The 47222-nt window shown below is 73.3% G+C and carries 43 protein-coding genes, 1 tRNA gene and 1 pseudogene; 15 read left to right on the top strand and 30 right to left on the bottom strand.

Annotated elements, in window-relative coordinates:
* The first annotated feature begins 9 nt into the window (after positions 1-9).
* Positions 10-84: transfer RNA gene (locus tag ABZ318_RS14365), tRNA-Val, on the top strand.
* A 51-nt stretch (positions 85-135) separates the two neighbouring features.
* Here ABZ318_RS14365 and ABZ318_RS14360 read toward each other — a convergent pair.
* The 3 genes from ABZ318_RS14360 to ABZ318_RS14350 all read right to left on the bottom strand — a co-directional run bounded on the left by ABZ318_RS14360 (position 136) and on the right by ABZ318_RS14350 (position 1936).
* Positions 136-429 (bottom strand): zf-TFIIB domain-containing protein, encoded by a 294-nt coding sequence (locus ABZ318_RS14360; protein ID WP_356902768.1) that lies wholly within the window; start codon positions 427-429, stop codon positions 136-138.
* 67 nt (positions 430-496) lie between these two features.
* Positions 497-1483 (bottom strand): aminoglycoside phosphotransferase family protein, encoded by a 987-nt coding sequence (locus ABZ318_RS14355; protein ID WP_356902781.1) that lies wholly within the window; start codon positions 1481-1483, stop codon positions 497-499.
* 288 nt (positions 1484-1771) lie between these two features.
* Positions 1772-1936, bottom strand: coding sequence for a hypothetical protein (locus ABZ318_RS14350; protein ID WP_030691991.1), 165 nt, complete (start codon positions 1934-1936; stop codon positions 1772-1774).
* A gap of 502 nt (positions 1937-2438) precedes the next feature.
* On the opposite strand from ABZ318_RS14350, the gene ABZ318_RS14345 reads away from it, so the two are divergent.
* Positions 2439-3644, top strand: a complete 1206-nt coding sequence (locus ABZ318_RS14345; RefSeq protein WP_356902767.1) for a protein kinase — start codon at positions 2439-2441, stop codon at positions 3642-3644.
* A gap of 3 nt (positions 3645-3647) precedes the next feature.
* On the opposite strand, the gene ABZ318_RS14340 is transcribed toward ABZ318_RS14345, so the two are convergent.
* The 8 genes from ABZ318_RS14340 to ABZ318_RS14305 all read right to left on the bottom strand — a co-directional run bounded on the left by ABZ318_RS14340 (position 3648) and on the right by ABZ318_RS14305 (position 14746).
* Complete coding sequence (locus ABZ318_RS14340; protein ID WP_356902766.1) at positions 3648-4466, bottom strand: RNA methyltransferase; 819 nt, start codon at positions 4464-4466, stop codon at positions 3648-3650.
* Between the two features lie 104 nt (positions 4467-4570).
* A complete protein-coding gene (gene cobA / locus ABZ318_RS14335) occupies positions 4571-5803 on the bottom strand; it encodes a uroporphyrinogen-III C-methyltransferase (RefSeq protein ID WP_356902765.1) in 1233 nt (410 codons plus the stop codon).
* A gap of 306 nt (positions 5804-6109) precedes the next feature.
* Entirely contained in the window at positions 6110-9577 is a 3468-nt protein-coding gene (gene cobT / locus ABZ318_RS14330) for a nicotinate-nucleotide--dimethylbenzimidazole phosphoribosyltransferase (protein WP_356902764.1), read from the bottom strand.
* A gap of 333 nt (positions 9578-9910) precedes the next feature.
* Positions 9911-11152, bottom strand: coding sequence for a precorrin-6y C5,15-methyltransferase (decarboxylating) subunit CbiE (gene cbiE / locus ABZ318_RS14325; RefSeq protein WP_356902763.1), 1242 nt, complete (start codon positions 11150-11152; stop codon positions 9911-9913).
* A 71-nt stretch (positions 11153-11223) separates the two neighbouring features.
* The gene (locus ABZ318_RS14320) at positions 11224-11859 is read right to left on the bottom strand and encodes a GNAT family N-acetyltransferase (RefSeq protein ID WP_356902762.1); all 636 of its coding nucleotides are present in this window, start codon (positions 11857-11859) and stop codon (positions 11224-11226) included.
* Positions 11860-12078: 219 nt separating this feature from the next.
* Complete coding sequence (locus ABZ318_RS14315; protein WP_356902761.1) at positions 12079-12933, bottom strand: MetQ/NlpA family ABC transporter substrate-binding protein; 855 nt, start codon at positions 12931-12933, stop codon at positions 12079-12081.
* 92 nt (positions 12934-13025) lie between these two features.
* On the bottom strand, positions 13026-13694 hold the full coding sequence (locus ABZ318_RS14310; RefSeq protein WP_356902760.1) for a methionine ABC transporter permease: 669 nt from the start codon (positions 13692-13694) through the stop codon (positions 13026-13028).
* Positions 13691-14746, bottom strand: a complete 1056-nt coding sequence (locus ABZ318_RS14305; protein WP_356902759.1) for an ATP-binding cassette domain-containing protein — start codon at positions 14744-14746, stop codon at positions 13691-13693. Before ABZ318_RS14305 ends, ABZ318_RS14310 begins: the two co-directional genes overlap by 4 nt.
* A gap of 561 nt (positions 14747-15307) precedes the next feature.
* On the opposite strand from ABZ318_RS14305, the gene ABZ318_RS14300 reads away from it, so the two are divergent.
* Entirely contained in the window at positions 15308-15670 is a 363-nt protein-coding gene (locus tag ABZ318_RS14300) for a hypothetical protein (protein ID WP_041128303.1), read from the top strand.
* A 2-nt stretch (positions 15671-15672) separates the two neighbouring features.
* A complete protein-coding gene (locus ABZ318_RS14295; RefSeq protein WP_356902758.1) occupies positions 15673-16080 on the top strand; it encodes a hypothetical protein in 408 nt (135 codons plus the stop codon).
* On the opposite strand, the gene ABZ318_RS14290 is transcribed toward ABZ318_RS14295, so the two are convergent.
* The 3 genes and pseudogenes from ABZ318_RS14290 to ABZ318_RS14280 form a co-directional block, all read right to left on the bottom strand.
* Positions 16077-16568: a GNAT family N-acetyltransferase gene (locus ABZ318_RS14290; protein ID WP_356902757.1), complete on the bottom strand. Its 492-nt coding sequence runs from the start codon at positions 16566-16568 to the stop codon at positions 16077-16079. The genes ABZ318_RS14295 and ABZ318_RS14290 overlap by 4 nt on opposite strands.
* A gap of 36 nt (positions 16569-16604) precedes the next feature.
* Positions 16605-17126 (bottom strand): annotated as a pseudogene (locus ABZ318_RS14285) (sigma-70 family RNA polymerase sigma factor); the annotation flags it as partial.
* A gap of 399 nt (positions 17127-17525) precedes the next feature.
* The gene (locus ABZ318_RS14280; protein ID WP_356902756.1) at positions 17526-18713 is read right to left on the bottom strand and encodes a glycerophosphodiester phosphodiesterase; all 1188 of its coding nucleotides are present in this window, start codon (positions 18711-18713) and stop codon (positions 17526-17528) included.
* A gap of 241 nt (positions 18714-18954) precedes the next feature.
* Between ABZ318_RS14280 and ABZ318_RS14275 the strand changes: the two genes are divergently transcribed.
* Positions 18955-19626 carry a lysophospholipid acyltransferase family protein gene (locus ABZ318_RS14275; protein ID WP_356902755.1) on the top strand — a complete coding sequence of 224 codons (672 nt, stop codon included), beginning with the start codon at positions 18955-18957 and terminating at the stop codon, positions 19624-19626.
* Positions 19627-19696: 70 nt separating this feature from the next.
* Here ABZ318_RS14275 and ABZ318_RS14270 read toward each other — a convergent pair whose 3' ends face one another.
* The 3 genes from ABZ318_RS14270 to argH all read right to left on the bottom strand — a co-directional run bounded on the left by ABZ318_RS14270 (position 19697) and on the right by argH (position 23331).
* Positions 19697-21241: an MFS transporter gene (locus ABZ318_RS14270; RefSeq protein WP_356902753.1), complete on the bottom strand. Its 1545-nt coding sequence runs from the start codon at positions 21239-21241 to the stop codon at positions 19697-19699.
* The gene (locus tag ABZ318_RS14265) at positions 21238-21789 is read right to left on the bottom strand and encodes a helix-turn-helix domain-containing protein (protein ID WP_356902752.1); all 552 of its coding nucleotides are present in this window, start codon (positions 21787-21789) and stop codon (positions 21238-21240) included. Before ABZ318_RS14265 ends, ABZ318_RS14270 begins: the two co-directional genes overlap by 4 nt.
* A 114-nt stretch (positions 21790-21903) precedes the next feature.
* Positions 21904-23331, bottom strand: a complete 1428-nt coding sequence (argH, locus tag ABZ318_RS14260; RefSeq protein ID WP_356902751.1) for an argininosuccinate lyase — start codon at positions 23329-23331, stop codon at positions 21904-21906.
* Between the two features lie 399 nt (positions 23332-23730).
* Here argH and ABZ318_RS14255 point away from each other — a divergent pair, with 399 nt between their 5' ends.
* Together ABZ318_RS14255 and ABZ318_RS14250 are read left to right on the top strand one after the other, a co-directional pair.
* Positions 23731-24330 (top strand): pyridoxamine 5'-phosphate oxidase family protein, encoded by a 600-nt coding sequence (locus tag ABZ318_RS14255; protein WP_356902750.1) that lies wholly within the window; start codon positions 23731-23733, stop codon positions 24328-24330.
* A 46-nt stretch (positions 24331-24376) separates the two neighbouring features.
* A complete protein-coding gene (locus ABZ318_RS14250) occupies positions 24377-25066 on the top strand; it encodes a L,D-transpeptidase family protein (RefSeq protein ID WP_356902749.1) in 690 nt (229 codons plus the stop codon).
* Between the two features lie 10 nt (positions 25067-25076).
* Here ABZ318_RS14250 and ABZ318_RS14245 read toward each other — a convergent pair whose 3' ends face one another.
* Genes ABZ318_RS14245 through argC form a run of 5 tightly spaced genes read right to left on the bottom strand, consistent with a single transcriptional unit; the run spans position 25077 to position 29901 of the window.
* Complete coding sequence (locus ABZ318_RS14245; protein WP_030214728.1) at positions 25077-25607, bottom strand: arginine repressor; 531 nt, start codon at positions 25605-25607, stop codon at positions 25077-25079.
* A 7-nt stretch (positions 25608-25614) separates the two neighbouring features.
* On the bottom strand, positions 25615-26814 hold the full coding sequence (locus ABZ318_RS14240) for an acetylornithine transaminase (protein WP_356902747.1): 1200 nt from the start codon (positions 26812-26814) through the stop codon (positions 25615-25617).
* A complete protein-coding gene (gene argB / locus ABZ318_RS14235; protein WP_356902746.1) occupies positions 26811-27716 on the bottom strand; it encodes an acetylglutamate kinase in 906 nt (301 codons plus the stop codon). Before argB ends, ABZ318_RS14240 begins: the two co-directional genes overlap by 4 nt.
* Positions 27713-28876, bottom strand: coding sequence for a bifunctional glutamate N-acetyltransferase/amino-acid acetyltransferase ArgJ (gene argJ, locus ABZ318_RS14230; protein ID WP_356902745.1), 1164 nt, complete (start codon positions 28874-28876; stop codon positions 27713-27715). Before argJ ends, argB begins: the two co-directional genes overlap by 4 nt.
* The gene (argC, locus tag ABZ318_RS14225; RefSeq protein WP_356902744.1) at positions 28873-29901 is read right to left on the bottom strand and encodes an N-acetyl-gamma-glutamyl-phosphate reductase; all 1029 of its coding nucleotides are present in this window, start codon (positions 29899-29901) and stop codon (positions 28873-28875) included. The genes argJ and argC overlap by 4 nt, the downstream gene beginning before the upstream one ends.
* A gap of 145 nt (positions 29902-30046) precedes the next feature.
* Here argC and ABZ318_RS14220 point away from each other — a divergent pair, with 145 nt between their 5' ends.
* From ABZ318_RS14220 to ABZ318_RS14200, 5 genes are all read left to right on the top strand, one after another.
* A complete protein-coding gene (locus ABZ318_RS14220) occupies positions 30047-30643 on the top strand; it encodes a hypothetical protein (RefSeq protein ID WP_356902743.1) in 597 nt (198 codons plus the stop codon).
* Positions 30644-30757: 114 nt separating this feature from the next.
* Positions 30758-32212: an argininosuccinate synthase gene (gene argG / locus ABZ318_RS14215; protein WP_356902742.1), complete on the top strand. Its 1455-nt coding sequence runs from the start codon at positions 30758-30760 to the stop codon at positions 32210-32212.
* A gap of 163 nt (positions 32213-32375) precedes the next feature.
* Complete coding sequence (locus ABZ318_RS14210; protein WP_356902741.1) at positions 32376-33398, top strand: sigma factor-like helix-turn-helix DNA-binding protein; 1023 nt, start codon at positions 32376-32378, stop codon at positions 33396-33398.
* Between the two features lie 142 nt (positions 33399-33540).
* Positions 33541-35139, top strand: a complete 1599-nt coding sequence (locus ABZ318_RS14205; RefSeq protein WP_356902740.1) for an ABC-F family ATP-binding cassette domain-containing protein — start codon at positions 33541-33543, stop codon at positions 35137-35139.
* A gap of 259 nt (positions 35140-35398) precedes the next feature.
* Positions 35399-35803, top strand: a complete 405-nt coding sequence (locus tag ABZ318_RS14200; protein WP_356902739.1) for a VOC family protein — start codon at positions 35399-35401, stop codon at positions 35801-35803.
* Position 35804: 1 nt separating this feature from the next.
* Here the strand turns inward: ABZ318_RS14200 and ABZ318_RS14195 are convergent, their stop codons facing one another.
* The 4 genes from ABZ318_RS14195 to ABZ318_RS14180 form a co-directional block, all read right to left on the bottom strand.
* On the bottom strand, positions 35805-36968 hold the full coding sequence (locus tag ABZ318_RS14195) for a methyltransferase (RefSeq protein ID WP_356902738.1): 1164 nt from the start codon (positions 36966-36968) through the stop codon (positions 35805-35807).
* Between the two features lie 99 nt (positions 36969-37067).
* Entirely contained in the window at positions 37068-37643 is a 576-nt protein-coding gene (locus ABZ318_RS14190) for a histidine phosphatase family protein (RefSeq protein WP_030691956.1), read from the bottom strand.
* A 69-nt stretch (positions 37644-37712) separates the two neighbouring features.
* On the bottom strand, positions 37713-38174 hold the full coding sequence (locus tag ABZ318_RS14185) for a GNAT family N-acetyltransferase (protein ID WP_356902737.1): 462 nt from the start codon (positions 38172-38174) through the stop codon (positions 37713-37715).
* Between the two features lie 104 nt (positions 38175-38278).
* Positions 38279-39715: a PLP-dependent aminotransferase family protein gene (locus tag ABZ318_RS14180; protein WP_356902736.1), complete on the bottom strand. Its 1437-nt coding sequence runs from the start codon at positions 39713-39715 to the stop codon at positions 38279-38281.
* Here ABZ318_RS14180 and ABZ318_RS14175 point away from each other — a divergent pair.
* Positions 39714-40715, top strand: coding sequence for a DMT family transporter (locus tag ABZ318_RS14175; protein WP_356902735.1), 1002 nt, complete (start codon positions 39714-39716; stop codon positions 40713-40715). The genes ABZ318_RS14180 and ABZ318_RS14175 overlap by 2 nt on opposite strands.
* A 93-nt stretch (positions 40716-40808) precedes the next feature.
* A complete protein-coding gene (locus tag ABZ318_RS14170) occupies positions 40809-41012 on the top strand; it encodes a DUF1918 domain-containing protein (RefSeq protein WP_356902734.1) in 204 nt (67 codons plus the stop codon).
* Between the two features lie 4 nt (positions 41013-41016).
* Here ABZ318_RS14170 and ABZ318_RS14165 read toward each other — a convergent pair whose 3' ends face one another.
* A complete protein-coding gene (locus tag ABZ318_RS14165; RefSeq protein WP_356902780.1) occupies positions 41017-42210 on the bottom strand; it encodes a family 10 glycosylhydrolase in 1194 nt (397 codons plus the stop codon).
* Between the two features lie 305 nt (positions 42211-42515).
* On the opposite strand from ABZ318_RS14165, the gene ABZ318_RS14160 reads away from it, so the two are divergent.
* A complete protein-coding gene (locus tag ABZ318_RS14160; protein ID WP_030691950.1) occupies positions 42516-43376 on the top strand; it encodes a 3-hydroxybutyryl-CoA dehydrogenase in 861 nt (286 codons plus the stop codon).
* Positions 43377-43492: 116 nt separating this feature from the next.
* Here the strand turns inward: ABZ318_RS14160 and ABZ318_RS14155 are convergent, their stop codons facing one another.
* The 3 genes from ABZ318_RS14155 to ABZ318_RS14145 form a co-directional block, all read right to left on the bottom strand.
* The gene (locus ABZ318_RS14155) at positions 43493-44023 is read right to left on the bottom strand and encodes an NUDIX hydrolase (RefSeq protein ID WP_356902733.1); all 531 of its coding nucleotides are present in this window, start codon (positions 44021-44023) and stop codon (positions 43493-43495) included.
* Between the two features lie 62 nt (positions 44024-44085).
* Complete coding sequence (locus ABZ318_RS14150) at positions 44086-45426, bottom strand: transcriptional regulator (protein WP_356902779.1); 1341 nt, start codon at positions 45424-45426, stop codon at positions 44086-44088.
* A gap of 319 nt (positions 45427-45745) precedes the next feature.
* Positions 45746-46813 carry a PP2C family protein-serine/threonine phosphatase gene (locus ABZ318_RS14145; RefSeq protein ID WP_356902778.1) on the bottom strand — a complete coding sequence of 356 codons (1068 nt, stop codon included), beginning with the start codon at positions 46811-46813 and terminating at the stop codon, positions 45746-45748.
* Positions 46814-47222 lie beyond the last annotated feature (409 nt).

Below are 47222 nucleotides of genomic sequence, written 5' to 3'. Positions count from 1 at the left end.
GGTGTACCCGCGCGATTAGCTCAGCGGGAGAGCGCTTCCCTGACACGGAAGAGGTCACTGGTTCAATCCCAGTATCGCGCACCAGGAAGAAGCCCCCGGCCGCAGCTCGCGGCCGGGGGCTTCTTCGCGTCCCGGTCAGGAGGAGAAGAGCATCCGCCCGAAGCCGCCCTTGCGGTAGTGGCCGCCGTGGTGACCACCGTGGTGGCCGCCGTGCTGCGGGGCGCCCCAGGCGGGCGCGGCGGGGGCGGGCTGCGCCGGGTACGCCGGCGGGGCGGGCGGGGCCTGCTGCACCCACTGGGACTCCAGACGGGTCAGGGCCTCCAGCTCGCCGTAATCCAGGAAAATGCCCCGGCAACCGCTGCACTGCTCGATCTGGACGCCGTTGCGGTTGTACGTGTGCATGGCCGCATGGCACTTGGGACACTGCATGCTCGGCTCAACTCCCTGACATTGCCGTTCGAATGGTGGCTTCACCTTACGTGGACGCCGAAAGGGCCTACCCGGTTCGATGTCCGGCGATGCGGGCGCAGGTGTCGATCATCACTTCCTCGACCTCGTCGAGCGGCCGGCGCTCGGCCGTGGACTTGGCCAGGGCCAGCGCGGCGGTCTGGACCGTCAGCGCCCGGGCGGGCACGTCGAGCCGCCCCCAGGGCTCCGTGTCCACGGCGGGGCCGCCCGCCTCCTGGTACGCGCCGAGGAACCGCGTCCAGACCTCGGGCGGCAGGAGGCCGGCGGCGAACCATGCGGCGGGCCGGGCCAGATCCCACGCCGGGTCGCCCAGGCCGAGGTCGTCGATGTCGATGAGCCGCCAGGGCGCGTCGATGCCGGTGTCCCCCCGGGCGTCGGGGCGGGTGTCGCGGACCAGCTGGCCCAGGTGGAAGTCGCCGTGGCACAGGAGTCGGTGCGCCGTCGCGGGACCGTCGGGAACCGTCCGCCAGGCGTCCAGGACCGTGGCCGCCGCCGGATGGTCCGGAGCCGTGCGGCGCATCCGCTCCACGGCGAGGGCCACCTTCTCCGGGGCCCGCATGTCCGGGAGGCGGTCGGCCCAGCCGGGCGGGGGCGGGGTGCGGTGCAGCAGGGCGAGGAGTCGCGCCGCCTCCTCCCACGGAGCGGCGTCGGGGTCCTCCGGGTCGACGGGCGGACCGTACGGCCAGACCGTGACCGGGCGGCCGCCCAGCGCGTCGGGGCCCGTCCGCGGCAGCGGGAGGGGCGGCAGGAAGACGCCGCCGACGTCCTGGTGCGCGGCCAGCGCGAGCCGTACGCGATGGGCCTCGGAGTCGGTGCCGGGCGCGTGCGCCTTCGCGACGAGCCCCCCGTGCCGTACGACGGTCCCGTCGTCCCGGTCCGCCAGCACCCCGACGAGCCCGCCCGCGCAGCGGCAGGGCTCGCCGGACGGGTGGGCGGCGGTGTGCGCGAGGGCGGCCAGGCGCTGGAGCGGGCCTTGGCCGTCGGGCGCGGAGGACGGGAACGGCGTCGGGGGTATCGGGGGTGTTGGGGCCACCCCCGGAGCGTACGGGGTGGCCGCTCGCACCGGCTGCCGCTCGGTGGACGGCCGGCCCTGCCGGGGGCGCGCGAGGGCCGGTCTTGCCGGGGACGCGCGAGGACCGGCCTTGTCGGGAACGCGCGAGGGCCGGACCTGTCGGGAACGCGCGAGGGCCGGTCAGCTCCCCAGCTGACCGGCCCCACGCTGCCGTCCGCCGCACCCCCGTCCCCACGGGGTTGATGGCCGGATGTCCCGGCCCGGGCCGCTCTCCCGGGTCCGGGGCGCCGCTCAGCGCCCCAGCATCACGCCCACGGACGACGCCTGTGTGACCACCGCTTCCCAGCCGCCGAAGACGACCACGAGCAGGGCCGCGAGAGGGAGGACCATGGCTGTGGCCACCAGGGGGTGACGGCGGCCGGAGGGCCGGGTGGTCCGCGGTGCCGTGTAAGCCATGATTCCTCTCCTGTCGTGTCTGGTGCGGCGGGCGCGTGACCTCGGGGGACGAGTGCTGCACCCGCCGCATGACCTCAACACTAGGGAGCGGGAAGCGCCGGGACGTCATGCCCGCGTACCGACTTCCGGGCCTCCCGAAGGATGACGCCCGCCCGTGCGACGTACTCCCCTGGGTGGAGACGGCGGCCCGGAACCCGGGGTCTTCCCGGAGGGGACGGCGCCCGAGTGACATCGCTCACTTCCCCGGCCCCCGGATGCGCGGCCGGGTGCGCGGGCCCGGTCCGGCGGTCCCGGGCGGTGCCCGCCGGGCTCCCCGTCGCGTTCGCGTCCGCACGTCAAGTGGGTTTTCCGGCAGGGGGGTTGAGCCCCGGATCCGTTGCCTCCCCTCCCCCGGTCTCCCCCTCAGCACTGACAATCGATCCCGGTGCGAGGGCGCGGCCTATGAGCGCGTACGGGCGCCACTACGTAAGCTGTGCCACGTCGAACGGACGAGGGGACGGACATGGCGATGATGCGGCTCCGGCGCGAGGATCCGCGGATCGTCGGGTCGTTCCGGCTCCACCGCAGGCTGGGGGCCGGCGGGATGGGCGTCGTGTACCTGGGGTCCGACCGGCGCGGCCAGCGGGTGGCGCTGAAGGTGATCCGGCCCGACCTGGCCGAGGACCAGGAGTTCCGCTCGCGGTTCGCCCGTGAGGTGTCGGCGGCCCGGCGGATCCGCGGCGGCTGCACCGCCCGGCTCGTCGCCGCCGACCTGGAGGCCGACCGCCCCTGGTTCGCCACCCAGTACGTGCCCGGCCCCTCGCTGCACGACCGGGTCGCCGAGGAGGGTCCGCTGCGGGCCGCCGACGTGGCCTCGATCGGGGCGGCGCTCTCGGAGGGCCTCGTCGCCGTCCACGAGGCCGGGGTCGTCCATCGTGACCTCAAGCCGTCGAACATCCTGCTGTCGCCCAAGGGGCCTCGGATCATCGATTTCGGGATCGCCTGGGCGACGGGCGCGAGCACCCTCACCCATGTCGGCACCGCCGTCGGATCGCCCGGATTCCTCGCCCCCGAGCAGGTGCGCGGCGCGGCCGTCACCCCCGCCACCGACGTCTTCTCGCTCGGCGCCACCCTGGCGTACGCGGCGATGGCCGACTCCCCCTTCGGGCACGGCAGTTCCGAGGTCATGCTCTACCGCGTCGTGCACGAGGAGCCCCAGCTGCACGGCGTGCCCGACGCGCTGGCGCCGCTCGTCAGGGCCTGCCTCGCGAAGGACCCCGAGGACCGTCCCAGCACCCTGCAGCTGTCGATGCGGCTCAAGGAGATCGCGGCGCGCGAGGCCCAGGGGCTGCCGGTCTCCCGGCCGCCGGCGCAGCGGGAGCGCGCCGAGGAGCGGAGCACCGTCCGGCCCACCGAGCGGTACACCGACCGGGACGTGCCCGGCCGCGGCCCGGAGCGTGAGCGGGGCGGCGAGCGCGGTACGGAGCGGGAGCGGGGTACCGAGCGGGGGCGTGGGGCCGGGCCCTCGTCCCGGCCTTCGGCGGGCCCCCGGACCGGTGGCTCGCGCGGGCCCCAGTCCCGTCCCGGGACCCGGCCCGGCGCGCGCTCCACGTCGACCGGGCGCCGGCCCGCCAACCCCCGGCTGCTGCGGCAGCGGCTCTTCGTCTTCGTGGTCGTGACCCTCGTCGTGGCCCTCGGGATCGCCGCCGCGCAGGCCCTGCAGGGGTAGGGGTCAGGACTCCGGGCGGCCCGTCGCCACCGCGTAGAACGCGACGGCCGCCGCCGCGCCCACGTTGAGCGAGTCGACGCCGTGGGCCATCGGGATGCGGACCCACTCGTCGGCGGCGCGCAGGGCCTGCGTGGACAGGCCGTCGCCCTCCGCCCCGAGCATCAGCGCCACCCGCTCCAGGCGGTGCGGGGCGGCCTCGTCGATCGAGGTCGCCTTCTCCGCCGGGGTGAGGGCGAGGAGCTTGAAGCCCGCCTCCCGTACCGTCTCCAGGCCTCGGGGCCACGCCTCCAGGCGGGCGTACGGGACCGAGAAGACCGCGCCCATGGAGACCTTCACCGAGCGTCGGTACAGCGGGTCCGCGCAGTCCGGGGACAGCAGGACCGCGTCCATGCCCAGGGCGGCGGCGCTGCGGAAGATGGCGCCGATGTTGGTGTGGTCGTTGACCGACTCCATGATCACCACCCGGCGGGCGCCGGCGAGCAGCTCGGCGGCCTCCGGGAGCGGCTTGCGCTGCATGGAGGCCAGCGCGCCGCGGTGCACGTGGTAGCCGGTGACGCGTTCCGCGAGGTCGGGCTGGATCGCGTACACCGGGGCGGGGACCTCGTCGATGACGTCGCGCATGACGTCGACCCACTTGGCCGAGAGCAGCATCGACCGCATCTCGTACCCGGCCTGCCTGGCCCGGCGGATGACCTTCTCGCCCTCCGCGATGAACAGGCCCTCGGCCGGCTCGCGCCTGCGGCGGAGCTCGACGTCGGTCAGGCCGGTGTAGTCGCGCAGGCGCGGGTCGTCGGGGTCGTCGATCGTGATGAGTTCGGCCACGAGGTGATACTGCCTTGTCCGGGGTGTGGTGCCAATGTGTGCGGGGGCGACCCGTCGTTCGGTCGCCCCCCGTTGTGTGCTGGTCGTCGTGCGGGTGGTGGGTGTTACCTCGTCAGTTTGTCGGGGCCCTCGGTGACGACCTCGCCGATGACGATGACCGCCGGCGGGCGGACCTCCTCCGCCTCGACCGTCTCCGCGACCGTCGCCAGCGTCGCGTCCACCCGGCGCTGGGTCGCCGTCGTCCCCTCCTGGACCAGGGCCAGAGGGGTGTCCGGGGACTTGCCGTGGGCGATCAGCGCCTCGGCGATCTTGCCGATCTTGTCGACCCCCATGAGGATGACCAGCGTGCCCGTCAGCTTCGCCAGGGACGCCCAGTCCACCAGCGAACGCGGGTCGTCCGGGGCCACGTGGCCGCTGACCACCGTGAACTCGTGGGCCACCCCCCGGTGCGTCACCGGGATGCCGGCCGCGCCGGGGACCGAGATCGAGCTGGAGATGCCCGGGACCACCGTGCAGGCGATGCCCTCGGCGAGCAGCGCCTGGGCCTCCTCCATGCCCCGGCCGAAGACGAACGGGTCCCCGCCCTTGAGGCGGACCACGGACTTGCCCTGCTTGGCGTGCTCGATGAGCGCGTTGTTGATGGCCTCCTGGGCCATGAAGCGGCCGTACGGGATCTTCGCCGCGTCGATCACCTCGACGTGGGGCGGCAGCTCGTCCAGGAGGTCGCGGGGGCCGAGCCGGTCCGCGATGACCACGTCCGCCTCCGCGAGCAGTCGGCGGCCCCGGACGGTGATGAGGTCCGGGTCGCCGGGGCCGCCGCCCACCAGGGCGACGAAGGGGGTGCGGGAGCGGTGCGCGGGCGCGGCGATCGAGCCGTCGCGGAGGCCCTCGACGATCGCGTCGCGCACGGCTGCGGAGCGGCGGGGGTCGTGGCCGGTGAGCACCGCCACCGTGACGCCGGCGTCGCGGCCCGTGGCCGGGGTCCAGGCGGTGGCCGCCTCGGCGTCGTCCGCCCGTACGCACCAGGTCCTGGTTCGCTCGGCCTCGGCCGAGGCCGCGGCGTTCGCCGTCTCGTCCGTGGTCGCCACCAGGGCGTACCAGGCGTCGGCCAGGTCCCCGTCCTCGTACCTTCGCTTGATCCAGGTGATCTCGCCTGTCTCCGCCATCGCGTCCACGGACGGGGTCGCCGACGGGGAGATCAGGGTGATGTCGGCACCTGCGGCGATGAGGGCCGGGAGTCGGCGCTGGGCCACCTGGCCGCCGCCGAGGACGACGACGCGGCGGCCGGCGAGGCGCAGTCCGACGGGGTAGGCGGGGTGCTCGGCGTTCTCTGCCATGGGTGAGCGGCTCCTCGGAGAGCGGGGCGGTGCGGGCGAGGGTGCCGCTGCGGCGGTGGAGCGGCTCGTGCACGATCACGATAGCCGTGACCTGGGGTTGGCAGGGTGTGACGGACGTCCCCCGCCGGTGGGTCCGTGACGTGGGGGACGCTCCGGAACCGGGTTCGGGACTGCATGATTTACGGCGCTTGCGGGGCCATCAGACACCTGGCGTTTCTTGCGCGCCACAAATCACGCTTTACGTCCCGAACCCGGTTCCTGCGCGTCCCCCACTTCCGTCGGTGGGCGGGGGACTCGCCGGCGGTGCTACTTCTCCGTGATTCCCGCCGAGTCGAACGTGGCCACCTCGTGCATCGCCCGGGCCGCGCTCTGGACCAGGGGCAGGGCGAGCAGGGCGCCCGTGCCTTCGCCGAGACGGAGGTCCAGGTCGACCAGCGGGCGCAGGCCCAGCTTGTTGAGGGCCGCGACGTGGCCCGGTTCGGCGCTGCGGTGGCCCGCGATGCACGCCGCGAGCGACTCGGGGGCGATGGCGCGGGCGACGAGGGCCGCCGCGCCCGTGGAGACGCCGTCCAGGATGACCGGGGTACGGAGCGAGGCCGCGCCCAGGATCAGGCCCACGAGGGCCGCGTGCTCCAGGCCGCCGACCGCCGACAGGACGCCGATCGGGTCCGCCGGGTCCGGCTTGTGCAGGTCGAGGGCGCGCCGGACCACGTCCACCTTGCGGGCGTGCGTCTCGTCGTTGATGCCGGTGCCCCGGCCCGTGACCTCGGCGGCGTCCACCCCGGTGTAGACCGAGATCAGTGCCGCGGACGCCGTGGTGTTCGCGATGCCCATCTCGCCCGTGAGCAGGGCCTTGTTGCCTGCTGCCACGAGGTCGCGGGCCGTTTCGATGCCCACCTCGATCGCCGCCAGGACTTCCTCGCGGGTCATGGCCGGGCCCGTGGTGAAGTCGCCCGTGCCCGGGCGGACCTTGCGGGGCAGGAGGCCCGGAGTGGCGGGGAGTTCCGACGCCACGCCCACGTCGATGACGCAGACCTCGGCGCCCACCTGGTTCGCGAAGGCGTTGCAGACCGCTCCCCCGCCGAGGAAGTTGGCCACCATCTGGCCCGTGACCTCCTGCGGCCACGGGGTGACGCCCTGGGCGTGGACACCGTGGTCGCCGGCGAAGATCGCCACGGCGGCCGGCTCCGGGATCGGGGGCGGGCAGACGCGGGAGAGACCCGAGAGCTGTGCGGAGATGATCTCCAGCATGCCCAGCGCCCCGGCGGGCTTGGTCATGCGCTTCTGCCGCTCCCACGCCTCGCCGAGCGCCTTGGCGTCCAGCGGGCGGATGTTCGCGACGGTCTCCTGGAGCAGGTCGTGCGGCTCCTCGCCGGGCAGCGCGCGGCGGCCGTACGTCTCCTCGTGGACGACCCAGGCCAGCGGGCGGCGCTTGGACCAGCCCGCCTGCATCAGCTCGGGCTCCTCGGGGAACTCGTCGACGTAGCCCACGCAGAGGTACGCGACCACTTCGAGGTGCTCGGGAAGGCCGAGCGTACGGACCATCTCGCGCTCGTCGAAGAAGCTGACCCAGCCGACGCCGAGGCCTTCGGCGCGGGCCGCGAGCCAGAGGTTCTCGACGGCGAGCGCCGAGGAGTACGGGGCCATCTGCGGCTGCGTGTAGCGGCCCAGCGTGTGGCGGCCGCCCCGGGTGGGGTCGGCGGTCACGACGATGTTCACCGGGGTGTCGAGGATGGCCTCGATCTTCAGTTCCTTGAACTGCTTCGCCCGTGCCTTCGGCAGCGACTTGGCGTAGGCCTCGCGCTGACGCTGGGCCAGCTCGTGCATCGTCTGCCGGGTCTCGGCGGAGCGGATGACGACGAAGTCCCAGGGCTGCGAGTGGCCGACGCTGGGCGCCGTGTGGGCCGCTTCGAGGACTCGGAGGAGCACCTCGTGCGGGATCGGGTCGCTGCGGAAGCCGTTGCGGATGTCGCGGCGCTCGCGCATCACGCGGAGGACGGCCTCGCGCTCGGCGTCGTCGTAGGCCGGAGCCGGGGCCGAGGCCGGGGAGTCGGGGCGACTCTCCGTCTGCTCTTCCGGCTGTTCCTCCGTCTGCTCCTCCGGCTGTTCCTCCGTCTGCTCTTCCACCTGGAGTTCGGCCGGCGCTTCCGCCTGGACCTCGGCCGGGGAGTCGGACGTCGGTGCTTCGGGCTGGGGCTCCGGCTGGTCGTCGGCCGGGGCCTCGGCCACGGCCTCCTGTGCCGGTGCGGCCTCGGGGGCCGGCATGGGCTCGGAGGTCGGCAGGGGCTCGGGGGTCGGCAGGGGCTCGGGGGTCGGCTCCGGCTGCTCCTCCGCGACTACGAGGGGCTGCTCGGCCGCCGCCTCCGCCTGGGCCTCCGCGGGAGCTTCGACCGGGGCCTCCGCCACGGCCTCGACGACGGCGGGCTGCTCGAGCGCGGGCTCCACGAGGACCTCCGCCACCGGCTCCGCGGCCTCGGGGGTGGTCTCGGGAGCGGCCTCGGCCTGGGCCTCGGCGGGTGCGGCTTCGGTGGTCGGGGGCTCCACCGGCTGGGCCGGGGCGGGCTCCTGTACGGGCTGTACGGGCTCGGCCGGGGCCTCCGCGACGGGTTCGGCCGTCTGCGGCTCGATGACCTGCACCGGTCCGGCGGGCTCGGCCTCGCGGGGCGCGGGCACGGTCGCCTGGGCGTCCACGACCTCCGCGACGGGCTCGGTGGCCTCCGCGACGGGCTCGACCACGTCGGCCGGGGCCTCCGCCACCGGCTCCACGGGTGCCTCCGCCACGGGCTCGGCCGGGAGCGACGGCTCCTCGGCCGGAGCCTGCTCCGCGACCGGCGCCGGCTCGGTGGCCTGGGGCGCCTCGGCGGCCGGGACCGGGGCCAGGTGCGGGGTCGTCGGGACGGAGCCCTCGACCTGGACGAACTGGGCCGTCGGCGGGACGACCGTTTCTGCGGGTGCCTGCGGCGCGGCCGGCTCCTGCGGCTGCGCGACCCACGGCTCGGCGCCCTGCGGGGCGAGCTGCTGGTCCTGCGCGATCTCGAAGTACTCGGGGCCGGTGGTCGGCGGGCCCGGGTTCCGCACCGGCATCGGGGCGGGGGCCGTGGCCACGACCGGCTCGGGGACCGGCGCGGGCTGCGGGGCCGGAGCGGGCGCGGTGGCCGGGCCGCGGTCGGCGAGGGAGAGCACGACGCCGCCGCCGGCCTCGGGCACCGGCGGGCCCATGTGCAGCGGGCGGCGGGCCGGCGGCGGGGTCGGGGCCGCGGCCTGCGGGGGCATGCGGACGCCGCCGAGGTCGACGGAGCCGGAGTCGCGGCCGGCCGCCTCGTGGGCGCCGGTGTCGAGGATGCCGGGCTCGTAGCCGTGCTCGGTGGCCACGGGGACGCCGTGCGCCGGGGTGCCGAGCGGCACGCCCTGCGGCGGGGTCTGGCCCTGCGGGGCGGTCAGCACGTCGGCGAGCGCGACCCCGTCGGGGAGCGGGCCCGTGAGCGGGTCCGGCAGCGGGTCGGTGAGCGGGTCGCCCATCGGGACCTGCGCCTCCGGGGCGACGGGTGCCGTCGGCGGGGCCGGGACGGCGACCGGCGGCGCGGGCACGACGCCCGGCGGGTGCTCGCTCCAGGCGCCCTGGGCGCCCGGCATCAGGAGCAGGTCGTCGTCCTCGGTGGTGTGGCCGGAGGGGTCCAGGAAGGTGTACGCGTCCGGAGCGGGGATGCCCGGCTGCTCGACCATGCCTGCGTTCTCCGGCAGCCCCTCGCCCGGGACCTGGCCGGTGTCCGTCATGCGTACCCCTCGCCCATCGCTTGTGCTCCTTCAGACCTGCGCCCGTCGACAAGAACGAGCGCGCGCGCCGCGCGGCACGAAACACGCGCGGACACCCACACATTGTCGCGGCCTTCGGCCATCGTGGCAGGGAGATCTGCCACGGTGCGCTGTGGACTGCGCCACGTCGCGCGGTCCCCCCGTTGTCAAGTACCACATGAGTGGCACAAAGCGGCCACCAATTCGGGACATTGGCGAACAGAGTGTCGAACGTCCCGGTGCGGTACAACAATCGGCCAGCCTACCCTGCCCCGGTGGGGCGGCCTGGTCACGGGTGGGGGTCCCCCGGCGGAGCTAGGCGGAGTTCGCCCTGCGTCCGGACAGCAGGAAGACGACCGAGCGCTCGCGTTCCGACCAGTCGTCCGGGTCGAGTCCGACGGTCTGGAGGAGGACGGTCTCGACGGCGTAGCCGCCGTCGGCGAGGGCGGTGGCGATCGCCTCGGCCTCGTCGCGGGTGGAGGCGTGGGCCACGATGCGCTCCGGGCGCCGGTCGGTGCAGGCGGTGACGACGGGGACGCCGCCTGCCGCGATCCGTACGACGTCGGGTTCGGGCAGGCTCTCCAGGACGTGCGGGGCGCGGCCCGGGACGGTCTGGAGGAGGACCCCGTGACGGCGGGCGGCCCGTTCGGTGCGGGCGCAGGCGTCCGGGTCGGTGTCCACGGCGATGACGGCGGCGCCGAAGCGTGCGGCCTCGACGGAGAAGGCGCCGCCCGCGCAGCCGATGTCCCAGACGAGGTCGCCGGTGCGGGGCCCGAGGCGGGCCAGTTGGGCGGCTCGGAGGGCGGGGTCCGCGCCGGCGCCGGTGTGGGCCGGTCCGGTTCCGGGGCCTTCGCCCTCGGAGTCGTACTCCTCGGTGGGAAGGCCCCAGCCGCGTACCGTGCGCGTGGCCGGGTCCCGGCCCATCAGCCAGGGGGCGGTGGGGGTGCCGCCGAGCGCGCCGCCGATGACGAGGACGACGTTCGGGTCGCGCCAGGTGTGGTCGGCGGCCTTGTCGGAGGTGAGGACGGAGACCTGTTCGCGGTCGGTGCCGAGCTCCTCGCAGACGACGAAGGTGCGGTGGACGCCGTCGAGGAGGAGGGCGAGTTCGGCCGGTCCCGCGCCCGGCGAGGTGAGGACGGCGACCTTGGGGTGGGCGCGGCAGACGTTGACGGCGCGGCGCAGGGTGCGCTGGTGGGCGACGACGATCCTCGCGTCCTCCCAGGGCATGCCGGCGCGTGCGAAGGCGGCCGCCACGGACGAGACGGCGGGGACGACCTCGACCTCCAGGCCGTGCTGGGGGGCGCGCAGGGTGCGGACGACGCCGAAGAAGCCGGGGTCGCCGTCGGCGAGGACGACGGCGGTGCCGCGGTGGCCGGCGATGCGGCGGGCGGCGAGGTCGACGCTGCCGAGGCGGATGCGTTCGGCGCCCGGCGGCACCTCGGGCAGCGTCAGGTGGTGGCCGGCGCCGGCCACGAGGGTGGCGGCGGAGAGCGCGGACCGGGCCGCCGCGGTGAGGGGCGAGCCGTCCCAGCCGATCACCGTGACGCGGTCGGCCATCGTCGTCTGTCTCCCTGGTGTCGTCGCAGGTCGGGGGCGTGCCGAGCGTACCCCGGGATCGCTGTGGGGGCTCAGCTCCAGTCGGTGTACGAGGAGTAGCCGGCCTCGGCCATCTGGTCGGCGACGCCGTCGAGGTCCTCGGGGAGGAGGCCCCAGACGATGAAGTCGGTGCGCAGTTCGGTCCAGCTGCCGTCCTCCGTGCGGGTGCGGGCTATGCACGCGTTGCGCAGGACGCCCTCGCTGATGCAGCCGATCTTCTGGGCGACCTGCTGGGAGGCGGTGTTGTCGGCGGCGGTGCGCAGTTCGAGGCGTTCGAACTTCTGGTCGCCGAAGAGCCACTGGGCGGTGGCGAGCGCGGCTTCGGAGGCGTAGCCCTCGCCGCGGGCCCAGGGGGCGATGATGTAGGACATCTCGGTGGAGCGGACCTGCCAGTCGGTCTTGCCCAACTGGACGATGCCGACGAGGCGCTGGGTCAGGAACTCGGTGACGGCGAGGTCGAGGCCCCGGCCGGCGGTGCGTTCGGCGGGGGCGTACTCGGTGATCCAGCGGTGTGCGGCGGCCTCGGTGAAGGGCTGGGGCACGGCCGTCCAGGCGGCGACCATCTCGTCGTTCATCATCTCGGCGAGGGCGGGGGCGTCCGTCTCCTCGAGCGCGCGCAGCACCAGCCGGTCCGTGTTGATGGAGATGTCCGGAAAGGTGGTAGTCATGCGCAGCTCCATGCCGTGGACCGTCCGAATCGACCGTGAACGCACAGCATGCAGCATGCGGGCGCCGGTGCGCATGGCCGGGTCGGGTGTGCCGGTGATGTGGGGGGTGGGTGTGGCGAAGGCCCCGCGCACCGGACGGGGTGCGGGGGCCTTCTGCTCAAGGACTGTACGGGGGAGCCGGTCTGACGGTCCCTCGGACGTGGTTCCTGCCGGGCGCCCTTACTTGGCGGCGCCGAAGGCCGGGATGACCGAGCCCTTGTAGGTGTCCTCGATGTACTTCTTCACCTCGGGCGAGTTGAGGAGCTTGGCGAGCTTCTGCACGCGGGCGTCCTTCTCGTTGCCCTCCTTGACGGCGAGGAAGTTGGCGTACGGGTTGTCCTCCGCCTTCTCCAGGACGAGGGCGTCCTTCGCCGGCTGGAGCTTGGCCTCGATGGCGTAGTTGCCGTTGATGACGGCGGCGTCCACGTCGTTCAGGGCGCGGGGCACGGTGGCGGCCTCCAGCTCCTTGAACTCCAGGCCCTTCTTGTCGGTGATGTCGGAGAGCTTGGCGTTGGTGCCGACGCCGGGCTTGATGGTGATCAGGCCGTTCTCGGCGAGCAGCTGGAGCGCGCGGCCGCCGTTGGTGGTGTCGTTGGGGACGGCGATGGTCTGGCCGGCCTTGATGTCCTTCACCGACTTGAGGCTCTTGGAGTAGAGGCCCAGCGGCTCCAGGTGGACGTCGACCACCGGGACGATGTGGGTGCCGTTCTTCTTGTTGAAGTCGTCGAGGTACGGCTTGTGCTGGAAGTAGTTGGCGTCGACCTGGCCGGACTCGGTGGCGGTGTTCGGCAGGACGTAGTCCGTGAACTCCTTCACCTCCAGCTTCAGGCCGGCCTTCTCGGCCAGGTTGTCCTTGACGAAGTTGAGGATGTCGGCGTGCGGCGTCGGGGACGCGGCGACGACGAGGGGCTTGTCGGCGGCGCCGGCCGAGTCCTTGGCGGAGGACGGGTCCGAGGAGGTGCCGCAGGCGGTGAGGCCGAGGGCGAGGGCGGCGGTGGCGGCGATGCCGGCGGTGAGCTTGATGTTCTTGCGCACGAAGAGTGCCTCTTTCCGGTGGAGCGGTGGACGCCTGGACAACAAGTCCGGGCTGTTCTTCGAAAATCGAAGTCTGGGTTGGCCTGGGGCCGTTACGCGGTGCGGCCCCGGCGGGCGAGGAGTCGGACGACTCCGTCGCCGATGAGCTGGACGACGGTCACGATCAGGACCAGGACGACGACGGTGACCAGCATGAACGTGGTGTCGAAGCGCTGGTATCCGTAGGTGACGGCCTTGGAGCCGAGGCCCTCGCCGCCGACCGCGCCGGCCATCGCGGAGTAGCCGATGAGGACGATCACGGTGGTGGTGACGGCGGAGACCAGCGAGGGCAGGGCCTGCGGGAGCAGCACCTTGCGGACGATGGTGGGGATGCCGCCGCCCATGGCCTGGACGGCTTCGACGAGTCCGTGGTCGACCTCGCGGATCGCCGTCTCGACGAGGCGCGCGAAGAAGGGGATGGCGCCGATGGCGAGCGGCACGATCATCGCGGTCGGGCCGATGAAGGTGCCGACGACGAAGGTCGTGAAGGGGATCAGGGCGATCAGCAGGATGATGAACGGCAGCGAGCGCCCGACGTTCACGATCGCACCGACGACCTTGTTCACCGGCCGGTTCTGCAGCAGTCCGCCCTTGTCCGTGAGGACGAGGAGGATGCCGAGCGGCAGGCCGCCGGCGATGGTGACGACGGTGGCCCACAGGACCATGTAGAGCGTGTCGACGGTGCCCTGCTCCAGGAGGGGCTGCATCTCCGACCAGGTCACTTGGCACCTTCCTTGACCAGTACGGGCGCGGCGCCCGACTCCTGTGCGTCGTCTTCCACGAGCTCGACCTGGAGGCCCTGTTCGCGCAGGAAGCCGACCGGGACGACGTTGTCCTCGTACCGTCCGGGGAGCTCGATCCGCATCCGGCCGATCTGCTTCCCGCCGACGGTGTCCATCGCCGCCCCGAGGATCGAGATGTCGATGTTGTACGTGCGGGAGAGCTGCGAGATGACCGGCTGGGTCGCGGCCTCGCCGTGGAACGTGACGTCGACGACGGTGCGGTCGGGGCCCGTGGGGGCGCCGCTGACCGGGAACAGTTCGGCCGCCAGCTGGGAGCCGGGGGTGGCGAGCAGTTCGCCGACGGTGCCGGACTCGACGATGCGGCCCTTCTGCATGAGCGCGGCGGAGTCGCAGATCGTCTTGACGACGTCCATCTCGTGCGTGATGAGCAGGACGGTGAGGCCGAGCTGCCGGTTGAGGTCGCGCAGGAGCTGGAGGATGGAGCGGGTGGTCTCCGGGTCGAGGGCGCTGGTGGCCTCGTCGGAGAGGAGGACCTTGGGGTTGCCGGCGAGGGCGCGGGCGATGCCGACGCGCTGCTTCTGGCCACCGGAGAGCTGGCCGGGGTAGGACTTCGCCTTGTCGGCGAGGCCGACCAGGTCGAGGAGTTCCAGGGCCCGGCGGGAGCGCTCGGCGCCGGAGACGCCGAGGATCTCCAGGGGGAGCTCGATGTTGTCCTTGACCGTGCGGGAGGACAGCAGGTTGAAGTGCTGGAAGACCATGCCGATGCTGCTGCGCGCCCGGCGCAGGTCCTTGCCGGCGCGGCGGCTCTTTCCGGCCAGTGCGGTGAGGTCGACGCCGTCGACGGTCACGGTGCCGGAGGTGGGGCGTTCCAGGAGGTTGACGCAGCGGATGAGCGAGGACTTGCCGGCGCCGCTCTGGCCGATGACGCCGAAGACCTCGCCCTCGCGGACGTGGAGGTCGACTCCGTCCAGAGCGGTGACCTGTCGGCCGCGCGACTCGTAGACCTTGGTCAGGCCCGAAGTGGTGATCACAGGGGTTTCCGTCACTGTCGAGTGCGCGACGCGGGGTCCGTCGCGCACGGGGCATTCGTCTTCGGACAGTCAGGCGCACGGGAGGCTGTGCCGGTCGGCTGGTGGCCGGTGGACAGCGGTGCGCGGGGCAGGCACGGTCCGGCGCCGGGTGGCGGGCGGATCGGCTCGGCCGTCGGGGTCTCGCTTCGGGGCGCGAGGCTCAGGCGGGGGCCCTCAGATGGCGCACATTCGACACGTACAACGAGCACCGGGCGTCGTGTTCGCCTCGGTCGCAAGGGTGCGGCTGCTCGTCGTGGTCATGGCTGCAAGTAAAACATGCGCAGCTGCGAAGAGAAGCGGACTGTCCGAATAGCGGACAGCATTGAGACGCCAGGCGGACGCGCCCGGGACGGCTCGCGGTGCGCCTTTCCGTGCGTGGCCTGGCGGGAACGGCCCCGGGCCCGGCCGCGGAGGGGACGGTGATCGGGTACGGGATGTGGCGGAGGCCACGCCCCCCGGCGGCCCCCGGCGAGCCGGGGGGCGGGCGCATCGGGCGCTTCGGGCCGTAATACCCTCGGGCGCATGCTTGACGCCCTGACGGTCGCGGTCTCCGTGGCCGCGCTCGCCCTCGCCGCCTGGTGCGGCTTCGCCGCCTTCCGGGATCAGTCGACCAAGGACTGGCACTTCATCGGCATGGCCGTGGTGACCTTCCTGGTCCTGGTCCAGCTGATCGTCGGCATCGTGCAGCTGGCGCGCGGCGAGAAGGCCGAGGAGGGCACGACGATCTTCGTCGCCTATCTGCTCGGCGCGCTGTGCGCGGTGCCCATCGCCGGTTTCATGTCGCTCGCGGAGCGCAGCCGGTGGGGTTCGGCGACGGTGGCGGCCGGCGCGGTCGTCCTGGCCGTGCTCGAAGTGCGTCTCTACGACATCTGGACGGTGGGCTGACCATGACCGCGACCGAGGGAACGACCCGTCTGGTCAAGGGCCCGGGCATGCTGCTCGTCTGGCTGTACGGCGTGATGTCGGTCGGCGCGGTCTCCCGCTCGATCTACCAGATCGCCACCGAGTTCGACCGCGCGCCGCTGGCGTACACCCTGTCGGCGGTGGCGGCGGTCGTCTACGTCTTCATCACGTACACGCTGGTACGGGGCGGGGAGAAGGCCCGCAGGGCGGCGCTGGTGTGCTGCGCCGCCGAGCTCGCGGGCGTGCTGGTCGTGGGGACCTGGACGCTGGTCGAGCCGTCCGCCTTCCCGGACGCGACGGTCTGGTCGGACTTCGGATACGGCTACGTCTTCATCCCGGTGCTGCTGCCGCTGACCGGCATCTGGTGGCTGCGGAGGTCGAAGGCCGCCTAGGCGGCCTTCTCCAGGGTCACCAGGGTGAGCCTCGGGCCGAGCTCGCGGGTGGCGACCTGCTCGTACCCCTTGCTGCGGTAGAGGCGCAGATTGCCCTCGCTGCGATGGCCGGTGAAGAGCCGGAAGCGCTTGGCGGACGTCGCCGCCTCGGTGGTGGCGGCCGCGAAGTGGCGCTCGATGCCGTCGAGGAGGCGGCTGCCGAGGCCGTGCCGTCGCATGCGCGGGTGGACGATCAGCTTGGCGATCCGCACGGTGCCGTCCTCGTCGAGGCGGGCCCGCACGGAGGCGACGACCTCGTCGCCGAGCCGGGCCACGAGTCCGTGTCCCTCGGCCAGTTCGGCGCGCAGGGCGTCGAGCGACTGGGTGAGGGGCTCGATGGACCAGTCCCCGTACAGCTCCGCCTCGCTCTGGTAGCAGAGGTACTGCAGCTTCAGGATGTGCTCCGCGTCCTGCGCGTCCGCTGCTGAGATGGTCACACTCAGGCCCATGTGTGCACGCCTCCCGCTCATCTGTCGATCATCGGTTTACCGCACCCTTCCCCGTCGGCCGGGGGCGGGAACCTCCGCAGCCAGCATTCTGCGCAGGCATCCCAGGCAGCGGGAACGCATCGGCCCCAGACTGCCCTGTGAGATACCCAACTCTCCTGCGATTTCGCGGTAGGTGGGGTCCTCCGGATCGAGCATCGCGGTGAGCACCTTCGGGCAGCGGCCGGGGGTCCTGGTGACGGCGGCGCGCAGGGTGCGGCGGCCCTCGGCGACCAGCAGGGAGTGCTCCGGGGAGCCGTGGGGCTCGGCGCCGCCCGGCTCGTGGACGGGCTCGTCCCGGTAGGGGCGTTCCCGGTCGTGGGTCCTGCGGGCGCGGCGCGCCTCCGCGCGGACGGCGCGGCGCAGCCATTCGGCGGGCCGTTCGGGGGCGGCGCCGGTCTGCCGGAGCTGCTCCAGGAGGCGGAGCCAGACGGCCTGTTCGAGGTCGCCCGGATCGACGCCGGCGGCCGGCGCCTCGGCGTCGGACTCGGCGGAGAGGAGGGGGGCGAGGGCGGCGAGGAGTCCGGGGGCGGGGACGGGAACGGCGGCGTGGTCCTGGAGGTCCGGAGTCCCGGGCGCGGGGGTGGTCTCGGGGGCCTGGAGGTCCGGAGTCCCGGGCGCGGGGGTGGTCTCGGGGGCCTGGAGATCCGGGGCCGCTGGTGCGGGAGTGGTCTCGGGGGCCTGGAGGTCCGGAGTCGCCGGTGCGGGGGTGGTCTCGGGGGCCTGGAGGTCCGGGGCCGCCGGTGCGGGGGTGGTCTCGGGGGCCTGGAGGTCCGGGGCCGCTGGTGCGGGGGTGGTCTCGGGGGTCGTCATGACCGGCACGATGCCGGGGTGCGCGGCCGCGGTTGCGGTGCGACGCGTAAACCACCCGGGAGGGGGTCGTACGGTCCGGCGGCCCGGCCGTACGACCCCCTCGTCGGCTCAGTCGCGGGCGGCGAGGTCCGCGGCGGCGAGCAGGGCGGTGTCCGGGTTGTCGGAGAAGATGCCGTCGATCCCCGTCTCCAGGTACCGCTTGAGCGCCCCGAAGGCGTCGCCGTACGCCGTCGGGTCCGTGCCCTTGCGGAAGTCCGCGGGCAGGAAGGCGTTCTCGTTGCGGTGCGTGTACGGGTGGAGGATCAGCCCCTCGGCGTGCGCGTCGCGGACCAGGGTGGTCGGGGTGCCGAGCCGGCCGCTCGCGTCCTTCGGGATGACCAGGTCGAGCGTGGGGCCGATGCCCTGCGCGTACGAGGCGATCCAGGCGAGGCCCTCGGGCGTGACCAGGTCGGCGACCGTGCGCGGGTCCCCGGCCTCGACGAAGTCCCAGGGGCGGCTGCTCGCGCCCGAGAGCAGGACGACGCCCGGGGCGTCCACCAGCTTCGCCAGGCGCTGGATGCTGCTGGGCTCGAAGGACTGGAGGAAGACGGGGGAGTTCGCGCGGTGGCGTCCGTACCGGCGCAGGAGCTTGGCGAGCGGTTCCTCCAGGCCGAGGCCGAGGGAGCGGAAGTAGCTGGGGTGCTTGGTCTCGACGTGGAGCCAGATCTCGCGGCCCCGGCGGCGGCCCTCCTCCTCGGCCCAGCGCAGCACCTCCTCGAAGGTGGGGACCGTCCAGCGGCCGTCGTAGAGGGTGTTCTCCTGGCGGGTGCCGGGGATGCGCTCCTTGGCCCGCAGGGTCTTGAGCTCGGCGAGCGTGAAGTCCTCGGTGAACCAGCCGGTGAGCGCGGTGCCGTCGACGGTCTTGGTGGTCTTCCGGGAGGCGAACTCGGGGTGGTCGGCGACGTCGGTGGTGCCGGTGATGTCGTTCTCGTGGCGGCAGACCAGGTGCCCGTCCCGGGTGGGGACGAGGTCCTGCTCGACGACGTGGGCGCCGAGGTCGAGGGCGTGCCGGTAGGAGCCGAGGGTGTGCTCGGGGCGGTAGCCGCTGGCGCCGCGGTGGCCGATGACGGTGGGGACGGGGAGGGAGCGGTAGCCGTGGCCGCGGCCGGGCGTGCGGTCCGGGGCGGCGGCCTGCTGCTCGGCGGCCCGCGCGGTGCCGGTGCCGGCCGCGAGGGCCGTGGAGGCGCCGAGGGCGGTGGCGCCCGCCGCTCCGAGAACCGTCCGCCGTGCCGGGGTCCGGCGTTCGCCCTGGGTCATGAGGGATCCTCCTGTGTGAGCCGCGGTGTGATGTCCCGCACCTGTCAACTGTTGTCCCCGACGCTAGGCAGCGGGGCCCTACGGGCGGCGGACCTCGGCGGAACATGGCGGATACACGCGTCAACACTGTGTATCCGCTCGGTGAACCCGATGTGCGCGTGGGGGTGACCCGCGAGTATCGTCGCCAGCTGCAACCGTCGTCTCGACAACTCGACCGACCCGCTTCCCACCGGAGGAACCGTTGTCCCGTCTCGCGATCATCAAGGCAGTGCTCGGGCCGGTCATGCGCCTGATGTTCCGCCCCCGCGTGGAGGGCGCCGAGAACATCCCCGGGACGGGTCCCGTGATCCTCGCGGGCAACCACCTGACCTTCATCGACTCGATGATCATGCCGATCTGCCTGGACCGTCCGGTCCACTTCATCGGCAAGGACGAGTACGTGACGGGCAAGGGCCTCAAGGGCCGGGCGATGGCCTGGTTCTTCACCAGCGTCGGCATGATCCCGGTGGACCGGGACGGCGGCCGCGGCGGTGTGGCGGCGCTGATGACGGGCCGTCGGGTGCTCGAGGAGGGCAAGATCTTCTCGATCTACCCGGAGGGCACCCGCTCCCCCGACGGCCGGCTGTACCGGGGTCGTACGGGCATCGCGCGGCTGACCCTGATGACGGGGGCGCCGGTGGTGCCGTTCGCGATGATCGGCACCGACAAGATCCAGCCGGGCGGTGCGGGCTTCCCGCGCCCGGGCCGGGTGACGGTCCGCTTCGGCGAGGCGATGGAGTTCTCGCGGTACGACGGGATGGACCGCGACCGGTACGTCCTGCGGGCGGTGACGGACTCGGTGATGGCCGAGGTGATGCGGCTGTCCGGGCAGGAGTACGTGGACATGTACGCCACGAAGGCGAAGGCGGCGTAGAACCCCCTCCGACACAGGGAAGTGCCCCGTACGGCCGAACCGTACGGGGCACTTTCGCGTGCGCGGCGCGTCAGTGCGCGACGCCGTCCTCCAGCTTCTGGCCCCTGAGCAGGAACCAGGCCGCGACCGCCGTCGCGAGGAGGACCGCTGCGCCGACGCCGGCCGCGATCCGCAGGCCGTCGACGAAGGCGTCCTGGGCGGAGGCGACCAGGGCGGTCGCCGTCGCGGGGGCGAGGCCGCCGGAGGCCTCGACCGCGCCGCCGAGCGACTCGTGGGCGGCCGACGCGATGTCCGAGGGGACACCGGCCGGGGTGACGAAGCCCTGGTAGACGCCGGTCACGATGGAGCCGAGGACGGCGATGCCGAGCGCGGCGCCCAGTTCGTACGCGGTCTCGGAGACGGCGGAGGCGGCTCCGGCCTGCTCCTTCGGGACGCTGGAGAGGATCACGTCGGCGGTCACGGTGAAGGAGAAGCCCGCGCCCACGCCGACGACGAGGAGGCTCGCGCCGAGCAGCGGGTAGCCGGTGTGCTGGTCGAGCGTCGTCAGGACGCCGAGGGCGAGGCCGACCGCCGCGAGGCCGCCGGCCACCACGGACCGTACGGAGAAGCGGCGGGCCACGACGCCGGCGACCAGACCGGTCGTCACGGCGCCGATCGCGGCCGGCAGTTCGGCGAGTCCGGCCTCCAGGGGCTGGCGGCCCTGGACCAGCTGGAAGAACTGGGACAGGAAGAACACCAGGCCGGAGAGGCCGAGGACGGTCAGCAGGTCGGCGAGGACGGCGCCGGAGAAGCCGCGGTGGCGGAAGAGCCGCATGTCCAGGAGCGGCGCGGGCAGGGTCAGCTGCCTGCGGACGAACCAGGTCAGGGCGGCGGCGCCGACGAGGGCGGCGATTCCGGCGTCGAGGGAGAGGCCGTGGGAGGCCAGTTCCTTGACGGCGTAGACGACTCCGACGACGCCGACGAGGGAGAGGGCGACGCTGGGGAGGTCCCAGGGGCCGTGCTTCGGGCTCTTCGACTCGGGGATCAGCCTGGCGCCGACGAGGACGAGGACGGCCATGACGGGCAGGTTGATGAGGAAGACCGAGCCCCACCAGAAGTGCTCCAGGAGGAAGCCGCCGACGACCGGTCCCACGGCGGCGCCGGCCGAGGCCATGGCGCCCCAGATGCCGATGGCGAGGCTGCGCTCGCGCGGGTCGTGGAAGAGGTTGCGAATGAGCGCGAGGGTCGACGGCATGAGGGTCGCACCGGCGACGCCGAGGAGGGCGCGGGCGACGATCATCATCTCGGGGCTGGTCGCGTAGGCGTTCAGTACCGAGAGGGCGCCGAAGGCGGTGGCGCCGATCAGCAGCAGCTTCTTGCGGCCGATGCGGTCGCCGAGGCTGCCCATGGAGACCAGGAGTCCGGCGATGACGAAGGAGTAGACGTCGCCGATCCAGAGGAGCTGGGTGCCGGAGGGCTTGAGGTCCTCGGAGAGGAAGGGGGTGGCGAGGCCGAGCACCGTGGCGTCGACCGCCACGAGGAGGACGGCCAGGACGAGCACGGAGAGGGCGAGCCACCGGCCGGGGCGGTGCGCGCCCTCGATATGGCTCTCGGTCCTGATGCTGCTGGTGGTCACTTCTCCACGCTCCTGCGCGCTCCGCCGAGCAGCAGCTCGGCGATCATGTACTGGAAGTCCTTGGCGGCGACCCGGCCGTCCTGCACGGCCCAGGCGCCGGAACCGATGAGCCCGTAGAAGGCCTCGGTGAGCCAGGCGGGGGTCAGGTCGATGCGGAAGACGCCCTGTTCCTGGCCGCGTCGGAAGAGCGCGGAGACGCGGGCGTCGAGGCGTTCCCAGCCTTCGTTCTGCTGGTCGCCCTCGAAGAGCTGGTTCTCGGTGACGAGGAACGACAGCAGGGGCGCGACGGGCTCGACCTCGGCGACGAGCCGCCGTACGGCCTCGTCGGCGGGCCCTTCGTCGATGCGGGCCCGGTCGTGGGCCGCCTCCAGCTCCTGGAGCCCCAGCTCCTCCAGCGCCCGCACCAGGGCGTCCCGCCCGGCGAAGTGCCGGTGCAGCGTCGCCCGCCCGATCCCGGCGGCCCGGGCGACCTCGTCCATGGTGGCGGTCGCCTTACGGGTGAGCAGGGCGGCGGCGGCGCGGAGCACCTGGGTGCGATCGACTGACATGAGACAACCATACACCGTGTGAGACATTGACGTCTCACTCGGGACATGCGCATACACAAAAGGGCGCCGCCGTCCTCCGGGAAGGAGGGCGGCGGCGCCGTGACGCGCCGAGGGCTACTTCTTGGCCTCGGCCCAGGCGTGCTGGATCACCAGGTCCGCCTTGACCTCGATCAGCTGGGTGGCGACCGCCGAGGGGGCGGTGCCGCCGCGGCCGTTGCGGGAGGCGAGGGCACCGGGGACGTTGAGGACGGTCCGGACCTCGGGGGTGAGGTGCTCGGAGATCTTGGCGAACTGCTCGTCCGTGAGCTCGTCCAGCTCCTTGCCCTCGGACTCGGCGACCTTCACGCACTCGCCGGCCACCTCGTGCGCCACGCGGAACGGCACGCCCTGCTTGACCAGCCATTCGGCGATGTCGGTGGCGAGGGAGAAGCCGGCCGGGGCCAGTTCCTCCATCCGGTCGCGGTTGACCGTGAGCGTCGCCATCATGCCGGTGAAGGCCGGGAGCAGGACCTCCAGCTGGTCGCAGGAGTCGAAGACCGGCTCCTTGTCCTCCTGGAGGTCCCGGTTGTAGGCGAGCGGGAGGGCCTTGAGGGTGGCCATCAGGCCGGAGAGGTTGCCGATGAGGCGGCCCGACTTGCCGCGCGCCAGCTCGGCGATGTCCGGGTTCTTCTTCTGCGGCATGATCGACGAGCCGGTGGAGAAGGCGTCGTGCAGGGTCACGAAGGAGAACTCCTTCGTGTTCCAGATGATGATCTCCTCGGCGATCCGCGAGAGGTTGACGCCGATCATCGCCGTGATGAAGGCGAACTCGGCGACGAAGTCCCGGGAGGCCGTCCCGTCGATCGAGTTGCCGACCGAGCCCCGCTCGAAGCCGAGGTCCTTCGCCACCGCCTCCGGGTCGAGCCCGAGGGAGGAACCCGCGAGGGCGCCGGAGCCGTACGGGGAGACGGCCGTCCGGGTGTCCCACTGCCGCAGCCGCTCGGCGTCCCGGGAGAGGGACTGGGCGTGGGCGAGGACGTGGTGGGCGAAGAGCACCGGCTGGGCGTGCTGGAGGTGCGTACGGCCGGGCATGGCGACGTCCGGGTGGGCCTCGGCGAGGCCGACGAGGGCGTCCTGGAGGTCGGCGACGAGGCCGCCGATGATCCGGGCGTGGTCGCGCAGGTACATGCGGAAGAGGGTCGCGACCTGGTCGTTCCGGGACCGGCCGGCGCGCAGCTTGCCGCCGAGCTCGGCGCCGAGGCGCTCCAGGAGGCCCCGCTCCAGGGCGGTGTGGACGTCCTCGTCGGCGATGGTGCCGACGAAGGAGCCGTCGGCGACGTCCGCCTCCAGCTGGTCGAGCCCGGCGAGCATGCGGGTCAGCTCGTCCTCGGTGAGCAGGCCGGCCTTGTGCAGCACGCGCGCGTGGGCGCGGGAGCCGGCGATGTCGTACGGCGCGAGACGCCAGTCGAAGTGGACCGAAGCGGAGAGCTTCGCCAGGGCCTCGGCGGGGCCGTCGGCGAACCGTCCACCCCAGAGCCGGACGTCACCGTTGTTGCTGCTCACTGCTGCTCCTCGATCGAACGTGGGCGGATGACGCGGGGGTCGATACTGATAGGCATAACTATGCGGAGTGCCGTATGTTTTGTCAATCGGGGTCCGCGGGCGCCCGAATTCAGGGGCCCTCCAGGACACCCTGCCCCTACGCTCCACCCATGGAAGACACGCACACCCGACTGACGGGTTCTGACACCCACCCGTGGTGAGCCGCGCCGACGCCGGGCCGGGCTGCGCGTGCTGGAGGTGACGGACGTGGGGTGCCTGATGACGTTGCTCGACGACGCCGAGCCGAAGCTGCGGGCCAACTCTCGTTCCCCGCTGGGGAACTGACGGGGGTGCGGCCACGCCCCGCGGCCGGTGAGACGCCCCCGCGCCGGGCCCGCGGAGCGGGCGATAATCGGCGTCATGGGAAAAACGTATGAACATATCGACGGGCGGCTTCAGGCCTTCATCGAGGAGCAGCCGGTGTTCTTCACCGCGACCGCTCCCCTGACCGGCGACGGTCACGTCAACCTCTCCCCCAAGGGCCGCAAGGGCACGCTCGTCGTCCTCGACGAACTGACCCTTGCGTACGTCGACTTCGGCGGCAGCGGCGCCGAGACGATCGCGCACCTGCGGGAGCCGGGGAACGGCCGGATCACTCTGATGTGGACCGCGTTCTCCGGGCCGCCGACCGTCGTGCGGGTGCACGGGACCGGGGAGGCCGTGCTGCGGGACGATCCTCGCTGGGGCGAGCTGTTCGCACGGTTCCCGGCCGAGGCCGTCGAGGGGCAGGGCAGTGCGCGGGCGATCATCCTCGTGCACGCGCGGCGGGTCAGCGACGCGTGCGGGTTCGCCGTGCCGTTGATGGAGTACCGGGAGGACCGGTCGCTGCACGCCGAGTACTTCAACCGGAAGACGGACGAGGAGTTCAACGCGTACTGCGAGGGCAAGGACCACATCGGGAGCAGCCTGGACGGGCTGCCCGCCCTCCCGCTTCCGCTGCCGCCGCTGCCCGCCGAATAGCCCCGTACGACGGGCGGGGACGTACGTACGGACCTAACGTCGCGGCATGCGCACCCTTCTCGCCCTCGGCGCCGTCCTGCTCTCCTCCCTGGGCGCCGCGCCCGCGCCCGTACCGCTGCCCGGGCGGATGGCCGACACCGGCGGGGGCTCCCAGCTGATCACCGCCGAGGCTCCGGACACGGGCGCCACGACGGGGACGCTGACCTGGTGGGACCGGCGCGGTGGGCGATGGGTGGCGGCGGGGTCCGCGCCCGCCCGGTTCGGGGCGAGGGGGCTCGCCGAGGGCGCCACGCGCCGGCAGGGCACGAACACCACGCCCACCGGGCTCTACCGGCTGCCGTACGCCTTCGGGGTGCGGACGAGGCCCGCCGGGACCCGTTTCCCGTACGCCCGGGTCACCGGGCGTTCCTGGTGGTGCCAGGACAACGCCTCCCGCGCGTACAACCGTTGGGTCGAGGGGCTGCCCCGCGACTGCCGGGCCGCCGAGGCCGAGCATCTCGTCGCGTACGGCACGCAGTACGCGTACGCGCTCGTCATCGGCTTCAACTACGAGCGTCCGGTGCGCGGGCGCGGGGCCGGGATCTTCCTGCACGTCAACGGGCGCGGGGCGACGGCCGGTTGCGTCTCCGTGCCTGCCGACGCGATGCGCGCGGTCCTCGCCTGGGCGGATCCCGCGCGCCGACCGCACATCGCCGTCGGAACGCGGGGCGGTCCGACGGCGATCACGCGTTACTGAGCCGGGTCCCCTACTTCTGCGCCAGCTTCAGCAGGTGGTCGGCGAGCGCCTGTCCGCCGACCGGGTCGCGGCTGATGAGCAGCAGGGTGTCGTCACCGGCGATGGTGCCGAGGATGGCGTGGAGTTCGGCCTGGTCGATGGCCGACGCGAGGAACTGGGCGGCGCCCGGCGGGGTCCGCAGCACCACCAGGTTGGCGGAGGCCTCGGCGGAGATCAGCAGTTCGCCGGAGAGGCGGCGCATGCGCTCCTCCTTGGCGGACTCGCCGAGCGGTGCCTGCGGGGTGCGGAAGCCGCCCTCGCTGGGCACCGCGTAGATCAGCTCGCCGCCGGTGTTGCGGATCTTCACCGCGCCGAGCTCGTCGAGGTCGCGGCTGAGCGTCGCCTGGGTGACGCTCAGTCCGTCGTCCGCGAGGAGCTTGGCGAGCTGGCTCTGCGAGCGCACCGGCTGCCGGTTGAGGATGTCGACGATCCTGCGGTGGCGTGCGGTGCGGGTCTGCGGAACGGACGGCCCGCCGTGCTCGTTCTCCTGCGCGTCGGTCATCGTCGTCTCATTCTCCGGTTCGTCCTTGCCCGTTCGCCTCGTCCAGGACCCCGGGCAGAGCCTGGAGGAAGGCGTCCGCCTCGGCGTCGGTGAGGACCAGCGGAGGCATGATCCGTACGACGTCGGGGGCGGGCGCGTTCACCAGGAGGCCGGCGTCCTGGGCCGCCTGCTGCACCTGGGGTGCGAGGGGCCCGGTGAGCACGATACCCAGCAGGAGGCCCGCACCACGGACGTGGGAGACCAGCGGATGCCCCAGAGCCTCGATTCCCTGGCGCAGCCGCTCCCCCACCGACTTCACGTGGTCGAGGGCCGCGTCGGCTCCGAGGGTGTCCAGGACGGCGAGTCCGGCGGCGCAGGCGACCGGGTTGCCGCCGAAGGTGGTGCCGTGGTGGCCGGGCGCGAAGAGCTCCGCGGCCTCGCCGAAGGCGACCGTCGCGCCGAGGGGCAGGCCGCCGCCGAGGCCCTTGGCGAGGGTCACGACGTCGGGCTCCACGCCCTCGTGGGCCTGGTGCTCGAACCAGTGGCCGCACCGGCCGATACCGGTCTGGACCTCGTCGAGGACGAGCAGGGTGCCGGTGGCGCGGGTGATCTCCCGGGCCGCCTTGAGGTAGCCGGCGGGCGGGACGACGACGCCGTTCTCGCCCTGGATGGGCTCGATGACGACGAAGGCGGTGTCCTCGGTGACCGCGGCCCGCAGCGCCTCCGCGTCCCCGTACGGGACATGGGTGACGTCGCCGGGGAGCGGCAGGAACGGGGTCTGCTTGGCGGGCTGGCCGGTGAGCGCGAGGGAGCCCATGGTCCGGCCGTGGAAGCCGCCGTCGGTGGCGACCATGTGGGAGCGGCCGGTGAGCCGGCCGATCTTGAACGCGGCCTCGTTGGCCTCGGCGCCCGAGTTGCAGAAGAAGACCTTGCCGGACCGGCCGAAGAGGCCCAGGAGCCGCTCGGCGAGGGCGACGGGCGGCTCGGCGACGAAGAGGTTGGAGACGTGGCCGAGGGAGGCGATCTGCTGCGACACGGCCTCGACGACCGCCGGGTGGGCGTGACCGAGGGCGTTGACGGCGATGCCGCCGACGAAGTCCAGGTACTCCTTGCCGTCGGCGTCCCAGACCTTGGCGCCCTCACCGCGGACGAGCGGCAGCCGGGGGGTGCCGTAGTTGTTCATGAGCGAGCCCTGCCACCGCTGGGTCAGCTCGGTGTTGCCGGTCATCGGTCCCCCTGTCCGTCCGGCACGACCATCGTGCCGATGCCCTCGTCGGTGAAGATCTCCAGCAGGATCGAGTGCTGGACCCGGCCGTCGATGACGCGGGCCGTGGTGACCCCGTTCCGTACGGCGTGCAGGCAGCCCTCCATCTTGGGGACCATGCCGCTGGAGAGGTCGGGCAGGAGCTTCTCCAGCTGGCTCGCGGTCAGCCTGCTGATGACCTCGTCGCTGTTCGGCCAGTCCTCGTAGAGGCCCTCGACGTCGGTCAGGACCATCAGTGTCTCGGCACCCAGCGCCGCAGCGAGTGCCGCAGCCGCCGTATCAGCATTGACGTTGTAGACATGTCCGTCGTCCTGGGAGCGGGCGATGGAGGAGATGACCGGGATCCGGCCGTCCTCCAGGAGCGCTTCGATGGCTCCGGTCTCGATGGCGGTGATCTCGCCGACGCGGCCGATGTCGACGCGCTCGCCCTCGATGACCGGCTCGTGCTTGGTGGCGGTGATGGTGTGGGCGTCCTCGCCGGTCATGCCGACGGCGAAGGGGCCGTGCTGGTTGAGCAGCCCGACGAGCTCGCGCTGGACCTGGCCGGCGAGGACCATCCGTACGACGTCCATGGCCTCGGGCGTGGTGACCCGGAGGCCGGCCTTGAACTCGCTGACCAGGCCCGCCTGGTCGAGGGCGCGGTTGATCTGGGGGCCGCCGCCGTGCACGACGACCGGCTTGAGGCCGGCGTGCCTCAGGAAGACGACGTCCTGGGCGAAGGCGGCCTTGAGGTCGTCGTCGATCATGGCGTTGCCGCCGAACTTGATGACGACGGTCTTGCCGTGGTGGCGGGTGAGCCAGGGCAGGGCCTCGATCAAGGTCTGCGCCTTCGGGAGGGCGGTGTGCTTCCGCGCGGTGTTGGTCATGACGAGTAGGCGCTGTTCTCGTGGACGTAGTCGGCGGTGAGGTCGTTCGCCCAGATGACGGCGGACTCCGTGCCGGCGGCGAGGTCGGCGGTGATGGTGACCTCCCGGTAGCGCATGTCGACCAGGTCGCGGTCCTCGCCGACGGAGCCGTTCTTGCAGACCCAGACGCCGTTGATGGCGACGTTCAGCTCGTCGGGCTCGAAGGCGGCGGAGGTGGTGCCGATGGCGGAGAGCACCCGGCCCCAGTTGGGGTCCTCGCCGTGGATGGCGCACTTGAGGAGGTTGTTGCGGGCGATGGAGCGGCCCACCTCGACGGCGTCGTCCTCGGTCGCGGCGTTGACCACCTCGATGCGGATGTCCTTGCTGGCGCCCTCGGCGTCGCCGATGAGCTGCCGGGCGAGGTCGTCGCAGACGGTCCGTACGGCTTCGGCGAACTCGTCCTGCGCGGGGGTGACCCCGGCGGCGCCGGAGGCGAGGAGGAGGACGGTGTCGTTGGTGGACATGCAGCCGTCGGAGTCGACCCGGTCGAAGGTGAGCCGGGTGGCGGACCGCAGGGCGGCGTCGAGGCCCTCGGCGTCGACGTCGGCGTCGGTGGTGAGGACGACGAGCATGGTGGCGAGGCCCGGGGCGAGCATGCCCGCGCCCTTGGCCATGCCGCCGACCGTCCAGCCGCCGTTCGCCCCGTCCTTCGTCACCACGGAGGTCTTGTGGACGGTGTCGGTGGTCTTGATGGCGATGGCGGCCTTCTCGCCGCCGTGCTCGGAGAGTTCGGCGGCGGCCGTCTCGACGCCGGGGAGCAGCTTGTCCATGGGGAGCAGGACGCCGATGAGGCCGGTGGAGGCGACGGCGACCTCGCCGGCGCCGATGTCCAGGACCTCCGCGACCTTCTCGGCGGTGGCGTGGGTGTCCTGGAAGCCCTGGGGGCCGGTGCAGGCGTTGGCGCCGCCGGAGTTGAGGACGACGGCGGTCAGCTCGCCGTCGGCGAGGACCTGCTGGGACCAGAGGACCGGGGCGGCCTTGACGCGGTTGGAGGTGAAGACTCCCGCGGCGGCGCGGCGGGGCCCGGTGTTGACCACGAGGGCCAGGTCCGGGTTGCCGTTCTGCTTGATCCCGGCGGCGATGCCCGCCGCCGTGAATCCCTTCGCTGCGGTGACGCTCATGGAGCGACTCCAATCGTGGAAAGTCCGGTGTCCTCGGGAAGACCGAGGGCGATGTTCATGCTCTGCACCGCGCCGCCGGCGGTGCCCTTGGTGAGGTTGTCGATGGCGCTGATGGCGATGATCCGGTTCGCGTTCGCGTCGTACGCGACCTGTACCTGAACGGCGTTGGAACCGTAGACGGACGACGTGGCGGGCCACTGTCCCTCGGGGAGCAGGTGGACGAAGGGCTCGTCCGCGTAGGCCTTCTCGTACGCGGCCCGTACGGTCTCGGCGGTGACGCCGGGCTTCGCGGCGGCCGTGCAGGTGGCGAGGATGCCGCGGGGCATCGGTGCCAGGGTGGGCGTGAAGGAGACGGTGACCCGCTCCCCCGCCGGTCCGCTGAGGTTCTGGATCATCTCGGGCGTGTGGCGGTGGCCGCCTCCGACGCCGTACGGGGACATGTTGCCCATGACCTCGCTGCCGAGCAGGTGCGGCTTGAGGGCCTTGCCGGCGCCGGAGGTGCCGGAGGCGGCGACGATCACGGCCTCGGGCTCGGCGAGACCGGCCGCGTACGCCGGGAAGAGCGCGAGCGAGACGGCGGTCGGGTAGCAGCCGGGGACAGCGACGCGCTTGGACCCTTCGAGCGCGGCGCGGGCGCCCGGCAGTTCGGGGAGGCCGTAGGGCCAGGTCCCGGCGTGCGGGGAGCCGTAGTACGTCTCCCAGTCGGCCGGGTCCTTGAGGCGGAAGTCGGCGCCCATGTCGACGACGAGCACGTCGGGCCCGAGCTGCTCGGCGACGGCGGCGGACTGGCCGTGCGGCAGCGCGAGGAAGACCACGTCGTGTCCGGCGAGCTCCTCGGCGGTGGTGGGCGCGAGGACGCGGTCGGCGAGCGGGAGCAGGTGGGGCTGGATGGCCCCGAGTCGCTGGCCGGCGTTGGAGTGGCCGGTCAGTGTCCCGATCTCCACGTGGGGGTGGGCGACGAGGAGACGCAGGAGCTCTCCGCCCGCGTATCCGCTCGCACCCGCCACTGCTACTCGTACCGTCATCGAAACCCTCCTCATGGATGGCATGACTATACGTGTCGCCGAACTTTTATGCAACGATCATCGTGTGGCGGAACCCGCCGCACCTCCGGTCTACCTCCGTTCGACATCGGTCGCCCGTCGCGGCACGGCCTGGCAGGGTGTCCCCATGAGCCCCGAGCCCGCCGCACGCCCCGGCCCCGTCCGCCACCACGACCGCGGCACCTGGCTCCCCCACTTCACCAGGCGGGTGCTCGTCGTCTGCCCGAGGTGCGGCGGTCGCGCGATCGTCACACCCCGGCTCGACCTCCCGGAGCCACGCCACCTGCTCTTCGAACCCCGTCGCCTCACCTGCGGAGGCTGCGGGGCGGTCGCCGAGTGGACGGCCGAGCAGCGCGGCGACGCCCTGGTCGGCGTGGTGCCCGGCGGCACGGAGGACCCCTTCTTCCGGCGGCCGCTCTGGCTGCAGACCCGCTGCGCGGGACGGATCCTCTGGGCCTACGACGAGGAGCACGTCGACGCCCTGGCCGCCTACGTGGGCGCGCGGCTGCGCGTCCGCCACGCCTCCCCGACGTTGGCGATGTTCGCGCGGCTCCCGGCCTGGATGAAGTCCGCGGCCCGTCGCGACGAGGTCCTGGCCGGCCTGGCGGCTCTCCGGGCCCTCGCCCGGCGCTCGGCCCCCGCCGACCGCTCCGACGTGGCCCACGAGCGCGGCGACCGCCCGCGCCACCACGGCAGCGTGCTGTTCCGGGGCGGTCCGTACTAGAGAGGCCCCCGGAGGCCCCCGTCGAAGGGGGTGCGGGCACCTGCCGGAGGAGGCGCGGGCACCTCTGCGAGCCACCCCTTTGCATGACCATGCGCGATGATGCATACTCTTCCCATGTCCAAGGTCCTCACCTCCCTGCCCGCCGGCGAGCGCGTCGGCATCGCCTTCTCCGGCGGCCTCGACACGTCCGTCGCCGTCGCATGGATGCGCGACAAGGGCGCCATCCCGTGCACCTACACCGCCGACATCGGCCAGTACGACGAGCCCGACATCGCCTCGGTGCCCGGCCGCGCGAAGACCTACGGTGCCGAGATCGCGCGCCTGGTCGACTGCCGCGCCGCGCTGGTCGAGGAAGGCCTTGCCGCGCTCACCTGCGGCGCGTTCCACATCCGCTCGGGCGGCCGCGCCTACTTCAACACCACGCCGCTCGGCCGCGCCGTCACCGGCACCCTCCTGGTCCGGGCGATGCTCGAGGACGACGTCCAGATCTGGGGCGACGGCTCGACCTTCAAGGGCAACGACATCGAGCGGTTCTACCGCTACGGCCTGCTCGCCAACCCGCACCTGCGGATCTACAAGCCCTGGCTGGACGCGGACTTCGTGACCGAGCTCGGCGGCCGCAAGGAGATGTCGGAGTGGCTGCTCGCCCATGACCTGCCCTACCGGGACAGCACCGAGAAGGCGTACTCCACCGACGCCAACATCTGGGGCGCCACCCACGAGGCCAAGACCCTGGAGCACCTGGACACGGGCGTCGAGACCGTCGACCCGATCATGGGCGTGAAGTTCTGGGACCCCTCGGTCGAGATCGCCACCGAGGACGTCACCATCGGCTTCGAGCAGGGCCGCCCGGTGTCGATCAACGGCAAGGAGTTCCACTCCGCCGTCGACCTGGTGATGGAGGCGAACGCCATCGGCGGCCGCCACGGCATGGGCATGTCCGACCAGATCGAGAACCGGATCATCGAGGCCAAGAGCCGCGGCATCTACGAGGCCCCCGGCATGGCCCTGCTGCACGCCGCGTACGAGCGCCTGGTCAACGCGATCCACAACGAGGACACCCTCGCCCAGTACCACAACGAGGGCCGCCGCCTCGGCCGGCTCATGTACGAGGGCCGGTGGCTGGACCCGCAGGCCCTCATGGTCCGCGAGTCCCTCCAGCGCTGGGTCGGCGCGGCCGTCACCGGCGAGGTGACGCTGCGGCTGCGGCGCGGCGAGGACTACTCGATCCTCGACACCACGGGCCCGGCCTTCAGCTACCACCCGGACAAGCTGTCCATGGAGCGCACCGAGGACTCGGCCTTCGGCCCGGTGGACCGGATCGGCCAGCTCACCATGCGCAACCTCGACATCGCCGACTCCCGCGCCAAGCTGGAGCAGTACGCCGGCCTCGGCCTGATCGGCACCGGCAGCCCCGCCATCGGCGCCGCCCAGGCGGCCGCGACCGGGCTGATCGGCACCATGACGCAGATGCCCGAGGGCGGCGCCGAGGCCATCGCCTCCCGCGGCGAGGTCTCCGGCGACGAGGAGATGCTGGACCGGGCCGCGATGGAGTTCGGCACGGACTGACGCACGGCACCACCCTTCCGGAAGGCCGGTTCGACACCTCCGTGTCGGGCCGGCCTTTCCGCTGCTCTGGTGCCGGTCCCGCGAGCTCCGGGGACGGTCGCTGTCACACCCCGGCGGGTCCTCGCGTCAACGCGGTGACGGAACCGACGAGGAGTGAGGCGCCATGCACGACGACACGTTTCTGACCGCCCTGGCCGGGCGGTTCGACGCCCACGAGGAACATCTGCGGGCCGTCGCGCTGCGGATCACGGGCTCCCCGGCGGAGGCCGAGGCGGCGCTCGCGGCGGCGCGGGCGGACCTCGGGCGGGACGACGGTGCGACGGTACGCGCCTGGCTGACGGCGGCCGTGGGCCAGGCGTGCGTGCGGGGCCTCCAGGAGCGGGGAGCAGAGGGGCGGCGGTTCGGAGAGCCTGACGGGGGCGGGCGGGTGCCTGACGGGGGCGGGCGGGTGCCGCGGGCCGGGGGCGGGAGCGGGGGCGGTTGGGTGCCGCGGGCCGGGGAGGCGGACGGAGACGGGCGGGCGTCATGGGCCGGGGACGGGGACGGACGGGTGCCGCGGGCCGAGGACGGGGGCGGGCGGGTGCCGCGGGCCGGGGAGGCGGGTGCCGGGGGCGGTGGGGACTCGCGCCGCGGCGTCGACTCCCTGTGGCTGGCGTTGCTCGTGATGCTGGAGAGGCTCGGGGGTGACGAGCGGCTCGCCTATGTCCTGCACGATGTGTTCGGGCTGCCCCCGTACGAGACCGCGCGGATCATCGGCGACTCCCCGGACGCGGCGGCGCGGCTGGCCCGGCGGGCGCGGGAACGGCTCCGGGGCGGCGGGACGGACCGTACCGAGGGCGAGCGGGGACGACAGCGCGCGGTGGTGGACCGGTTCCTGGCGGCCGCACGCGCGCGTGACGCCCGTGCGCTGGTGGCCGTCCTCGACCCGGACGTCGTGGCGTACTCCGAAGACGGGCCGGTGCACGGGGTCGCCGCGGTCGCCGAGACGGCCGCCGCCTTCGCGAGGTGCGCGGACGTGTCCCGGCCCGCGCTGGTCGACGGAGCCGTCGGCGCGGTCGGGTTCGCCGCCGGCCGGCCGGTCTCGGCGGTCGGTGCCACCCTCCGCCGAGGTCGCATCGTCACCCTCTCCCTGACCAGCGGTGAGGACCGGGTGCGCGCCCTCGACCTGGCCTTTCCCGATAGCTGAAGCACGGGCCGGGAGGAATTCCGGTGCGCTCGAAGGGCCGGCTCCGTTAGCCTCGATGGCATGTCGACGCCCCGAATCTCCTAGCTGAGGACCCGCACTCACGCCACCCGTGTGTCCTCAACTCCCTTCGGAGCGTTACCCCATGATCACCGTTCGTGGTGCCGACGTGCGCGTCGGCGCCCGGCTCCTGCTGTCCGGCGTCTCCTTCCACGTCGCCCCCGGCGACCGGATCGGTCTCGTCGGCCGCAACGGCGCCGGCAAGACCACCCTCCTCGACACCCTGGCCGGGCTGCGCGCCCCGGCCGCCGGCACCGTCACCCGTACCGGCTCCGTCGGCCATCTCGCGCAGGATTCGCGGGCCGCCGACCCCGCCGTGACCGTCACCGACCGGATCCTCTCCGCACGCGGCCTCGACCGGGCGGCCCGGCGGCTCGCCGAGGCCGCCCGCCGGCTCGGCGAGGCGCCCGACGCGCGGGCGCTCGCCGCGTACGACGCCGCCGAGACCGCCTTCGAGGCGGGCGGCGGATACGCGGCGGAGGCGGAGGCCGCCCGGGTCGCCGCCGGCCTCGGCCTGCCCCACGCGCTCATGGACCGGCCCGTCGGCCGGCTGTCCGGCGGACAGAAGCGCCGGGTCGAGCTGGCCAGGATCCTCTTCGCCGGTCACGGCCGGGACGGCACGCTGCTGCTCGACGAGCCGACCAACCACCTGGACTCCGACTCGATCGGCTGGCTGCGCGGCCACCTCGCCGCCCACCGGGGCGGGCTCGTGCTGATCAGCCACGACGTGCGGCTCCTCGCCGACACCGTCAACCGGGTCTTCCACCTCGACCCGCAGCGCGCCTCGCTGGACGTCCACAACACCGGCTGGGACGCGTACCTCGCCCAGCGGGACGCCGACGAGCGGCGCCGGGTGCGCGAGCGCGCCAACGCCGAGCGGAAGGCGGCCGCCCTGCACGCGCAGGCGGACCGCATGAAGTCCCGGGTGGCGACGGCGACGACCGCCCGCAGCATGGCGCGCCGGGCCGACCGGATGCTCGCCGGGCTCGACCCGGCACGGCAGGCCGAGCGGGTCGCCCGCATCCGACTGCCCGAGCCCGCCCCCTGCGGCCGGACGCCGCTGGGCGCCGTGTCGCTCACCAAGGCGTACGGGGAGCGGCCGGTGCTCGACGGGGTGGACCTGGCCGTGGACCGGGGCAGCCGGCTGGTCGTCCTCGGGCTCAACGGGGCCGGCAAGACGACCCTGCTGCGGCTCCTCGCCGGGCGGGAGGCCCCCGACGCGGGGCGGGTGGTGCGCGGGCACGGGCTGCGGCTCGGCTACTTCGCCCAGGAGCACGAGACGCTGGACCCGGAGCGCACGGTCCGGGAGAACCTGGCGGCGGCTGCCCCCCATCTGACGGACGGTGAGGTACGGGCGGTGCTCGGCGCGTTCCTGTTCCGGGGCGACGACGCCGACAAGCCGGCCGGGGTGCTCTCCGGCGGCGAGAAGACCCGGCTCGCGCTGGCCGCCCTGGTGCATTCCGGCGCGAACGTGCTGCTCCTCGACGAGCCCACCAACAACCTGGACCCGGCGTCGCGCGACGAGGTCCTGGCGGCCGTGGGCACCTACCCGGGCGCGATCGTGATGGTCACGCACGACGAGGGCGCGATCGACGCGCTGCGCCCGGAACGGGTCCTGCTGCTGCCGGACGCGGACGAGGACCTGTGGAGCGCGGAGTACAGGGAGCTGGTGGCCTTGGCGTAGGACTCGCCGGGGCGCCTTGGCCCGGGGGCTCGCCCGGGCGCCGGGAGGCCGCGCTCGGGGGCTTGCCCGGGCGCCGGGAGGCCGCGCTCGGGGCGGGTGCGCGGCCGGATCTCGCGGTGGGCGGCCACGGGGCGCTCCAGGAGGAGGGTCGGACAGGTCGGCGGGCCGTAAACCCTGACCCGCGCGTCAGGGTCAAGTCCGTGGCGGGAGAGGGGGATCCCTGAGGGCCGCCGCCGTCCGGGCGTCCTAGCCTGGAGGCATGATCATCGATGCGCAGACACAGGTACGGATCGCCCGCCCGTCGCGGGATCTCGCCGCCGCCGAGCGGTTCTACGTCGACGGGCTCGGCCTCGAGGTGCAGTGGCGGAGCAAGGAGCGGGTGCCCGGGAAGCACGATCTGCTCATGGTCGGGCCCCCGGACGGGAGCTGGCACTTCGAGCTGACCCTTGATCCCGAGCACCCGCTGGAGCCCACCCCGACCGTCGAGGACCTGTTCGTCGTCTATCTCGGCGCGCCCGTCGAGGAGGAGCAGGTGGAGCGGTTGCTCGCCGCCGGCGGGACGCGGGTGTCCGCGCACAACCCGTACTGGGACGAGCACGGCGTCACCGTCGCCGACCCCGACGGATACCGGCTCGTCCTGTGCTCGCGGAGCTGGACCAGATGAACTAGGAGGTGCGCACGGCGCGCAGGACCACGAACTTCCGGTCGCTGGCGACGAGTTCGCTGTTGCCGAAGATCCGGCGGAGCGTGACGTGGTAGCCGAGGTGCCGGTTGCCGATGACCCACAGTTCGCCGCCGGGCCGCAGCGCGCGCCGCGCGTCCGCGAACATCCGGCGGGCGGTGCGGTCGGTGGTGGCCTGGTGGCTGTGGAAGGGCGGGTTGTTGAGGACGAGGTCCACCGAGCCGGCGGGCAGGGCGGTGAGCCCGTCGCCGACGAGGAACTCGGCCTTGCGGCCGGCGCCCACGTGGGTGCGGAAGTTCTCCTCGGCCGAGGCGACGGCCGGGTAGGACTCGTCGGCGAAGACCAGTTCCGCCTCGGGTTCGTGGAGGGCGATGGCGAGGCCGACGACGCCGTTGCCGCAGCCGAGGTCGGCGACCCGGGCCCGGCCGAGGCCGCCCGGCAGGTTCGCGAGGAAGAAGCGGGTGCCGATGTCGAGGCGGTCGGCGCAGAAGACCCCGGCGTGGTTGGTGACGGTCAGTCCGGGGAGGCCGGGCGCGGGGGTGTCGGCGGGGAGGTCGTAGCGGTACGGCCAGGGGTTCGGCCCGGGCGCGGCGGCCGGGTCGGGGGTGGTGTGGATCAGCCGGGCCTTCTTCACCGCGAGCGAGGTGCGGGTGGGGCCGAGGATCCGCTCGAAGAGCTTGAGCGTGGAGGTGTGGATGTCCTTGACCATGCCCGTGCCGACGATCACGGTGTCCTCGTGCACGGCGGGTGCGAGCCGGTGCAGCTGGTCCTCCAGGAGCGCGAGGCTCTTGGGGACCCGGACGAGGAGCACGTCGACCCGCTCGGGCGGCGGGTCCTGGGTGGTGAGCAGCCGGACGGCGTCCGGGGCGGCTCCGGCGCGCGCGAGGTTGGCCCGGGTCGCCTGCCCGCCGAGGTACGAGTCGGAGATCTGGACGAGTTCGCGGGGTCCCGCGGCCTGCAGTGCGGTGACGAGGGCTCCCCAGCGGTCGCCGAGGACGGCGACGGTGCCGGAGAGGTCGGTCCCGGTCTCGGCGAGGTGTCCGAGGAGGTATTCGTCGGACGCGTCCCAGGCGCGCAGCTGGTCGCGTGGGTCCTCGGGGAAACGGGTCAGCGTGAAGGCGCCCCATGACGTGCTCAAACGGTTCATCGTGCTCTCAGGCTAGCCGGTCGGGGCCGCCGGTTCTCGCGGTCAGGGCCTGTCTTTCGGATCAGGCCCCGCGCCCCGGCCTGATCCGAAAGGCAGGCTCTAGCACGGGGCGGTGGCGAGGTGGAGGTGCCAGAGGCCGGGGCGGCCGGTGAGGGTGACGGTGGAGAGGGGGCGGACGTCCACGTTCCAGTAGGTGGCGGGCGGGGCCTTGAGGGCGTACACGAGGGCGGCCCGTACGACGGAGGGCTCGGCGACGGCGACGATGGAGCCGTCCTCGGCGGGGCGGGTGTCGAGCCAGTTCCCTATGCGGGTGATGAAGGCGAGGAGCGGTTCGCCGCCGTGTGGGGCCGTGCGGGCGTCGGTGAGCCAGGCGTCGACGGCGGCCGGTTCGAGGGCGGCGACCTCGGCGAGGGTCAGGCCGCGCCAGCGGCCCATGTCGCAGTCCCGGAGCGCGGGCTGGGCGAGGGGTGCGTAGCCGAGGGCGGTTCCGGTGGCGCGGCTGCGGGGGGTCGGGGAGCAGTAGCGCAGTTCGGCCGCGCCGAGCGGGATGAGCGCGGGCGCGGCCTGCTGCACCTCGTACCAGCCGGCCTCGTCGAGCGGCCGGTCGTCGTCGAAGCGTTCGGCGAGCAGGGAGGAGCTGCGTGCCGCCGTGACGAGCGTCACCCGAAGACTCATGGCCGCGATCGTGAGGCCGGTGGCCCCGCTGGTCAAGGGGTTGTCCGCGGGGACCGGAGGGGGTCGGGCTCACTGCTGCCCGAGAGCCATCCACTTGTCCGGATTCTGCAGTGGCGTGAAACCGACCTTCTCGTACACGCCGTGCGCGTCGGCGGTGGCGAGCATGATGCGGCGCAGTCCGTAGGGGGCGAGGTGGTCGCGGACGGCGGTGACGAGCGCGGTGCCGAGGCCGGTGCCGCGGGCCGGGCGGTCGACGTAGACGTCGCAGAGCCAGGCGAAGGTGGCGTAGTCGGTGACGACGCGCGCGTAGGCGCTCATCTCGCCGGTCTCCCGGTGGTAGGCGCCGAGGTTCAGCGAGCCCGCGATGGCGCTGTCCTGCTTCTCCCGAGGTCGGCCGAGCGCCCAGTAGGCGTCGGTGGAGAGCCAGTGGTGGACGCGGGCCGCGTCGATCCGGGCGGGGTCGGCCGAGATCTCGTACGACCCGTGCATGACGGGAGTGCCGGGAGTGTCGGGGGTGGTGCTGTCGCTCATGGGTGAAGGCTTCCAGGGGGCGCTGGAGCTTGTCAGGCGAATTTGCCCCGGGCCAGGGACGGGAGGGCGGGCCGCGCCGAGGTCCGGCGCGGCCCGCCCCGGGGTCAGCCGGTGAGCTCGTCGACCGCTGTCCGCAGGCGGCGCACGCCCTCGACGATCTCCGTGGGGCCCGCGACACCCGCGAAACTCAGCCGGATGTGGCCGGCGGGGGGTTCGGCGCAGAAGTAGGGGCGTCCGGGGGCGGTGGTGACCCCGGCACGCAGTCCGGCGGCGAGGAGGGAGGACTCGGGGAGGGTGTCGGGGAGGCGCAGCCAGAGCTGGTAGCCGCCGGAGGGGATGTACGGAAGGGCGAGTTCGGGGAGGTGGAGGGCGAGGGCGCCGGTCATGATCTCCCGGCGGTTCCTGAGCTCCTGGGCGACGGCGCGGAGGTGGCGGGGCCAGGCCGGGGAGCCGACGAGTTCGAGCGCGGCCTCCTGGAGGGGGCGGGGGACGAAGAAGCTGTCGACGACCTGGATGGCGCGCAGGCGTTCGAGGACGGGTCCGCGGGCGGCGAGGGCGCCGACGCGGAGGCTCGCCGAGGTGATCTTGGTGAGGGAGCGGACGTGGACGACGACGCCGTCGGGGTCCTCGGCGGCGAGGGGTGCGGGGAGCGGTGCGGCGTCCTCGTGGACGAGGCGGCGGGCGAAGTCGTCCTCGACGACGAAGGCCCCGGCGGCGCGGGCGATGCGGACGACCTCCCGGCGGCGTTCGGGTCGCAGCGTGGTCCCGGTCGGGTTCTGGAAGAGCGGCTGGCAGACGAAGACGCGGGCGCCGGTGGCGCGGAAGGCGGCTTCGAGGAGTTCGGGGCGCACCCCGTCGGCGTCGGTGGGCACGGGGACGGGGCGGAGTCCGGCCGCGCGGGCGACGGCGAGCATGCCGGGGTAGGTGGGCGACTCGACGAGGACGGGGGTGCCGGGCGGGGCGAGGGCGCGCAGGGCGGTGCTGATCGCGGACTGGCCGCCGGCCGTGATGAGGACCTCGGCCGCGGTGACGCTGCCGCCGATCTCCCGGGCGAACCATTCGCGCAGTTCGGGCAGACCGTCGGTGGGCGGTCTGCCCCAGGCGCCGGGGCGGCGGCCGGCCCTGGCGAGGGCGGCGGCGAGGGCGCTCTCGGGCTGGAGGGAGGGGTGGAGGTAGCCGCCGTTGAACTCGATCACGCCGGGCGGGGGCGCGGAGAGGGTGACGAGGACGCCGGAGGCGTCGACGGCCCGGGGGACGAGTTCGGTGGCGTTGTCGGCGCTGAGGGCGACCTCCTGCCAGGAGGTGTCGCCGGCGACGGGGGTGGGGGTGCGCGGCTGCGCGCGGAAGGCTCCGGCGCCGGGGCGGGTGACGACGAGTCCCTCGGCGGCGAGCTGGGCGAGGGCTCGGGTGACGGTGACCGGGGAGACGCGGTAGCGCTCGACGAGCGCCCGACTCGATGGCAGTTTTCCGCCGGGAGAGTAGCGGTTCAGTTCCGCTCTCAGGGATTTCGCCAGCTCCGTGACACTGCTACGCTCATGCATGAGGACACAGAATAGCGCTACTAGCCGGACCACGATAGCGGTCACCGCCACCGGATCCCTCCGGACCGAGCCCGTCGGCGCCGCCTCCGGGACCGGCGCCTCCGACGCCCGCACCGGGTCCGCCGGCAAGGCCGCCGCCGATCCCCGGACCCGTGGCACGCTGCTCGCCGGGCTCGGCGTGATCTCCTTCTCCCTCACCTTCCCGTCGACCGTGTGGGGCCTGGAGAGCTTCGGTCCCTGGTCGCTGGTGGCCGTGCGCTCCACCCTCGCCGCGCTCATCGCCGGCGCCTTCCTCCTCGCGGGCCGGGTGCCGCTGCCCGAGCGGCGCCACTGGGCGGGCCTCGCGGTGGTGGCCTGCGGTGTCGTCATCGGTTTCCCGCTCCTGACGACGCTGGCCCTGCAGACCTCCACCACCTCGCACGCCGCCGTGGTCGTGGGTCTCCTGCCGCTCACCACCGCGACCATCGCCGCCGTGCGGACCGGACGCCGGCCGTCCCGCACCTTCTGGATCGCGGCCGTCTCGGGCGCCGTGGTGGTGCTGGGCTTCACGCTCAAGGAGAGCGGCGGCTCGTTCTCCACGGGCGACCTGTACCTCTTCGGGGCGCTGCTCGTGTGCGCGGCCGGCTACACCGAGGGCGGCCGGCTCGCCGCGCTCATGCCGGGCTGGCAGGTCATCGGCTGGGGCCTGGTCCTCTGCCTGCCGCTGATGGTGGTCGCCTCGGCCGTCACGCTGTCGATCGAGCCGGTCCACCTGAACGCGCACGGCGTCATCGGCCTCGTCTGGGTCGCCGCCGGCTCCACCTTCTTCGGCCTGTACGTCTGGTACCGCGGCATGGCCGCGATCGGCATCCCCAAGGCCAGCCAGCTCCAGCTGGCCCAGCCGCTCCTGACCCTGTTCTGGTCGGTCTTCCTGCTCGGCGAGAGCCTGCCGCTGGCCGCGCCGGTCGCCGCGGTGGCCGTCCTGGTCTGCATCGCGGTCACGCAGCGGGCGAAGAGCTGACGCGACGAATCGGGGCAGAGCGGGTCACAATGGCAGACAGAGGCCCTGCGCACTACAGGGCAGGACCGGCCCGGTCGCGAGGAGGTCAGCCCTATGCAGGCGAGCGTGGGCGACAAGCTGCTGGTACACGGCCGGACCGTCGGTCACCACGACCGCACGGCCCAGGTCCTGCAGGTACTGGGGGAGAACGGCACTCCCCCGTACCGCGTGAAGTTCGACGACGACGGTCACGAGGCGCTGATGTCCCCGGGCCCCGACACCGTCGTGCGTCCCCACCCGGAGGCGGGGACGGGCTGAGTCCCTATTTCGGCGGACGGAATTTCGGCGGACGGACCCTGGTCGGGTAGTGATCGGCCACCACGGTGGTCATCGCCCCGATCGGGTCCGCGGCCACCTCCTTCGCGGAGAAGTAGCAGTGACCGCCGACCGAGGGATACGTGCCGGCCAGCTCCAGGTGGCGTGAGAGCTCCCCCGGGTCCTGCCAGGCCGCGGGCTGGGCGGGGTCGCCCGCCTTGTAGAGCGCCTCGCCGACGTAGAGCCCGACGCCGGTGTCCCGGACCACCGCGTCCCACCAGGGCAGCAGCTTGGCGTAGTCGGCGGCGGGCAGTCCGATGTTCCAGTAGAGCTGCGGCATCACGTAGTCGATCCAGCCCTCGCGGATCCACTTCCGGGTGTCGGCGTACAGGTCGTCGTACGTCTGGACGCCGGCGCGGGTGTCCGAGCCCTCCGGGTCGGTGGCGATGTTCCGCCAGACCCCGAAGGGGCTGATGCCGAAGGCCGTGCGCCTGTCGATCTCCTTGATCCGGGCGGACATCTCCGAGACCAACAGGTCGGTGTTGTTCCGCCGCCAGGAGGCCTTGTCGGGGAAGTCCCCGCCGTACCGCGCGTACGCCTCGTCGTCGGCGAAGACCTGCCCGGCCACCGGGTACGGATAGAAGTAGTCGTCCCAGTGCACGGCGTCGATGTCGTAGCGGCGCGGCGCGTCCAGCATCGCGTCCTGGACGAAGCTCCGGACCTCGGGCAGCCCGGGGTTGTAGTAGAGCTTGCCGCCGTACGGCAGCACCCACTCCGGGTGGAGCCGGGCCGGATGGCCGACGGCGAGCCGGCCCGGGTCCGTGTGGTTCGCCACGCGGTACGGGTTGAACCAGGCGTGCAGTTCGAGCCCCCGTGCGTGGGCCTCGTCGACGGCCGTGCCCAGCGGGTCCCAGTCGGGGTCCCGGCCCTGCGTGCCGGTCAGGCACTGCGCCCACGGCTCGTACGGCGAGGGCCACAGCGCGTCGGCGGTCGGCCGGACCTGGAGGACCACCGTGTTGAGCCGGCGCTCGACCGCCGTGTCCAGGTGGCGGAGGAGTTCGGCGCGCTGCTGCCCGGCGGTCAGTCCGGCGCGGGAGGGCCAGTCGCGGTTGGCGACCGTCGCCAGCCACATGCCGCGGAACTCCCGTCTGCGGTGCGGCTTGCCGCGCGCCGCGGGGGCGGCGTCGGCGGCCGTCGTCACCGCCGTGTCCGTCGCGGGAAGCGCGGAGCCCCCCGTGCCCGTCGTGGGGAGGGCCGCTCCTGTCGTTCCGGTCACGGCCAGCACCGCCCCGGTGGCACCGTTCACGAACCCTCTTCTGCCGAATGGCCGCACTTGTCCCCCTCCTCTGTCGGATACGTCACACCCACCGGGACAGCATGCCCACCCTGGACGATCGATCATCGGTTAATGAGCGGTAACGTCGTGGGGGTAGAGGCGGACGCACCCGGAATCACACGGGCCCCCCGCCGCCGGAGAAGAGCGAAAGGCACGAGGTGACGGACTCCATGGCCGACATTGAGCGCGTCGGAGTGGTGGGCTGCGGCCAGATGGGCGCAGGCATCGCGGAGGTGTGTGCCCGGAGCGGGCTCGAGGTGAAGGTCGCCGAGACCACCGGCGAAGCGCTGGAGATCGGCCGCACGCGGCTCTACAACTCGCTGAACAAGGCCGCCGAACGCGGCAAGATCAGCGAGGAGGAGCGGGACGCGACGCTCGCCCGCCTCAGCTTCACCACCGACCTGGGCGAGTTCGCCGACCGCGACCTCGTCATCGAGGCGGTCGTGGAGAACGAGCAGGTCAAGACCGAGATCTTCCAGGTCCTCGACCAGGTGATGACCCGGCCGGACGCCATCCTGGCCTCGAACACCTCCTCCATCCCGCTGGTGAAGCTGGCCGTGGCGACCTCCCGCCCCGACCACGTCATCGGCATCCACTTCTTCAACCCGGCCCCGGTGCAGAAGCTCGTCGAGCTGATCCCGGCCCTCACCACCTCCGAGGGCACGATCAGCCGGGCCCAGGCCTTCGCGGAGAAGGTGCTCGGCAAGCACGCGATCCGCGCCCAGGACCGCTCCGGCTTCGTGGTGAACGCGCTGCTCGTGCCGTACCTGCTCTCGGCGATCCGGATGTTCGAGTCGGGCATCGCGAGCCGCGAGGACATCGACAACGGCATGGAGTTCGGCTGCGCCCACCCGATGGGCCCGCTGAAGCTCTCCGACCTGATCGGCCTGGACACGATCGCGTCGATCGCCGACTCGATGTACTCCGAGTTCAAGGAGCCGCTGTACGCCGCTCCCCCGCTGCTCCAGCGCATGGTGGACGCCGGCCGGCTGGGCCGGAAGACGGGCTCGGGCTTCTACCCGTACTCCTGAAAGAGGAGCACCCCCAGACCCGGAGTCCGGCGTCCGACCCCTGACGCCGGCGCTCCGGCCGGACGGCCCGTACCCCCGCACAGGTACGGGCCGTCCGGCACATCGTGCTCCGCGTCTCAGCCGAGGCGCAGATGGTGGAGCATCAGCAGCCCGGCGGCCGTGTTGGCGGCCGGGACCTCGCCCCGGGCGATCAGCTCGGGGATCTGCTTCAGCGGTATCCAGGCCCTCCGTGAGGACTCGAAGGCGTCCTCGGGCGGCCCGGTGTAGGTGGCCCGCTCCGCCCAGTAGAGGTGGTGGCGGGCGTCGGTGAGGCCGTTCGAGGGTTCGACGGTGAGGAGATGGCGCAGCGGCCCCGGCCGCCAGCCCGTCTCCTCCTCCATCTCGCGGGCGGCGGCGGACACGAGGTCCTCGCCGTCCTCGACGACGCCTGCGGCCAGTTCCCAGCCCCAGCTGTCGGTGATGAAGCGGTGGCGCCAGAGCATCAGGACTTCGTCGGCCTCGTTGACGGCCGTCGCGACGGCGACCGGGCGGAGCCGGATCAGGTAGTGGTCGAGGTGGCGGCCGTCGGGGAGTTCGACGTCCGCGAGGTTCACTCGGAACCAGCGGTTCTCGTAGACCGAGCGTTCGCTGAGTTTCGTCCACTGCACGTTCTTGCCACCTTCCGATCGGTCGGTGCTTGTTTGGTGGCAATATCGCAGCAGTTGGCGGCTCAGAGGGGAACGCGCAGCGCCCCTTCGATGAGAGCGGCGGCCTCCCGGGCGTCCCCGCAGCCGCTCGCGAGGAGCTGCTCCCGCACCTGCGTCAGCCGGTCCCGCAGCCGCCGCGACTCCATCCCCCGCGCCCGCTCCGTCATCTCCACCGCCGTGCGCGCCGCCGCCTCGGCCTCCCCCTGCCGCAGCTCGATCCGGCACAGCATGGCGAGCCGGTGCACCCGGCCCCGGTCGTGCGAGGGCGTGCCGACCGCCGCCGAGGCGTGCTCATGTGCGGCCTCGAAGTCGCCCAGGCCGAACAGGGCCTCCGCCACCTGGACGTTGACGAACCCCGGCTGGACGTAACCCGTCTCGACCGGCTCCTCCCCCGGGCTGATCCGCTCCGCCGCCGCCTCGGCCCGCCGGATGCAGGCCAACGCCGCGGTCCTGTCGCCCAGCCGCGCGTACGCCTTCGCCTGCATCGCCGTCAGATCGGCGGCGAGCGCCGGGGTGATCTGCCGCCCGGCCGCCCGCAGCGCCGCCTCCGCGAACGCCACGGCCTGCCGGTACTCCCCCGTGAACAGCGACTGGTTGACCAGGAGCGCGATCACGTACGCGCCGAGCCCCCGGTCCCCGCTCGCCTTCGCGAGCCGCAGCGCCTGGTGGAAGTAGCGCTGGGCGAGGCCGTGCGCGTCCGCGTCGTAGGCGCAGATTCCGGCCACCGCGACGAGCCCGCCGGCGGCCCGGTGCAGACGCCGCCCCAGCGCGTCGCCGTACGCGCCCCGGAGCAGCGGCGCGGTCTCGGTGTTGAGGAAGCCGACGATCCGCGCCCGGGTCGCGATGCCGCCGGCCCGGCGGTACATCTGCTCGTAGTGCGACCGGGCGGCGCTCAGGACGGCGATGTCGGCCGCCGAGACCGTCGTCCGGCCCGTACGCGAGACGTCCACGTCCTCCGGCGGGTTCTCCCACTCCCACACCGGCATCACCGCCTGGGTGCCGGTCACCGCCGGAGCGGCCACGATGTGCGGGCGCTGCTGCTCGTCGGAGCGCCACAGCGCGGCCGCCCGCTCCACGAAACCGGACAGCGGCGTCCCGGCGGCCGGCGGCGGACCGCCCGGCACCCCGAGGCCGATGTCGTCCAGGGTCACCTGCCGGTGCAGCCGGGCGGCGAGCACCTCGCAGATCAGGTCCGGCACCTGGCCGCGCGGCCGCTGCCCCTTCAACCAGCGGGCCACGGCGGTGTGTTCGTACCGCAGGGCGAGGCCCCGGGCCCGGCCCGCCCGGTTCACATGGGCGGCCAGGCCGGCGTGGGAGACGCCCGCTTCGTCGAGCAGGGCGTCGAGCAAGGTGTTGGGCTGCATGGCCGCTCCGGTCACTCGCATGGCCGCTCCGCTCGGAGAACTCAGCGTAGCGGTGGCCGAATTCATACGGGCCGAACCGAACGGAAGCCCCTCGTACCGGTGATTTCGCACGGGGTGTGAACGAAGTACCCGTTCTCCCGGCCCGCGTACTCTGCCACGCCCGCCCCGGCCCCGGTTGACTGTGCTTCTCGCCGCAAGGCGACGACCGGGCCGCCGGCTCCCCCTCGTATCAGTGCGGCCGCCCGGTCCACGTCGCCCGCCCCGCTGATCTGCCCGACACTCCGTGGCGGGGCGGGCGGCGCCGGCCCCGCCCCTCCGCTCAGCGGTGGGAGGAGGGGGCGGGCCGGGGCCGGCGCAGCCCGGGTTCGGCGGGCTGCGCCGGCACCCGGACACGGTCGTTGCGCACGACGAGCAGCGCGATGTCGTCGGCGAGCCGGCCGCCCGTGTGGCGCAGCAGCTCCGCGTGGACCCGTCGGACCAGGACGGCCGGCGCCTCGCCCGATACCCCGGCCAGCGCCGCGTCGAGGGCGAAGAACCGGCCCCGCCGGTCACGGGCCTCCTCCGCGCCGTCGGTGTGCAGGACCAGCGTCTCGCCGGGCAGCAGCCGGGCCGCCGTGTACGGCACGATCCCGACGGGCAGCGGCAGCACCCCGAGCGGGGGCAGCGGGTCCCCGACCGCGAGCCGCTCCGCCCGCTTCCCGAGGCGGTACGGGCCGGGGTGACCGCAGTTGAGGACGGCGAGCCGTCCGTCGGAGCGGACCTCCACGAGCAGCAGGGTGACGAACTCCTCCGCCGCCGGATGCTCGGGATCCGCCCCGGCCCGCGCCGGGTGCTCCTCCCGCGCCCGCTCCCGCAGATGGCGCTCCAGGGCCCGCTCCAGACGCCGCAGCACCCCCGCGAGTTCGGGCTCGTCGTGCGCGGCCTCGCGGAAGCTGCCGAGCACCGCGACCACCGCACCGAGCGCGGGCAGCCCGTGGCCCCGGACGTCCCCGATGACGACCCGCACGCCGTAGGGGGTGGCCACCGCCTCGTACAGGTCCCCGCCGACGGACGCGCCCCGGGAGGCGGAGAGCTGCCCGGCGGCCAGCGCGAGCCCGTCGAGACGGGCCGGCAGCGGGCGCAGCAGGACCCGCTGGGTGGCGGCCGCGACGGCCCGGACGCGGGCGAGTTCCCGCGCGAGGCCGTGCCGGACGCCCAGCACCATGCCGAGGCCGACGGTGAGGAAGACGACGCTGGTGGCGATCCGCATGGGCAACCCGGGCTGCCGGGCCAGCGGACAGCCGTACTTCCATGCCACGGCCACGGCGCCCCACGTGGTGGGAAGAGCGAGCGGGGCCAGCCGGCGGAGCCGGGAGCCATCGGCGAGCAACGACCTGGTACGGATCATGCACGGCCCTTCCCGAGCCCCGACAGCGCCCGGAAGCGCTGCGGCACACAGGTCCGCCCCTGCGGCCGCGTCGATTCTGCCGACCGCGCGGGGCGCCATGGAACAGCCCCCGGCGATCTCACCCGAAGGAGTGAGCGCCCCCGCCGCGCCGCCCTTCGCCAGGGCTTCGCCACGCGCACGGACGACCGGAACCGGGGCAGGCGTACGGTTCCCGACACCCGCGAACGGCGGAGAAGCGCCCCGCTGGCGACGGCGGAGGGCCGCCCCGGATGTGACCCCGACACCCGCGAACGGCGGAGGGCCGCCCCGGGGGTCGACCACGGTGTAGCCGGTGCGCTCGTGCCGGATCCCGTCGATCGTGATGCGGTACGCGGCGGGCTTCCAGGCGAGGACCGCCCGGAGGCCGCCG

It is taken from the genome of Streptomyces sp. NPDC006197, from assembly GCF_040613865.1.
Lineage (GTDB): Bacteria > Actinomycetota > Actinomycetes > Streptomycetales > Streptomycetaceae > Streptomyces.
The sequence above is the reverse complement of the archived record's forward strand: the minus strand, read 5'-3'. Positions and strand labels throughout refer to the sequence as shown.

Bases quoted from the DNA above. Each gene is read 5' to 3' on its own strand.
- ABZ318_RS14360 (WP_356902768.1), bottom strand. From the start codon at position 429: ATGCAGTGTCCCAAGTGCCATGCGGCCATGCACACGTACAACCGCAAC.
- ABZ318_RS14245 (WP_030214728.1), bottom strand. From the start codon at position 25,607: ATGACCGACGCGCAGGAGAACGAGCACGGCGGGCCGTCCGTTCCGCAG.
- ABZ318_RS14210 (WP_356902741.1), top strand. From the start codon at position 32,376: ATGCACGACGACACGTTTCTGACCGCCCTGGCCGGGCGGTTCGACGCC.
- ABZ318_RS14250 (WP_356902749.1), top strand. From the start codon at position 24,377: ATGCGCACCCTTCTCGCCCTCGGCGCCGTCCTGCTCTCCTCCCTGGGC.
- ABZ318_RS14190 (WP_030691956.1), bottom strand. From the start codon at position 37,643: ATGAGTCTTCGGGTGACGCTCGTCACGGCGGCACGCAGCTCCTCCCTG.
- argG (WP_356902742.1), top strand. From the start codon at position 30,758: ATGTCCAAGGTCCTCACCTCCCTGCCCGCCGGCGAGCGCGTCGGCATC.
- ABZ318_RS14180 (WP_356902736.1), bottom strand. From the start codon at position 39,715: ATGCATGAGCGTAGCAGTGTCACGGAGCTGGCGAAATCCCTGAGAGCG.
- cobT (WP_356902764.1), bottom strand. From the start codon at position 9,577: ATGACGGACACCGGCCAGGTCCCGGGCGAGGGGCTGCCGGAGAACGCA.
- ABZ318_RS14280 (WP_356902756.1), bottom strand. From the start codon at position 18,713: ATGACCCAGGGCGAACGCCGGACCCCGGCACGGCGGACGGTTCTCGGA.
- ABZ318_RS14145 (WP_356902778.1), bottom strand. From the start codon at position 46,813: ATGATCCGTACCAGGTCGTTGCTCGCCGATGGCTCCCGGCTCCGCCGG.
- ABZ318_RS14175 (WP_356902735.1), top strand. From the start codon at position 39,714: ATGAGGACACAGAATAGCGCTACTAGCCGGACCACGATAGCGGTCACC.
- ABZ318_RS14170 (WP_356902734.1), top strand. From the start codon at position 40,809: ATGCAGGCGAGCGTGGGCGACAAGCTGCTGGTACACGGCCGGACCGTC.
- ABZ318_RS14300 (WP_041128303.1), top strand. From the start codon at position 15,308: ATGCTTGACGCCCTGACGGTCGCGGTCTCCGTGGCCGCGCTCGCCCTC.
- ABZ318_RS14185 (WP_356902737.1), bottom strand. From the start codon at position 38,174: ATGAGCGACAGCACCACCCCCGACACTCCCGGCACTCCCGTCATGCAC.
- argJ (WP_356902745.1), bottom strand. From the start codon at position 28,876: ATGAGCGTCACCGCAGCGAAGGGATTCACGGCGGCGGGCATCGCCGCC.
- cbiE (WP_356902763.1), bottom strand. From the start codon at position 11,152: ATGGCCGACCGCGTCACGGTGATCGGCTGGGACGGCTCGCCCCTCACC.
- ABZ318_RS14240 (WP_356902747.1), bottom strand. From the start codon at position 26,814: ATGACCGGCAACACCGAGCTGACCCAGCGGTGGCAGGGCTCGCTCATG.
- argC (WP_356902744.1), bottom strand. From the start codon at position 29,901: ATGACGGTACGAGTAGCAGTGGCGGGTGCGAGCGGATACGCGGGCGGA.
- cobA (WP_356902765.1), bottom strand. From the start codon at position 5,803: ATGGCAGAGAACGCCGAGCACCCCGCCTACCCCGTCGGACTGCGCCTC.
- ABZ318_RS14320 (WP_356902762.1), bottom strand. From the start codon at position 11,859: ATGACTACCACCTTTCCGGACATCTCCATCAACACGGACCGGCTGGTG.
- ABZ318_RS14255 (WP_356902750.1), top strand. From the start codon at position 23,731: ATGGGAAAAACGTATGAACATATCGACGGGCGGCTTCAGGCCTTCATC.
- ABZ318_RS14205 (WP_356902740.1), top strand. From the start codon at position 33,541: ATGATCACCGTTCGTGGTGCCGACGTGCGCGTCGGCGCCCGGCTCCTG.
- ABZ318_RS14160 (WP_030691950.1), top strand. From the start codon at position 42,516: ATGGCCGACATTGAGCGCGTCGGAGTGGTGGGCTGCGGCCAGATGGGC.
- ABZ318_RS14220 (WP_356902743.1), top strand. From the start codon at position 30,047: ATGAGCCCCGAGCCCGCCGCACGCCCCGGCCCCGTCCGCCACCACGAC.
- ABZ318_RS14195 (WP_356902738.1), bottom strand. From the start codon at position 36,968: ATGAACCGTTTGAGCACGTCATGGGGCGCCTTCACGCTGACCCGTTTC.
- argB (WP_356902746.1), bottom strand. From the start codon at position 27,716: ATGACCAACACCGCGCGGAAGCACACCGCCCTCCCGAAGGCGCAGACC.
- ABZ318_RS14200 (WP_356902739.1), top strand. From the start codon at position 35,399: ATGATCATCGATGCGCAGACACAGGTACGGATCGCCCGCCCGTCGCGG.
- ABZ318_RS14150 (WP_356902779.1), bottom strand. From the start codon at position 45,426: ATGCAGCCCAACACCTTGCTCGACGCCCTGCTCGACGAAGCGGGCGTC.
- ABZ318_RS14295 (WP_356902758.1), top strand. From the start codon at position 15,673: ATGACCGCGACCGAGGGAACGACCCGTCTGGTCAAGGGCCCGGGCATG.
- ABZ318_RS14265 (WP_356902752.1), bottom strand. From the start codon at position 21,789: ATGTCAGTCGATCGCACCCAGGTGCTCCGCGCCGCCGCCGCCCTGCTC.
- ABZ318_RS14350 (WP_030691991.1), bottom strand. From the start codon at position 1,936: ATGGCTTACACGGCACCGCGGACCACCCGGCCCTCCGGCCGCCGTCAC.
- ABZ318_RS14345 (WP_356902767.1), top strand. From the start codon at position 2,439: ATGGCGATGATGCGGCTCCGGCGCGAGGATCCGCGGATCGTCGGGTCG.
- ABZ318_RS14290 (WP_356902757.1), bottom strand. From the start codon at position 16,568: ATGGGCCTGAGTGTGACCATCTCAGCAGCGGACGCGCAGGACGCGGAG.